At 67.9% G+C, this 56,924-nt stretch carries 53 protein-coding genes (2 of these 53 running past the window's edge); 14 read left to right on the top strand and 39 right to left on the bottom strand.

Going from position 1 to position 56,924, the window contains the following annotated elements; all coding sequences use genetic code 11:
• Positions 1-513, bottom strand: the beginning of a protein-coding gene (locus LA521A_RS11465) for a cation:proton antiporter (protein ID WP_281779036.1). 885 nt of this gene lie to the left of the window's left edge; the window shows 513 of its 1,398 coding nt (coding positions 1-513); the start codon lies at positions 511-513; its stop codon lies beyond the left edge, outside the window.
• Between the two features lie 731 nt (positions 514-1,244).
• On the opposite strand from LA521A_RS11465, the gene LA521A_RS11460 reads away from it, so the two are divergent.
• Entirely contained in the window at positions 1,245-2,678 is a 1,434-nt protein-coding gene (locus tag LA521A_RS11460) for a pyridoxal phosphate-dependent decarboxylase family protein (protein ID WP_281779035.1), read from the top strand.
• 129 nt (positions 2,679-2,807) lie between these two features.
• On the opposite strand, the gene LA521A_RS11455 is transcribed toward LA521A_RS11460, so the two are convergent.
• Positions 2,808-3,185, bottom strand: a complete 378-nt coding sequence (locus tag LA521A_RS11455; RefSeq protein ID WP_281779034.1) for a response regulator — start codon at positions 3,183-3,185, stop codon at positions 2,808-2,810.
• 128 nt (positions 3,186-3,313) lie between these two features.
• Here LA521A_RS11455 and LA521A_RS11450 point away from each other — a divergent pair, with 128 nt between their 5' ends.
• From LA521A_RS11450 to LA521A_RS11440, 3 genes are all read left to right on the top strand, one after another.
• Positions 3,314-5,989, top strand: coding sequence for a PAS domain-containing protein (locus LA521A_RS11450; protein WP_281779033.1), 2,676 nt, complete (start codon positions 3,314-3,316; stop codon positions 5,987-5,989).
• 109 nt (positions 5,990-6,098) lie between these two features.
• A complete protein-coding gene (locus LA521A_RS11445; protein ID WP_281779032.1) occupies positions 6,099-6,272 on the top strand; it encodes a hypothetical protein in 174 nt (57 codons plus the stop codon).
• A gap of 310 nt (positions 6,273-6,582) precedes the next feature.
• Positions 6,583-7,350, top strand: coding sequence for a TerC family protein (locus LA521A_RS11440; protein ID WP_281779031.1), 768 nt, complete (start codon positions 6,583-6,585; stop codon positions 7,348-7,350).
• An 81-nt stretch (positions 7,351-7,431) separates the two neighbouring features.
• Here LA521A_RS11440 and LA521A_RS11435 read toward each other — a convergent pair whose 3' ends face one another.
• From LA521A_RS11435 to LA521A_RS11335, 21 genes are all read right to left on the bottom strand, one after another.
• Complete coding sequence (locus LA521A_RS11435) at positions 7,432-8,004, bottom strand: mechanosensitive ion channel domain-containing protein (protein ID WP_281779030.1); 573 nt, start codon at positions 8,002-8,004, stop codon at positions 7,432-7,434.
• 34 nt (positions 8,005-8,038) lie between these two features.
• The gene (locus tag LA521A_RS11430; protein ID WP_281779029.1) at positions 8,039-8,905 is read right to left on the bottom strand and encodes an SDR family oxidoreductase; all 867 of its coding nucleotides are present in this window, start codon (positions 8,903-8,905) and stop codon (positions 8,039-8,041) included.
• 167 nt (positions 8,906-9,072) lie between these two features.
• A complete protein-coding gene (locus tag LA521A_RS11425) occupies positions 9,073-9,549 on the bottom strand; it encodes a VOC family protein (RefSeq protein WP_281779028.1) in 477 nt (158 codons plus the stop codon).
• A gap of 54 nt (positions 9,550-9,603) precedes the next feature.
• Positions 9,604-10,497 carry a hypothetical protein gene (locus tag LA521A_RS11420; protein ID WP_281779027.1) on the bottom strand — a complete coding sequence of 298 codons (894 nt, stop codon included), beginning with the start codon at positions 10,495-10,497 and terminating at the stop codon, positions 9,604-9,606.
• Between the two features lie 83 nt (positions 10,498-10,580).
• On the bottom strand, positions 10,581-11,237 hold the full coding sequence (locus tag LA521A_RS11415) for a glutathione S-transferase family protein (protein ID WP_281779026.1): 657 nt from the start codon (positions 11,235-11,237) through the stop codon (positions 10,581-10,583).
• Between the two features lie 140 nt (positions 11,238-11,377).
• A complete protein-coding gene (locus LA521A_RS11410; protein ID WP_281779025.1) occupies positions 11,378-12,502 on the bottom strand; it encodes a polysaccharide biosynthesis/export family protein in 1,125 nt (374 codons plus the stop codon).
• Positions 12,503-12,707: 205 nt separating this feature from the next.
• Entirely contained in the window at positions 12,708-13,472 is a 765-nt protein-coding gene (locus LA521A_RS11405; RefSeq protein WP_281779024.1) for a YdcF family protein, read from the bottom strand.
• Between the two features lie 4 nt (positions 13,473-13,476).
• Entirely contained in the window at positions 13,477-14,547 is a 1,071-nt protein-coding gene (locus tag LA521A_RS11400) for an EpsG family protein (protein ID WP_281779023.1), read from the bottom strand.
• Positions 14,544-15,338 carry a glycosyltransferase family 2 protein gene (locus tag LA521A_RS11395; RefSeq protein WP_281779022.1) on the bottom strand — a complete coding sequence of 265 codons (795 nt, stop codon included), beginning with the start codon at positions 15,336-15,338 and terminating at the stop codon, positions 14,544-14,546. The genes LA521A_RS11400 and LA521A_RS11395 overlap by 4 nt, the downstream gene beginning before the upstream one ends.
• Before the next feature lie 201 nt (positions 15,339-15,539).
• Entirely contained in the window at positions 15,540-16,829 is a 1,290-nt protein-coding gene (locus tag LA521A_RS11390; RefSeq protein ID WP_281779021.1) for a lipopolysaccharide biosynthesis protein, read from the bottom strand.
• Complete coding sequence (locus LA521A_RS11385) at positions 16,826-18,019, bottom strand: glycosyltransferase family 4 protein (RefSeq protein WP_281779020.1); 1,194 nt, start codon at positions 18,017-18,019, stop codon at positions 16,826-16,828. Before LA521A_RS11385 ends, LA521A_RS11390 begins: the two co-directional genes overlap by 4 nt.
• A gap of 286 nt (positions 18,020-18,305) precedes the next feature.
• Entirely contained in the window at positions 18,306-19,514 is a 1,209-nt protein-coding gene (locus LA521A_RS11380) for a right-handed parallel beta-helix repeat-containing protein (RefSeq protein WP_281779019.1), read from the bottom strand.
• A 532-nt stretch (positions 19,515-20,046) separates the two neighbouring features.
• On the bottom strand, positions 20,047-21,120 hold the full coding sequence (locus LA521A_RS11375; RefSeq protein WP_281779018.1) for a right-handed parallel beta-helix repeat-containing protein: 1,074 nt from the start codon (positions 21,118-21,120) through the stop codon (positions 20,047-20,049).
• On the bottom strand, positions 21,113-22,552 hold the full coding sequence (locus LA521A_RS11370; RefSeq protein WP_281779017.1) for an asparagine synthase-related protein: 1,440 nt from the start codon (positions 22,550-22,552) through the stop codon (positions 21,113-21,115). Before LA521A_RS11370 ends, LA521A_RS11375 begins: the two co-directional genes overlap by 8 nt.
• A 5-nt stretch (positions 22,553-22,557) precedes the next feature.
• Positions 22,558-24,834, bottom strand: coding sequence for a polysaccharide biosynthesis tyrosine autokinase (locus LA521A_RS11365; RefSeq protein ID WP_281779016.1), 2,277 nt, complete (start codon positions 24,832-24,834; stop codon positions 22,558-22,560).
• A gap of 125 nt (positions 24,835-24,959) precedes the next feature.
• Positions 24,960-27,389 (bottom strand): UDP-N-acetylglucosamine 2-epimerase, encoded by a 2,430-nt coding sequence (locus LA521A_RS11360; protein WP_281779015.1) that lies wholly within the window; start codon positions 27,387-27,389, stop codon positions 24,960-24,962.
• A 295-nt stretch (positions 27,390-27,684) separates the two neighbouring features.
• Positions 27,685-28,068: an arsenate reductase/protein-tyrosine-phosphatase family protein gene (locus LA521A_RS11355; protein WP_281779014.1), complete on the bottom strand. Its 384-nt coding sequence runs from the start codon at positions 28,066-28,068 to the stop codon at positions 27,685-27,687.
• Positions 28,069-28,244: 176 nt separating this feature from the next.
• Entirely contained in the window at positions 28,245-29,105 is an 861-nt protein-coding gene (gene ligD, locus LA521A_RS11350) for a non-homologous end-joining DNA ligase (protein ID WP_281779013.1), read from the bottom strand.
• Positions 29,106-29,133: 28 nt separating this feature from the next.
• On the bottom strand, positions 29,134-30,057 hold the full coding sequence (ku, locus tag LA521A_RS11345; protein ID WP_281779012.1) for a non-homologous end joining protein Ku: 924 nt from the start codon (positions 30,055-30,057) through the stop codon (positions 29,134-29,136).
• A 123-nt stretch (positions 30,058-30,180) separates the two neighbouring features.
• Entirely contained in the window at positions 30,181-30,705 is a 525-nt protein-coding gene (locus LA521A_RS11340; RefSeq protein ID WP_281779011.1) for a hypothetical protein, read from the bottom strand.
• Between the two features lie 295 nt (positions 30,706-31,000).
• Complete coding sequence (locus LA521A_RS11335; protein WP_281779010.1) at positions 31,001-31,702, bottom strand: pirin family protein; 702 nt, start codon at positions 31,700-31,702, stop codon at positions 31,001-31,003.
• A gap of 118 nt (positions 31,703-31,820) precedes the next feature.
• On the opposite strand from LA521A_RS11335, the gene LA521A_RS11330 reads away from it, so the two are divergent.
• Complete coding sequence (locus LA521A_RS11330; protein ID WP_281779009.1) at positions 31,821-32,738, top strand: LysR family transcriptional regulator; 918 nt, start codon at positions 31,821-31,823, stop codon at positions 32,736-32,738.
• A 168-nt stretch (positions 32,739-32,906) separates the two neighbouring features.
• On the opposite strand, the gene LA521A_RS11325 is transcribed toward LA521A_RS11330, so the two are convergent.
• Entirely contained in the window at positions 32,907-34,283 is a 1,377-nt protein-coding gene (locus LA521A_RS11325) for a S8 family peptidase (RefSeq protein WP_281779008.1), read from the bottom strand.
• Positions 34,284-34,760: 477 nt separating this feature from the next.
• A complete protein-coding gene (gene ligD / locus LA521A_RS11320) occupies positions 34,761-37,346 on the bottom strand; it encodes a DNA ligase D (RefSeq protein WP_281779007.1) in 2,586 nt (861 codons plus the stop codon).
• Between the two features lie 165 nt (positions 37,347-37,511).
• Between ligD (LA521A_RS11320) and LA521A_RS11315 the strand changes: the two genes are divergently transcribed.
• The 4 genes from LA521A_RS11315 (at position 37,512) to LA521A_RS11300 (ending at position 41,568) form a co-directional block, all read left to right on the top strand.
• Complete coding sequence (locus LA521A_RS11315) at positions 37,512-38,141, top strand: glutathione S-transferase family protein (RefSeq protein ID WP_281779006.1); 630 nt, start codon at positions 37,512-37,514, stop codon at positions 38,139-38,141.
• Entirely contained in the window at positions 38,138-38,980 is an 843-nt protein-coding gene (locus LA521A_RS11310) for a hypothetical protein (protein ID WP_281779005.1), read from the top strand. The genes LA521A_RS11315 and LA521A_RS11310 overlap by 4 nt, the downstream gene beginning before the upstream one ends.
• Before the next feature lie 312 nt (positions 38,981-39,292).
• Complete coding sequence (locus LA521A_RS11305; protein WP_281779004.1) at positions 39,293-40,918, top strand: POT-type proton-dependent oligopeptide transporter; 1,626 nt, start codon at positions 39,293-39,295, stop codon at positions 40,916-40,918.
• Positions 40,919-40,959: 41 nt separating this feature from the next.
• Positions 40,960-41,568 (top strand): rhomboid family intramembrane serine protease, encoded by a 609-nt coding sequence (locus tag LA521A_RS11300; RefSeq protein ID WP_281779003.1) that lies wholly within the window; start codon positions 40,960-40,962, stop codon positions 41,566-41,568.
• Between the two features lie 39 nt (positions 41,569-41,607).
• On the opposite strand, the gene LA521A_RS11295 is transcribed toward LA521A_RS11300, so the two are convergent.
• Both LA521A_RS11295 and LA521A_RS11290 read right to left on the bottom strand, forming a co-directional pair.
• Complete coding sequence (locus LA521A_RS11295) at positions 41,608-41,790, bottom strand: hypothetical protein (protein ID WP_281779002.1); 183 nt, start codon at positions 41,788-41,790, stop codon at positions 41,608-41,610.
• 116 nt (positions 41,791-41,906) lie between these two features.
• Complete coding sequence (locus LA521A_RS11290) at positions 41,907-42,548, bottom strand: hypothetical protein (RefSeq protein ID WP_281779001.1); 642 nt, start codon at positions 42,546-42,548, stop codon at positions 41,907-41,909.
• On the opposite strand from LA521A_RS11290, the gene LA521A_RS11285 reads away from it, so the two are divergent.
• The 5 genes from LA521A_RS11285 to cfa all read left to right on the top strand — a co-directional run bounded on the left by LA521A_RS11285 (position 42,538) and on the right by cfa (position 46,180).
• Positions 42,538-42,768, top strand: a complete 231-nt coding sequence (locus LA521A_RS11285; RefSeq protein WP_281779000.1) for a hypothetical protein — start codon at positions 42,538-42,540, stop codon at positions 42,766-42,768. The two genes, LA521A_RS11290 and LA521A_RS11285, sit on opposite strands and share 11 nt — an antisense overlap.
• Before the next feature lie 39 nt (positions 42,769-42,807).
• Entirely contained in the window at positions 42,808-43,092 is a 285-nt protein-coding gene (locus LA521A_RS11280; protein WP_281778999.1) for a GNAT family N-acetyltransferase, read from the top strand.
• 175 nt (positions 43,093-43,267) lie between these two features.
• Positions 43,268-43,987 carry a pseudouridine synthase gene (locus LA521A_RS11275; protein WP_281778998.1) on the top strand — a complete coding sequence of 240 codons (720 nt, stop codon included), beginning with the start codon at positions 43,268-43,270 and terminating at the stop codon, positions 43,985-43,987.
• Between the two features lie 79 nt (positions 43,988-44,066).
• On the top strand, positions 44,067-44,951 hold the full coding sequence (locus LA521A_RS11270) for a PdaC/RsiV family protein (RefSeq protein ID WP_281778997.1): 885 nt from the start codon (positions 44,067-44,069) through the stop codon (positions 44,949-44,951).
• Between the two features lie 86 nt (positions 44,952-45,037).
• Complete coding sequence (cfa, locus tag LA521A_RS11265) at positions 45,038-46,180, top strand: cyclopropane fatty acyl phospholipid synthase (protein WP_281778996.1); 1,143 nt, start codon at positions 45,038-45,040, stop codon at positions 46,178-46,180.
• Between the two features lie 133 nt (positions 46,181-46,313).
• Here the strand turns inward: cfa and LA521A_RS11260 are convergent, their stop codons facing one another.
• From LA521A_RS11260 to LA521A_RS11205, 12 genes are all read right to left on the bottom strand, one after another.
• Positions 46,314-47,000 (bottom strand): DUF2461 domain-containing protein, encoded by a 687-nt coding sequence (locus tag LA521A_RS11260; protein WP_281778995.1) that lies wholly within the window; start codon positions 46,998-47,000, stop codon positions 46,314-46,316.
• 48 nt (positions 47,001-47,048) lie between these two features.
• Positions 47,049-48,491: an exodeoxyribonuclease I gene (sbcB, locus tag LA521A_RS11255; RefSeq protein ID WP_281778994.1), complete on the bottom strand. Its 1,443-nt coding sequence runs from the start codon at positions 48,489-48,491 to the stop codon at positions 47,049-47,051.
• A gap of 1 nt (position 48,492) precedes the next feature.
• The gene (locus LA521A_RS11250; RefSeq protein WP_281778993.1) at positions 48,493-49,860 is read right to left on the bottom strand and encodes an FAD-dependent oxidoreductase; all 1,368 of its coding nucleotides are present in this window, start codon (positions 49,858-49,860) and stop codon (positions 48,493-48,495) included.
• Positions 49,861-49,922: 62 nt separating this feature from the next.
• Positions 49,923-51,215, bottom strand: coding sequence for a kynureninase (gene kynU, locus LA521A_RS11245; protein WP_281778992.1), 1,293 nt, complete (start codon positions 51,213-51,215; stop codon positions 49,923-49,925).
• A 4-nt stretch (positions 51,216-51,219) separates the two neighbouring features.
• Complete coding sequence (locus LA521A_RS11240; RefSeq protein ID WP_281778991.1) at positions 51,220-51,588, bottom strand: 5-carboxymethyl-2-hydroxymuconate Delta-isomerase; 369 nt, start codon at positions 51,586-51,588, stop codon at positions 51,220-51,222.
• A gap of 10 nt (positions 51,589-51,598) precedes the next feature.
• Positions 51,599-52,609: an amidohydrolase family protein gene (locus tag LA521A_RS11235; protein WP_281778990.1), complete on the bottom strand. Its 1,011-nt coding sequence runs from the start codon at positions 52,607-52,609 to the stop codon at positions 51,599-51,601.
• 16 nt (positions 52,610-52,625) lie between these two features.
• Entirely contained in the window at positions 52,626-53,156 is a 531-nt protein-coding gene (locus tag LA521A_RS11230; protein ID WP_281778989.1) for a 3-hydroxyanthranilate 3,4-dioxygenase, read from the bottom strand.
• A gap of 2 nt (positions 53,157-53,158) precedes the next feature.
• Complete coding sequence (locus LA521A_RS11225) at positions 53,159-53,611, bottom strand: RidA family protein (RefSeq protein ID WP_281778988.1); 453 nt, start codon at positions 53,609-53,611, stop codon at positions 53,159-53,161.
• Positions 53,608-54,291, bottom strand: coding sequence for a carbonate dehydratase (can, locus tag LA521A_RS11220; RefSeq protein WP_281778987.1), 684 nt, complete (start codon positions 54,289-54,291; stop codon positions 53,608-53,610). Before can ends, LA521A_RS11225 begins: the two co-directional genes overlap by 4 nt.
• A gap of 4 nt (positions 54,292-54,295) precedes the next feature.
• Positions 54,296-55,720: an aldehyde dehydrogenase gene (locus tag LA521A_RS11215; protein WP_281778986.1), complete on the bottom strand. Its 1,425-nt coding sequence runs from the start codon at positions 55,718-55,720 to the stop codon at positions 54,296-54,298.
• Between the two features lie 70 nt (positions 55,721-55,790).
• Positions 55,791-56,576, bottom strand: a complete 786-nt coding sequence (locus tag LA521A_RS11210) for an SDR family oxidoreductase (protein ID WP_281778985.1) — start codon at positions 56,574-56,576, stop codon at positions 55,791-55,793.
• A 1-nt stretch (position 56,577) separates the two neighbouring features.
• Positions 56,578-56,924 carry the 3' portion of an FMN-binding negative transcriptional regulator gene (locus LA521A_RS11205; protein ID WP_281778984.1) on the bottom strand. Its footprint extends 289 nt past the window's final position, so only the last 347 of its 636 coding nucleotides appear in the window; its start codon lies off the right edge, out of view; its stop codon occupies positions 56,578-56,580.

The following is a 56,924-nucleotide window of genomic DNA, read 5'->3' as shown; positions in this document are numbered from 1 at the left end:
GGCGATGCCGGCATGGCTGACCAGCAGCGCGAATCCGCGACGCCCGTTGAGGCTGGACAGGTCCAGCTCCGCGCCCGCGACGAACAGGAACATCAGCACGCCCAGCTGGCTCACCATGCCAAGCGCGCCGAGGCTTTCGGGCGCGAACAGCCAGCCCTGCACCTGCGGCGCGACGGCGCCGAAGAGCAAAGGACCGAGCAGCAGGCCGGCGGCCATTTCGCCGATCACCGCCGGCTGGCCGAAGCGTTTGAGCAGCCAGCCCGCGCCCTTGGCCACGCACAGCACGACGAGCAGTTGCAGCAGGAAGCGCGCGAGCGGCGTGGAAAGGGGGCCGTGCGCGGCGGCGTTTGCGCCCGGGGCGGGAGCGGTCGGCGCGGAGGAGAGGGTTTCTGCCAGCGGCAATTGCACCCCGTGGCGCGACATCGCCACCGCCGCGACCAGCGGGACCACGACCAGCAACAGGTAACGCCACGGAAACTTGGGTTGCATGCGCTGCGGGTGTGGCACGTCCATGGGCGCTCCGGAGGCGATGCGGGGACTATAGCGGGAGTTGGGGGCGGGTCGGTCCTGTTCGGCTGAAAGCCTATCCTCTGCCGTCATCCCGGCGAAGGCCGGGACCCAGGCTGTCACGTCATCCGATTCATCCCGTCATTCGATCCACTTCGTCATTCGACTCATCCCGTCATTCCAGCGAAAGCTGGAACCCATCTTGATCTTCGGTTCTGCTTGGTTCTCGAAGAAGCAACACCGCAGCGCTGCATTGCCAAACCGGTTCAACGCTGCCCCTCCGTTGCCCCTCACCCCAACCCCTCTCCCGGTGGGAGAGGGGCTCAAAGCCGTCATCCCGGCGAAGGCCGGGACCCAGGCTGTCACGTCGTCCGATCCATCCGTCATCAATCCATACCGTCATCTGACGCATTCCGTCGTCCCACTATCTCGTCATTCCAGCGAAAGCTGGAACCCATTTTGATTATCGCTTCCGCTCGGGCCGCGAAGAAGCAACACCGCAGCGCTGCATTGCCAAGCCGGTTCAACGCAGCCCCTCCGTTACCCCTCACCCCAACCCCTCTCCCGATGGGAGAGGGGCTTGAAGCCGTCATCCCGGCGGACGCAGTGAAAGGGCCACCCTCGACGGAACCGGGCCCAAAGCCCTACAACGCCCGCCGCTCCATTCCACGCCGTCTTAACCGCCGCGCCGCGGCGCGCGCCTATGCTTCGGCCTCTTCCCGGTGGAGTCGCGCGCCATGGCCATCGATCCGCTCCCCACGAGCCTGTTCCAGTCCGCGGTCTTCGACGAATACCTCGACAACGCGCGTGCCCACGCCGGGGAGTACCTGCGCCGGTTACCCGATCGCCATGTCGGCGCACGCGCGAGTCGCGATGAACTGCTGACGGCGCTGCGCATCGCGCTGCCGGAGCAGGGCGACGAAGGCGGCGAGGTGATCGACCTGCTCGCCGGGCAGGCCGAACGCAGTGCGGTCGCGTGCAACTCGCCGCGCTATTTCGGCTTCGTGGTGGGCGGCGCGTATCCGGTCGCGCTGGCGGCGGACTGGCTGGTGTCGACGTGGGACCAGAACGCCGGCATCTACGCGATCTCGCCGCTGGTTTCGGTGCTGGAGGAAGTCGCCGGGCAGTGGCTGCTCGACCTGTTCGACCTGCCGCGCGAGAGCGGCGTCGGGTTCGTCACGGGTTGCCAGATGGCGAACTTCACCTGCCTTGCGGCCGCGCGGCACCACATGCTGCGCCGCGCCGGCTGGGACGTCGAAGCCGACGGGCTGCAGGGCGCGCCGCGGCTGCACGTCGTGGCGTCGGCCGAATCGCACGTCACCATCGACGTGGCGCTGCGTTACCTCGGCCTTGGCACGCGCTCGGTGCATCGCGTGGAAACCGACGCGCAGGGACGCATGAACGTCGATCGCCTGCGCAAGGTCGTCGCGTCGATCGAAGGGCCGATGATCGTCTGCGCGCAGGCCGGCAACGTGAACACCGGGGCGTTCGATCCGCTGCGCGAGGTCGCCGACGTGGTGCGCGAACGCGGCGCGTGGCTGCACGTCGATGGCGCGTTCGGGTTGTGGGCGCGTGCGAGCGACTCGTTGCGCGGTCTCGCCCAGGGCATCGAACTGGCCGATTCGTGGGCGACCGACGCGCACAAATGGCTCAACGTGCCGTACGACTGCGGCGTGGCGATCGTGCGGCACGCGCAGGATCACCGCGATGCGATGACCTCGGCCGCGCCCTACCTGATCCAGACGCGCGGCGCCGAACGTGATGCGGTCGACTGGGTGCCGGAGTTCTCGCGGCGTGCGCGCGGCGTGCCGGTATACGCGACATTGCGCGCGCTCGGCCGCGGCGGCGTGCAGGACCTCATCGACGGAAGTTGCGCGCGTGCGCGGCAGATGGCCGACGCGTTACGCGAGGCCGAAGGCGTAAGCGTGCTCAACGAGGTCGTCCTCAACCAGGTGCTCGTGCGATTCGGCGATGACGACGACCTCACCCGCGCGGTGATCGACGGCGTGCAGCGCGACGGCACGTGCTGGCTCGGCGGCACGACGTGGCAGGGGAAGGGCGCGATGCGGATTTCAGTGTCGAACTGGGCGACCACGCAGGACGACGCGGAGCGGAGCGTGGCGGCGATCCTGCGCGTGTTCCATTCGCTGCGTCGCGATGTGGCGGTGTAAGCGCCCGGATTTCTGAAACGCGACCTGCTCCTGTAGCCCGGGTTAGCGGAGCGCCACCCGGGAGCTAGCGACGTATCACCCCGGATGCGCTTCGCTTATCCGGGCTACCACAGCGGGCGCCGACAACGTTCACCCCACCCGCGCCATATGCGAATTCAACTCGCGCACCAGCTCGGCGAGCCCGACGGGTTTGCGGCAGCGCGGGATGTCGCCGTACATCGCCGGTAACGCGCTGTCGTCGTAACCGGTGAGGAAGAGCATGGGGACGCCGCGATCGCGCAGCGCTTCGACCACCGCGAAGGACGTCTCGTCGCCGAGGTTCACGTCCAGCAGCGCGCCGTCCAGGGTCGTCGCCTGGGCGATGCCGCGCAGCGCGCCCTGGACGTCGGGGTAGGGGCCGACGATCGTCGCGCCTTCCAGCTCGAGCGCCTCCTGCAGGCCCGAGGCGAGCAGGTAATCGTCCTCAACCAGCAGCAGGCTGAGGCCGCGGAGGCCAGCATCGTGCATGGGGTCTCTCCTCGGACGTGCCTGCATTGTTGGCGACGAAAAGTTAATGTGATGAGACGGTCACGCATTCACGCGGCGCCCACGGGTGGTGAGCGGATCGTGGCGGCGAGCCCGCCCGGAGCCCGCCCGTGACCGTCCATCCTGCTGCGACGTCCACGCCGGGTGCGAAAGGGTCCGGGTTCCTGGGCATCGCGTTGGCCGACAGCGGCGACCGCCGGCGTGCGGCGTGGTTGGCGATCGTGCTGGTGCTCGCGTTCGCGGCGACGGCGCCGTTCGCCGCGCGCGAACTCCCCGCCGTGCCGACCTTCGTGCCGGCCTACGACGCGGCGGTGATGGTGCTGGCATCGATCGCCGCGTTGATGCTGCACGCGCAATATCGCGACCTGCACGAGCGCGGATTCCTGTGGCTCGCGTGCGGCTATCTGTGCAGCGCGTTGTTCGCGTTGCTGCACGGCCTGAGCTTCCCCGATGCCTTCGTCAGCGGCAGCCTGTTCGGGGGCACGCAGACCACCGTGTGGCTGTGGATCTTCTGGCATGGCGTGGCGCCGCTGTTCGTCATGGCCTACGTCATCGCCGGGACCGTGCGGCCGGGCAATGGCGCGTGGCCGCTGCACCGCATCGCGTACCCGGCGACAGTGGCCCTCGTGGCGGTCATCGCGCTGGCGCTGGTGCGGCTGGACGACCGGCTGCCGCGACTGCTGGCGAACGTGGAGTACCGGCCGATCACCGCACGCCTGGTCGGGTTCACGGTATGGACCGCGCACCTGGTGGCGATCGCGCTGCTGATCTGGCGCACGCGACTGCGCCGGCTGCTGGACCTGTGGCTCTGCGTGACGCTGCTCGCGGCGGTGATCGAGCTGGCGCTCAGCGGGATGTTGATCACCGCCCGCTACCAGCTGGGGTTCTACATCGGCCGCATCTACGGGCTGATCGGCACGCTGGTGATGCTCGCGCTGCTGCTGCGCCACGCGCTGTTGCTGCAGGCGCGGCTGGTGCGCGCGGCCTCGGCGCTGCACGACAGCGAACGCCGTTACCGCGACCTGTTCGACAGCATGGGCGAGGCGTTCTACATCGGCGAGGCCGTGACCGACGACGACGGCCTCATCGTCGACCTGCAGTTCCTGCAGGAAAACCCGATGGCGCGTCGCTACATCGGGCGCGACATCGCCGGGCGCCGCCTGTCGGAGGTCGTGCCCGACTTCGACCGCGAATGGCTGGCGATCGTGGAGGAGGTGATCCGCACCGGCCGCGAGCGTTCGCTGGAACGCCCGTCGCCGCGCGTGCAGCGCTACTTCCGCTATCGCGTGTTCCGCCTGAAGGGCCGGCAGAAGCAGGTCGGCATCCTGTTCCAGGACATCAAGCCGCGGCGCGACGCCGAGCTGGCCCTGCGCGACAGCGAGGAGCGCTTCCGCCAGTTCGGCCAGGCCGCCTCCAGCGTGCTGTGGGTGCGCAACGCCGACACGCTGGAGATGGAGTACGTCAGCGCGGCGTTCGAAACCATCTGCGGCCGACGCTGCGAGGAGGTCGTCGGCCAGGGGTTCGATGCATGGCTGGCGATGGTGCATCCGGACGATCGCGAGGCCGTGCGCCGCGCGATGCGTCGCGTGCAGCAGGGCGAACGCATGGAGCAGGAGTACCGCATCCTCCACGGCGAGACCGGCGGCGAGCTGTGGCTGCTGGGCACCGAGTTCCCGATGCGCGACGACGACTGCCGCATCAACCGCATCGGCGGGATCGCGCAGGACGCCACGCTGCTGAAGAAGGCGCAGTTCCGCCTGAGCGAGAGCGAGGAGCGCCTGCGCAGCGCGATCGAGGTCGGCCGCCTGGCGACGTGGGACTGGAACCTGACCACGGGCGAGGTCGCCTGGTCGGACGAGCATTACCGCATCGAGGGCTACGTGCCCGGCGAGGTCGTGCCCAGCTACGAGGCGTGGATCGCCCGCGTGCACCCGGAGGATCGCGAAGCCGTCGAGGCCGCCGTGCGACAGGCGATGCTGACCGGCGGCGAGTACGTGCGGGAGGTCCGCTTCCTCCATCCCGACGGCGGCGTGCACTGGGCGAACGCGCGCGGTCGCTTCTTCTACGACGCCGCCGGTCGGCCGGTGCGCATGGTCGGCTCGATGATCGACACCACGCTGCGGCGCGAATTCGAGGACGCCCAGCGCGTGCTGGTCGCCGAACTGCAGCACCGCACGCGCAACCTCATCGCCGTGGTGCGTTCCATTTCCGACCGCACCTTGCGCGAGAGCGCGGACATGGCGCAGTTCGCGACCGTGTTCAGCGAACGCCTGGGCTCGCTGGCGCGCGTACAGGGGCTGCTGTCGCGCCTGAAGGAAGGCCAGCGGGTGACCTTCGACGAACTGCTGCGGATGGAACTGGCCGCGCACCTGGACCCGAACGACGGCACGCGGTTCGAACTGTCGGGCCCGGACGGCGTGTCGCTGCGCTCCTCCAGCGTGCAGCCGCTGGCGCTGGCGATCCACGAACTGATCACCAACGCGGTCAAGTACGGCGCGCTCAAGGACCCCGCCGGCTGCCTGCGCATCGCCTGGCAGGTGGAGTTCGAGGAGGGGCGGCCGTGGCTGCACGTGGACTGGCGCGAGACCGGCGTCGTGCACCAGTCGGCCGGCAACCTGCCGCCCAGCGGCGGCGCGGGACGCGAACTGATCGAGCGCGCGCTGCCTTACCAGTTCGGCGCGCGCACGCGTTACGAGCTCACCGACGCCGGCGTCCACTGCACCATCGCGATGCCGATTTCGCGGCGCGAAATGCTGTCACCGGCCGGTCATGACATGCGGTTATGACGGCATGGTTTCCGGTGTGCGTCGGCGGTGCCGCGACGAATGTTTGCTTCGCTCCGGCTTAACCCTCCAGCCCCGATGCTGATCGCCCGAACGACAGGTTTGATCCCCCATGGCCACCCGCAAGCTGCCGACTCCTCCCCCGGTGCCGGACGCGATCTCGACCCGTCCCCGCGCGCCGCGACTCGTCCGTCTGCCGCGGCGCGAGGACGCGCGCAAACCCACGCGCGCCGACCGCGCCGAACACCAGTTGCGCCTGCGCCGCCTGAGTGCGGGCCATGCCTGAACGTCCCGTTCCGTCGCGGCGCATCGCGCGTGCTAGGATCGCCGCAGAAGGGGAGTAGCTCCATCGTGCTGTCGCCGTCATTACGGGTCGTCCTGCAACAGGACCGCCCCGGTGCAGCAGCAGGCCGCCGGGCCTGTGAGCAAGACCTTCGCCGTAAGGCCACGGCGAAGGTGCGTCCGGATTCCACCCGTCCCAGCAGCTTGCCCGATTCGAGCAGCTGGCTCGATTCGAGCGACGGGTGCTCGAACGATCCGACGGATGCGTTTCGCGCGTGGATTGCGGTTCCCATCCACCGAACCGAATCCATCCGATGGAAATCCTGCTAAATCCCGAAATCTGGATCGCCCTGGCCACGTTGACGGCGCTCGAGCTCGTGCTCGGCATCGACAACATCATCTTCATCTCCATCCTTGCCGGCAAACTGCCGCCGCACCAGCGCAACAAGGCGCGCAAGCTCGGCATCGCGCTCGCCGCGATCACGCGCCTGGGCCTGCTGTTGACCATCGCCTGGATCGTCGGCCTGACCAAGCCGCTGTTCGAGGTATTCGGCAACGCGTTCTCCTGGCGCGACCTGATCCTGATCGGCGGCGGCCTGTTCCTGATCGCGAAGGCTACCCACGAGATCCACCAGAAACTCGAAGGCGCGAGCGAGACCGTGTCGTCGGGCAAGGTGGCCGGCGCGACGTTCGCCGGCGTGATCGCGCAGATCATGGTGCTGGACATCGTGTTCTCGCTCGACTCGATCATCACCGCCGTGGGCATGGTGGACGAGCGCTGGGTGATGGTCGCCGCGATCCTGATCTCGATCGTCTTCATGCTGGCCTTCGCCCGGCCGATCGGCGATTTCGTCGAACGCCACCCGACGGTGAAGATCCTCGCGCTGAGCTTCCTGATCATGATCGGCCTGGTGCTGATCGCCGACGGTTTCGGCCAGCACATCCGCAAGGGTTACATCTACACGGCGATGGCCTTCTCGGTGTTCGTCGAGATGATCAACCTGTGGATCCGCAAGCGCGAAGCGGCGAAGACCGAGCCGGTGAAACTGCGCGAGCGGTACGAGGAAGCGCCGTCAGAGTAGTGCCTGGCCGCCCTTTCCGCTTCGGCGGGAAGGGCGTCTCCAGTTGCTGTCGTCCCGGTCTGCGCCGGGATGACGGCAGCCTCACCCCGCGTTGCGCCACCGCCGTATGGAGCGCTGGAAGAACTGGCTGTTCGGAATCTGCAGCGTCGTGTCCGATCCGTCCGGGCGCGTTTCCTGCAAGGTGGTGTAGATCAGATTGATGTCCACCACGCGGCCCTTGAGCCCGGGCTTCTCGCCGTTTTCCAGCAGCTCGATCTCGTCGTGCAGGCGGAACGGGCGCGAGGTGAGGATCAGGAACGTGCAGAAGATGTTCGACAGCACGCTCCACGCGGCGAAGAACGCCACCGCCGCCACCGCGGCGAAGCCGGTGATCGCCGTCCACAGTACCGACGCCGATACACCCAGCCGCTGCAGGATCAGGAAGAACGCCACCACGTAGATCAGCGTGCCGACCACGCGGCGCGCGCCGATGGTCATTTCCGGCGGCAATTCGTAACGGGCGCAGACGCGGCCCAGCGCCTTGCGCAACAGCAGGCGCAGCAGCCATGCGGCGACGAGGATGAGGGCCGCTTCGCCGAGCGGCACGATCAGGTCCACGCCTTCGCGCACCCACTTCACATTGGGAAGGTGGCCCGCGGGAGAGAACACGTTCATCGCGCGCTCCCCGCGCGCGATGCGCGTGCAGGCATCAGAACATCGGGGCGCCGCCGGCAACGGTCAGCAGCGCGCCGGAGGTGTAGCTCGCCGTATCCGCCGCGAGCATGACGTACGCCGATGCGAGTTCGGCCGGCTGGCCCGGACGCTTGAACGGCACCGACTCGCCGAAGTGCTTCACTTCCTCCTCGTCCATGCCGGCCGGAATGAACGGCGTCCAGATCGGGCCCGGCAGCACCGCGTTGACGCGGATGTTCTTCTCGGCGAGCAACCCGGCGAGGCCCAGCGTCAGGTTGGCGATGGCGCCCTTCGTCGAGGCGTAGGGCAGGATGTTGGGCGACGGCTTCTTCGATTGCACCGACGCGGTGTTGATGATCGAAGCGCCCTCGCGCATGTGCGGCAGCGCAAGGCGCACCAGGTTGAACGGCGCGTGTACGTTCGTGTCGAAATGTTTCTTCCATTCCTCCAGCGTAATCTCTTCCAGCTTCTCGTAGTACTGCTGGTAGGCCGCGTTGTTGACCAGCACGTCGATGCGCCCGAACGTCTTCGCCGCTTCGGCGATCATCGATTCGGCCTGCTGCGGGTCGCTGATGTCGCAGGCGTAGGCGACGCCTTCGACACCGGCCTGTCTGATCTGTTCGAGCACCTGCGCCGCGTCGTGTTCCTCGGTCGGCAGGTGGACGATCGCGACGTCGGCACCTTCGCGTGCGTAGGCGATCGCCACGGCGGCGCCGATGCCGCTGTCACCGCCGGTGATCAACGCCTTCTTGCCCTTGAGCAGGCCGTGGCCGACGTAACTTTCCTCGCCGTGATCGGGCCTGGGGTCCATCTTCGCCGTCTTGCCGGGGAAGGACTGCTGCTGCGGTTTGAACGGCGGGCGGGGGTAATCGGGCACGGCCATGAGGCTCCTCGTGTGTGCGTCCAGGGAATGCACGCAGTGTCGGAAGGACGCCGTAAGGGAGCCGAGAAGAAACGTGCCGTGCCTGGCGACGCGGTCTTTACGGGCGAGGTCGAACGAGGCGAACGATCAGCGAGCGCGAGCGAGGCGCGCGCGTCGCGCGTTGCGCTTCACTCGTCACCGTTCGACTGGCTCGCCGCCCATTCCTCGCCACGCCGGCGCATCTCGTCCTCGCTTACGTCCTCGACGTGCGTGCCGAGCATCCAGCGATGGCCGAACGGGTCCACGACCGTGCCCATCCGGTCGCCCCAGAACTGGTTTTCCACGGCCTGCAACACGGTGGCGCCGGCCTTGATCGCGCGGTCGAACGCGGCGTCCACGTCGTCGACGTAGACCAGCAGGCTGCCGGTGGTGCCGCCGCGCGATTCGGGGCCCAGCGCGTCCCACTCGGGGAATTCGTCCGACAGCATGAAACGCGCATCGCCGATGCGCATTTCCGCATGCGCCACCTTGTCGCCGAGGTCGAGCCGGTAGGTCTGTTTCGCGCCGAAGGCGTTCTCGTAGAACGCGATGGCGTCCTTCGCGTCGCCCACGACGATGCCGGGCGTGATGCGCTGGTATCCGGGCGGAATCGGGTCGACGGCCATGCCTGCGCTCTCCCGGCGGGAAAGCGCGAAGCATGCGCCCGCCGGCGTGATGCCTCAGTAGAACGCGACGCCCGGCCGCAGCACCAGCTGGAACACCAGCAGCAGGACGATCGCCGCCAGCAGCGGCGTCACGAACGCCCGCATCGCCACGCCATTGGCGCGCACGTCGCGGACGCGCCACGCACCGGCGAGCATCCACAGCGCGCCGGGGACGCCGACGATCAGCGGCAGCAGCACCACTTCCAGCGCCTCGCGCGGGATGCGGAAGGGAATCACCAGCGCCGTGCCCAGCAGCATCGGCAAGGCGACCGTCTGCAACACGAAGCGCGTGCGCGCGCAACGCGTGGCGACGTCGGCCGGCTCGTCGGCGAGTTCCAGCACCGGCCGCAGCAACGCGAGCGACACGACGGCGATGGCGACGAGCGCGATCCACGCCATGACGGTCTTCGTCTGCGGCGACAGACCGAAATACTCCATCGCCATGCCGACGTCGCTGCCGGTGCTCAGCGCGCCGATCACCACCTGCGGCAGCGCCATCAGCAGGCCGCAGTACGCCATCCACACCACGAACAGTCGCCACGCGCCTGCCCGCGGACGGCCCGCACGAAGCGCGACGAGGCACGCGAGCCCGACGAGCGCGGTGGCGAGTGCGCCGGTGCCCTGGAACAGGCTCGCGAGCGGGTTCTCGCCGGTCCAGCTGTGGTTGTTGTGGAACAGCGTCGGCGCAAGGCCCGGCGTGAGCGCCTTGGGCACCACGAGGAAGACTTCCTGCACGAAGAACGTCAGGTTGAACGCGAGCGTGTAGAGCAGGGTGGAGACGACAACCGTCCTCCAGCTCCAGCGCGTGCGCGCGGCGACGTTCGCGTCTTTGTCGGCAGCGAACACGCCGGCCAGCGCGAGCAGCGCCGGTCCGGCCAGCAGGATCACAGCGGTGACGATCAGCAGCATGCGCGGTCCCCGAACGAGCAGCGCGCATCATGCCCGCGCGGCGACGGCGAGGTCCAGTCGCCGCTGGTCCCGACGAGTCGCGACTAGTCCCGGTCGGGTGCGCCGAGCGGGAAGTACGGCCGATACGGGCGGGCTTCGTCCACCGCGCGTGCGAACGCCGGGCGCGCGAGCAGCCGCGCGCGATACGCACGCACGTTGGCGTAACGCGCATCGATGCGATGCGTCCAGTCGGCATAGAACAGGAACGGCCCGGCGCCACAGTCGGCCAGGCTGAAACGCTCGCCCGCCGCCCATTGGCGGTCGCGCATCACGCCGTCGAGCCACGCGTACGCGTTTTCGAGCATCGTGCGCGCTTCCTCCACGCCGTACGCGTCGTGCTTGCCCTCGGGGCGTAGCGCGTCGAAGACGAACTTCTGCTGCGGCGTGGAGATGTAGTGGTCGAAGAAACGGTCCATCATCCGCACCTTTATCGCCTCGTCGGCGTCGTCCGGGATCAGCTTCACCGGGCCGGGATGATGCACGTGCAGGTATTCGATGATGCAGCTGGCCTCGGCGACCATGCGGCCGTCCTCGACCAGCACCGGGAAGCGCCGCACCGGCCACATCGCGACCAGCTCGCGCCAGGCGTCGCCCTCGGGCGATTCGAGCAGTTTCCATTCGAACGGCGTGCCGTTCTCGTACAGCGCGGTCAGGACCTTCTGCGAATACGAGGAAAACGGGTGGGCATACAGCTGCAGCATGGACGCTCCGGATGACGAGGCGGGTCGCCTCATCTTCCCCGACGAGCGCAGGGCTTGCGAATCGACATCCGTCATGCGCCCAAAGAGAAAGAGGAGCGCAAGCTCCTCTTTCTCCTCAACCCCCGCTTGAATCCGGGCCGTTACCGCGTCAGGTCGTACTGGGCCGAGGCGGCATTCGTCACGAGCGAGGACAGCGGCAGCAACTGCGACAGGAAGCGGTTCCAGCGCGTCACGCCGGCCGGGCCGACCCACACGACGTCGCCGGGCTTGAGCCGGAACTTGTCGCCCAGTGCGAAGGCGACCGGCGATTTCGCGTCGAGCTGGTACACGGTCGCGGCGCCCTGCGTCGCCTGCGGCGTTCCCATGTCTTCGAGCCCGCGGATCACGTAGACCGCCTCACCCTTCGACGTGATGGGATTCAGACCGCCCGCGCGACCCAACGCCTGCGTAAGCGTGACATCGGTCGTCTTGAAGGTGAGCGCCTGCGGACGCGCGACCTCGCCGATGACATAGACCTCCTTGCGGTCGTTGAACGGCAGGAAGAGGCGATCGCCCGGCTTGAGGTAGATGTCCTGCGCGACGTTGCCATCGCGGTTGAGGGCGTCGAGGTCCAGGTTGTAGTTGCGGCCATCGCGCGTGAGCACGAGCCCCGACAGATCCGCCTGCGCGACGTCGATGCGCGCGCGGCCCACGACCTGCGACAGCGTCATCGGCACGGTGGTGACGTCCTGCGGCGTGGTGTCGACGAACGCGCCCTGCAGCGCGACGCGGCTGCCGAAGCCCACGACGTTGACGTCCAGCTGCGGATTGGTGAGGTACTTCGCCAGCCGCGAGGTCAGCGTGCTGCGCAGGTCCTCGATCGTCATGCCGGTGACGTTGAGCTTCCCGGCATACGGGAAATAGAACGTGCCGTCAGGCTGCACCAGTCGACCGTTGGTGACGGCCTGCTGCTGGTTGCCGGCCGGTGTGGTCAGTTCGGGGTGGTCCCACACGGTGACGATGAGCGTGTCGCCGGGCTGGATCTTGTAGGTTTCGCCCTGGAACGACAGCAGTTCCTGCGGCACGACGGCTTTCGGGGCGGGCGCGGAGACGACCTCGGCGGTGATCGGCACCATCTTCACCTCGCCACCGATGAAGCGCGAATCCTGGATGCCGCCGCGCGTCATCTGCTGGCCGGTACAGCCGGTGATCACAGTCGCGATGGCGACCGAGCAGGCAAGAGTGAGCGTCTTCAATGCATGGCCCTCGGGTTCTTGGCGCGGCATGCGTGCGCGTTCGGTCGCAGTGCCTTTCGTCACGATGTCCATCTCAGACGCAGCCGGGTGGTACGACGTTGTGAACGTTGCGATGTCCCTGTGTTCGCCACCGAAGCCTAGAGCGCGCGTAGCGCACGCGGCGTGATCGGATGAGCGCACAGTGCAGTTGCATTCAGCGATGCGAACGCGCGATGTGAACGCAGGCACGCGTCGTTCAGTTCCGTAGACGCGCCATCACGATCGCTCCCATTTCCTTGATCGCGCGTCCACTGCGCCATAACGCGCGGCGTGATGGGACCCACCGCTGCGTCCAGCGCTCGCGCTTGCCGCTTTCGGGAACCGGTACCGGCGTGATGTCCACGCCGGCGCGGCGGAATTCGATCACCGCGCGCGGCATGTGCAGCGACGAGGTCACCAGCAGGATGCGATGGAAACCGTGCTGGTCGGCGAGTTCGGCCGTGTAGCGCGCGTTGTCGCGCGTGTTGCGGCTCTTGGTTTCCAGCAGCAGCGCCTTGCGCGGAACGCCGAGCCGCTGGATCGCGTGCTCCATGATGCGCGCCTCGCTCGCCGCTTCGTTGCCGCCGTTGTCGCCGCCGCCGGACAGCACGACGACCGGCGCCTTGCCCGCGAGCCACGCGCGCGCACCGGCGGCCAGGCGGCTGTTTTCCAGGTCGTAGGCGGTGACGTTCTGGCGTTCGAGCCAGTAGAAGTGCGTGGCGCCGCCGAGCACGACGATCGCGTCGGCCTGCGGCAAGGTGGCTTCATCGACGGGCGGATACTGGCGTTCGATGCGCCCGCGTACCCAGTCGGACACGCTGGGAATGGCGAGCACGCCCGACCATGCGAACGCGAGCACGGCGGTCGCGACGGCGACGCGCTGCCAGCGGATGAGCGCCATCAGCGCCGCCGCAATGAGCAGCGCGGCGGTGAGGGCAGGGGGATAGGTCAGGGCGACGAGCAACGATTGCAGGGCCTGCATTGCGTCAGATGAGGATCTCGTGGGTGACGTAGTAATAGAACGCGGCGCACGACAGGATCAACCCGAAGCGCAGCAGCAGCGGATTGCGCAGCAATGCGACGCGGCTGTGCACGAGCATCGCGGCGAGGATCAGCGACACGCTCAGCCACGCCGGCAGCAGGTAGCGATTGGAGAAGTAGCCCCAGCCCACGGCGAAGAACGGCAGCGTCATCACCAGGTAGACCGCGGCGCTCTGCTTGATCTTCTCGCGATATTCGGCGCGCACCAGCGGCGCCAGCACGAACGGCAGCATGTACCAGAAGATCGAGAACACGGCGAAGTCGATGCGCACGCCGACGCGCGAGCGGTCGGTCGCGGTGTAGGTCATCATCAGCTCGTACAGCGCCGGTATGAAGGCGCGGACGATCATCGTCGACAGCCCGCTGACGTAGGCCCCGAACGCAATGACGGCGATGAGGCGCTGCATCCTGGTCCCGAAAAGCAGCACCGGCGCGAACACCAGGTAGAGCAGCGACGACAGGTGCAGGCTCGCCGCCACCGCGCCGAGCACGACGAACGCGAGCCACTGCCTGCGCTGGAACGAGAGCAGCGAGGCGAACACCAGCAGCGCGGCCAGGCCCTGGCGCACCGCGTTGATCGTCGCGTTGACGAACATCGGCGATACGTACAGCAGCATGATCGCCGCGCCGAGGAAGGTCAGGAAACCGCGGCGCTGCACCGGATCGTCGCCGACGAGGTAGTCCTGGTAACGACGCGTCGCGATGAAGATGGTGCCGAGCATGAAGGCGAACAGCGCCGTCTGGTATCCGATGACGCCCAGGCCCAGCTTCCACAGTCCCCAGGTGAGATAGACGAAACCCGGTTCCAGTCGCGTTTCGCCACCGCCGGAACTCAGGCCCTGGAAGAAGCCGGCATAGGTCTGCGTGTCGGTGCCCACGTCCAGCGGGCGCGTGCCGACGAGCCAGCACCCGAACAGCCCGACCGCGATCAGCAGCATCGCGCTGAGCGTGTTCGCCGCCGGCGCCCAGGTCGAACGCCGCTGCGTCATGCCGTACTCGGGAACGTTGACGTTCACGGGGTCGCGCCTCCTTCGGTGGCCCGCCGTAGCGCCAGCAGCATGCGCTGGCGCGCCTTGCGCACCATGCCGATGCTGCGCGCGAAGCAGTGTTCGGGATACGTCACCAGTCCCTGGCGCAGGAGTTCGCGGCGCACTTCGCGACCGGCGCGATGCATCGCCTTCAGGTCTTCGCTCAGGCCACCGGCGCCGTAGTTCGCCTTGTGCCAGTACGCGAGCACCTGGTCGAGCTTGGCGCAGCGGTAGCCCGAAAAGCCGATCTGGCCCCAGAGCAGGAAGTCCTCGACGCGGCGGTAGTTCTCGTCGAAACGGAACGGCAGGTCGCGGCGAAGCACGACGGATGCCGTCGGGAACGGGTTATTCAGCAGCAATCGGCGGCGCGGCACGATGTGCGTGCGCGCCTCGCGTGGGGCGGGCGGCGCGGGACGATCGCGTTCGCGCACGAGCATGCGATGCGCGAGCAGCGCGATCTGCGGATCGGCACGAAGCGCGCGCATCTGCAGTTCGATCTTGGTCGGCACCCAGGTGTCGTCGGCATCGAGGAACGCGACGTACGGCTGCGTCGAACGCTCCCATCCCGCGTTGCGCGCCGCGGACGGGCCGCCGTTCTTGGGCAGCTGCACGACTTCGATCCACCCCGGTGGATACTGTGCGGCGACCGCGTGCAGCGCGCCGATGGTGTCGTCCGGGCTGGCGTCATCGACCAGTACGACCTGCGCGGGACGCAGCGTCTGTGCGTACACGGAGGCGACCGAGTCGCCGATGGTCGCGCCGCATCGATAACACGGCACCACCACGGACACGGGCGCAAGCGCGCTTCGCGCACTCGCGACGGGGGAAACATCGGCGGCAGTTCGGGGCTCGTCGATCATCTCTGGCATTGGAAACCGTTCGCGTGCGTTTTGGCGTATACGTGAAGTGAAGCCCGGGGCGCCTTCCGGGCTGGGTTCAGGAATCGTCGATGTCGCGAGCGGCCGATTCATCGCACGGTCTCACGCCCGATCGGGCATGAAGCCGCGCACGCCGAGCCATCGGGCGAGCAGCAGCAGGATCTCGGATGCGACCGTCGCCCACGCGGCGCCCATCACGCCGTAGCGCGGGATCAGCAGCCAGTTGAGCGCGACGGCCACGACGGCGGCGAACAGCATCGACACGACGCGATAGCGCATGTGGCTTTCGGTGAGCAGCGCCGCTTCCACCGCGGTGGACAGGAAGCGCACCGGCACGCACAGCGCGAGCACCATGAGCAGCGTCGACACGTCGGCGAATGCGGGACCGAATGCGAGGGGGATCGCCCACGGCGAGACGGCGGCCAGCAACAACCCGACGACGACGCCGGCACCGAGCATCGACAGGTTGCCGATCCGGTACACGCGCCAGAAACGCGGGCGATCGTGCACGGCCCAGCGGTGCAGCCGCGACAGCAGGAACTTGTGGTAGACCGTCGCCGGGAACAGGTAGATCGCCGTCATCACGCCGAGCGCGACGCCGTAATGGCCGGCGTCCTCGTTGCTGCTGAGGTATTTCAGCAGCACCGTGCTGACCTGGAAGAACACCGGGTAGAGGATCGCGGCGACGCCATACGCCCACGCCTGCGACCACAACTGCGGCACGGTGGGCGTCTGCAGGGGTTCGAGCGAGGTGGGCCGCGGGCCGTGGCCCTGCAACTCCATGCGCCCGTGCCACATCGCGTTCAACTGCGGCATCGCGAGCGCGGCGATCAGCAGCGCGACCACGCCGTAGCCGAGCGCCGCACCGAGTGCGTTGGCGAACGGCAGCGCGAGCAGCGTCGCGGCCACCGCAAGCCGGCCAGCGGACATCAGCATCTGCCACAAGGCCAGCGCGCTGTGGCGTTCTTCCAGACGCAGCTTGCTGCCGACCAGGTCGACCGCGAACAGGCCGGCGATCACCGGGGTGAGCAGCAGCAACGTGTCGCGCGTGTCGTCATCGACCACGGGACCGAGCAGCGCCCAGGCGACGACGCCGCCGATCGCGAGCGCGCACGTCCATGCGGAGAAGCGGAACGACGGTTTCAACCAGCGATCGCCGGCCCAGCCTTCCGCGCCGTACACACGCAGGCGGAACTGCGACAGGCCGAAACCCGCCAGCGGCGCGACGACGGTGACCGTCGCCAGCGATGAGGCGAACAGCCCGTATTCCGCCGGCCCGAGCCGACGCGCGAGCAATACCTGCGCGAGGAACACCATGCCCGCGCCGGCCATGGTGGCCAGCCAGAGCAGGCTGATCGCCGTCGCCGCGGGGCGCCAGGCGCTGGCGTTCATTCGCCGGCGCAGCCCAGCGTCGTCGCGCGCGCCGCAGGGCGCGCCACGGTCAGCAGGTCCGACTCCAGCAGCTCACGGTAGACGTCCAGCGTGCGGCCGATCACCAGCCGCTCGTCGAAATGCGCCAGCGCACGCTCTCGCGCCTTCGCGCCGAGCCGGCGCACCTGCGCGCGGTCGTCGTCGAGCTGCATGATCAGCCCGGCGAGCGAGGCCGCATCGCGCGGCGGCACCTGCAATCCGTCTTCGCCGTGCGTGGTGACGACCTCGCGGCAGCCGGGCAAGTTGGTGGTGATGATGCACAGGCCGCTGGCCGCGCCTTCGATCAGGCAACGCGGCACGCCTTCGCGGTAATAGCTCGGCAGCGCCATCACGTCGACCGACGACATCAACGCCGGCATGTCGTCGACGTGGCCGAGCCACTGGACGAGGCCGGCATCGTGCCAGGCCTGGACTTCCTCGCCCTGGAACGAGCTTGGGTTGCCGTAGTCCGGCGTGCCGGCGAGGAGGAACTCCACGTTGCGGCCGCGCTCCTTGAGCATGCGCGAGGCCTCGACGAATTCGCCGATGCCCTTCTCGCGCAGCAGTCGCGCCGCGAGCAGCACGCGAAGCGGTGCATCGCTGGCACGGTCCGCGCATGGCTGGAAGCGATCGACGTTCACGCCGGAACTGCGGATCAGGCGGATGCGGTCCTTCGGCACCAGACGCAGGTCGGTGAGCGCATCGGCGTCGTCGGGGTTCTGCAGGATCACGCGCGAGTTGCCGCTGCCGAGCGTGGAGCGCATCAGCGCACTCACGACCGGGCGCAGCACGCGCGCCTTCAGGGTGTTGCTCGCGTACACGTACCCCAGGCCGGCGACGGCGTTCACCACCGCGGGCACGCCGGACAGCCGCGCGGCCATCGCGCCGTACACCGCGCACTTCACGGTGAAGTTGTGGATGAGGTCCGGGCGCTCGCGCCGCAGCAGCGCGGTGAGATGCCGCACGGTGACCGCCTCGCGCACCGGGTTGAGGCTCGCGCGATCCATCGGAAGTTTTTCCCAGCGGATGCCGTGGCCGGCGAAGCGCTCGCCGAACGGACCATCGGGCGAGACCATCACGACCTCCGCGCCCTGGCCCTGCAGGTGCACTGCGGTGGGAAGGCGGAAGTTGTAGAGATACCAGTCGGTGTTGGCGAAGAAGACGATGCGCATACGTGATGACCTGGCAGCGCTCCATCCTGGTGCGATGCGTGGCAAGGCTTCCTTGGTTCCGGGGGTGTCCGGATTCTAGCCATGCTAATTTTCCAGGCCGTGCACGCCCCGCTCACGTTTGCATCCCCACGTGAACGAGGAACTGTCGTTGTCGTCACGTCGTCGCAATGCATCGCTCGTGTAGGAACGGCGTGATCGCGACAAAAAAAGACGGCCGGCTTTCGCCGGCCGTTGCCTCGATTGTCCGCGCGGCCGCTCCCCCCGGAGCGGCGTGACGGTTCGAAACCTACTTCGCGTACTGGTTGGTCGTGACGCGGATGTTGGTGGCGGTGCTGGCCTTCTGCACGTGCGGGTCGTTGCCCTTCGGCGCAATGCCCGCCTTGATCCCGGTCATCGAAACCAGCGCGTAGTTGGTGGTATGCGAGCCGAAGATCTTCGTGTAGTTGTTGCGGAAGACGTTGCTGCTGGCCTGGTAGTCGTTGCTGGTCGAGCTGAACATCAGGCCGCACAGGTAGTTGCGATTCATGCGGTTGAGCGCGATGTAGCCGCCGTTCGCGCCGACGGTGAGCACGCCGTAGCCGCCGTTGTACTCGACCGTGTTGTTCTTGATCGTCACGCCGGTCACGCGCTTGTACACCAGGATGCCGTTGCCCTTGTTCTTGCGGATCAGGCAGTTCTCGATGTGCACGGTGTCGGTGGTGCGCGAGTCGTTGACGTCCGGCTCGATGTCGATGCCACACTGCGGCGCGATGCCGTTGGTGTTGCTGAACTCGCTGTCGTACACCTTCACGTTGCGCGAGCAGCCGATGGTCAGGCCCTGGCGGCGGTTGTTGGTCGATACGATGTTGGAGACGACGACGTCGTTGCACGGAACTACCGCACCGGACGCCTGCGCGGCGCCGCCGATGGACATGCCGTCGCCCCAGCAGTCGGTGATGTAGATGTCGCGCACCGTCACGCGGTTGGAGCCGCGCACCATGATGCCGTGGCCCCACTCGCCCTTCGTGCCGAGGTGGCGGTAGCGATCGCCGCGGATCTTGCCGCCGGAAATCTCGACGTCGCTGACCTGCATCGCCATCAGCACGTACGCGCGCTCGGCGCTGTTGCTCTTGGCCCACAGCTCCGCGCCCGGATCGAGCTTGAGGTGCATCTTGCTGCGCAGGCGCACGTTCCGCGTCGGGTCGATCACGTAGTTGCCGGCGGGCACGTACACGGTGCCGCCCGTCGACGGCAGCGCGTTGATGGCCTTCTGGAAGGCGGTGGTGTCGTCGTTGGAGCCGTTGCCGCGCGCACCGTAGTTCTTGACGTTGAGCGTCGTGGTGCCGCGGGCACGCTTCGGCGGCGTATACGTGAGGGCGGTGGTCGCGCCGGTGGCGGCCATCACTTTGCCGATGCCGGCGAAACCGAGCACGGGCGGGATCGAGAGGAGCAGGGACTTGCGGAGGAATTCGCGACGTTCGGCGGTCGCAGGCGCCATCACCTGGTTATCGTTCACAGTAGGGTTCCGGAATTAAGGAACGCCCCCGGGTGAGCGGTTTTGCTCGATGGGGCTTGGTGGTGTGAAGAGCGCCCCCTCGCGTCTTCACGTCATCACGCCACGATCATGTTCGTGACTGACGTGCACCCTACAGCAACAACCGTGAATCGAAACCCTAATCTTCACTATTTGTGCACGCGCGCAAGCAAATCCGCACGTGACGTTCATAAACATCCGCATTCAAGTTCATGACTGCGAAGACGATGCTGCACGATGCACAGCGTTTGCGCAGCATGAACCGGGCGCGGCAGCATTCGACGTGGATGAGTTCGCTGCGCACGTGAGCATCGCGCGTGAAATCGCGTGAAGCCACGTGAGTTTCGCACGTCGCGTTTTCACGACCCGGTGCGAGCGCTCGTGCGGTGTGGTCCGGGCAAGCGCAGTGCACCCGAGATCACGAACTTTCCGGTGCCGCGCGACACCGCGTTCCCCGGGTGCGCTTCGCTTACCCGGGCTACAAGAGCATGTTCTTGATGAGCCCGCTCGGGGCTCAATCCAGGTAACGGTTGTCCGCTGCCACGCTGATGCGCTCGGTCCTCTCGGCGATGGTGACGTGGCGCTTTCCGCCGCTGCGTTTGGCCTGCGGGGAGGAACCGGTTGGACCGTTGTCGTCGAACTCGTTGCGCGCGATCACCAGCCCGCGCGTGCCCGGCCGCACGCCGACGCCACCGAGCACGTTCTCGCGGATGCGGTTGTCCTCGATGAGGCAATCGCTCGCGCCCAGCGTCAGGATGCCGTGGCCGCGGTTGTGCTCGATCAGGCACTCGCGGACCGTCGCGTCGGAAACGCGCTTGTACAGCTGGATGCCGGCGCCGCGGTTGCCGCGTACCGTGCAGCGGGCGATGAGGATGTCGTCGGCGATGTCGCCCTCGTCGGGCTCCACGTCGATGCCCGCGCCCGGCGCGGTGCCGCCGGTGTCGATGAATTCCGAATCGAACACCCGGACGCGGCGCGAGCGGCCGATGGTGAGTCCCTGGCGGCGATTGTCGGCGCACACCACGCGTTCGATCGTCACGTCACGACTGGGCACGAACGCGGCGCCGACCTTGGCCCCGCCGATCGAAATGCCGTCGCCCCAGCAATGCGAGATGTGGAGGTCGCGCACGTTCACGCGTTCGGCGGCGCGGATCATGAGGCCGTGGCCCCATTCGCCGGTGATGCCCTTGTGCGCCGAACGCTCGCCGATGATCCGTCCGCCGGAGATCGTCACGTCGCTCACGCGGTGCGCGTTGAGCACGTACGCACGTTCGGCGGCGTTGGGCTTGGCGAGCAGGCGCGTGCCCGGCGACATCGCCAGGTGCATTCGGCTGCGCAGCTGCACGCCGACGGTGGGATCGATCAGGTAATCGCCGGCGGGCACCTGCACCGTGCCGCCGGCTGCCGGCAGCGCGTCGATGGCCTGCTGGAACGCGCGCGTGTCGTTGGCGACGCCGTTGCCGCGCGCGCCGTGGCGGCGCACGTCCACCACGGCGCTCCCGATGGGCGAGGCCGCCCACGACGCCATCGGCGCCGTGGACAGCATCGCGAGGGACGCGGCAATCCGCCGCCGCAGCAGGTCAGGCATAGGCACGTTCGCGCATGTCGGTTTCCTGCACCTGCGCACGGCGTTCGCGGCGCGAGGCGAGCCACGGCAGCACGACGGCGAGCAGGTAGAACTTCGAGGCGTGGTACTTGTTGTCGAAACGGCGGCGGTTGCGATCGAGCCACGCGCCCGCGCCGGGCAGCTCCTCCGAATTGCGCGCCAACTCGCGCACGCGATCGAACCGCGCCCGCGCCAGGCCGCGCACGTCGAAGCGGAAACTGCCCTTGCCGGTCACGTACGGCAACTCGCCGAAACGCGTGGCGATGTGGTCGCGGATGAGCAGCTTGTTGAGCTTGGTGACCGGATCGACCTTCTGGTAACGCGGCACTTCGCGGTGGATCCACTCGCGCAGCGTGAGGTCGCAGAAGGGATACGCGACTTTCAGGCCCAGCGCCGCGCTGGAATACAGGCCCTTGGCGAATGCGCCCGCGGAACCGGCGATCGAGGTCGACATGTCGCGCCATTCCCAAAGGCTCGTCGCCGAACCGATCTCCTCGCGATACAGCTCGAGGCGATGGCGCGAATGCTGCGACATCGGGCGGCCGAGCAGTTCGTCGGCCTCGTCGTCGGTGAAACGCGAGCCGGGGAACGCGCGCTCGATCTCGTTCATGCGCAGCGTGCTGAGCATGTAGCAGAGCTTGAAGCTGCGATCCACGCCGGGCAGTTCGGACAACCAGCCTGGCAGCGGGAGATCGCGCGACAGGCGCTTGAGCATCTCCTGGCGCTTGCTCATCGGCGTGCCGAAATAGCTGTCCGCGCCCAGGCCGTCGACGACGCCGTCGCCGCCGTGCCCCGCCACTTCGGTGCCCAGGTCGATGCACGAGAGCAGGGCGAAGTCGGCGGTCAGCAGCGGCATGCGATGCACGACGTCGAGGTAGCGGTCGTACGCGCGCGCCGGGTCGCAGGTCAGCGTTTCGTGGCGAAGGCCGAGCGTGCGCGCGACGTGCGTGGCCGATTCGACCTCGTCCTCTTCCTGGCCGCCCAGGTAGGTGATGCACGTCGTGTCGGGCCGCGCATCGGCGATGGCGATCGCCAGCGTGGTCGAATCCTTGCCGCCGCTCTGCAGCAGCCACGGCGCCGACATGCCCGCGCAGCTGCGCTGGATCGCATCGCACAGGCGCCGGTGGTAGCCGGCGACCCAGTCCTGTTCCGTCGCCGCGTACTCGGGCACTTCGCCGGCGTTGCGGAACTTGAAGTGGAACTTGGGCTCGGTGTGCATGTCGTCGTGCGGGCAGAACCCGAACGTCACCAGCCGCACGCCTTCGTAGATGGAGTAGGGCGGATAGACGAACGCGTTGCGCAGGATGTCGGCGATCGACACCGGATCCACCGCCGGCGGCGGGACGTCCTCGCGCATCAGGCGCGAGAAGTCCGGCGTGCCGTAATAGGGCGACATCGTGATCTGTGTTCGCATCGGCATTACCTCGCGGCCGCCTTCAGCGGTTCGTCCTTCATGGGCTGGTAGTCGTAGTACGTGTACGCGTACTGGCCCGAGCCGCGCTTCTGCACCGCGTTGAAGATCGCGCCGCGCACTTCCACGCCGTTCTGCTCCAGGCGCTGCTTGGCCAGCGCGATCTCGCGCTGCTGGTTGAGGCCCCAGCGCACCACCATCAGGCAGGTGCCGACGTGGTGGCCGATCACGGCCGCGTCGGTCACCGCCAGCACCGGCGGCGTATCGATCACCACGATGTCGTACTGCTGCGCGAGCTTGTCCAGCAGCGCGGTGAAGCGCGGATGCATCAGCAGTTCCGACGGGTTCGGCGGGATCGTGCCGCGCGTGATGAACGACAGGTTCTCCGTGCCGCCGACCTTGCGTACGGCCTGGATCTCGTCGATGCGGCCGGAAATCAGCTCCGACAACCCGCCGTCGGCGCGCGTGCCGAGCGCCAGGTGCAGCGTGCCGCGGCGCATGTCGGCGTCCACCAGCAGCACGCGCTGGCCGGCCTGTGCCATCGTCACGGCGAGGTTCGCGCAGACGAAGGACTTGCCGACGCCCGGGCTGGGCGCGGCGATCATCAGCATGTTGTTCTTCATCTCGAAGCGCGCGAAATGCAGGCTGGTGCGCAGCGTGCGCAACGCCTCCATCGCGAGGTCCGACGGCGAGCGGAAGGCGAGCAGGCGCTGCTTGCCGTCGCGACGCGCCGCCGTGCCGGGCTGCGCGACGATCTGCTTGCCCTTCGCGCTGAAGGGAATCGACGCGTACACCGGCAGGCCGAGCAGCTCGATGTCGACCGGATCTTCCACGCCGCGACGGAACATCTGGCGCGTGAGCACGAAGGCGACCATGAACATAGCGCCGATCAGCGTGCCGGCGCCGATGACGATCAACGGCTTCGGCCACGACGGGCTGTCCATGTTGACGTCGGCCGGATCGATCACGCGCGCGTTGCCGACCGCGCTGGCGGCGGCGATGTTCAGCTGCTGCGCCTGGTCGAGCAGGTTCGCGTAGGTCTGGTTGATGACCTCCACGTCGCGGTTCAGGCGGAACAGACCCTGCTGCGTATCGGGCAGGTTCCCGATCTGGCTCATGATCTGGTTCTTCTTCGACTCGAACTGGCCGATCTGGCGCATCAGCGACTGGTAGACCGGATGCTCGGGCGTGTAGCGGCTGGCGATGTCGGCGCGCTGCACCTGCAGCTGCTGGATGCTCTGGTCCAGCGCGACGGTCTGGTCGAGCAGCGCCTTGTTCGACACGCCGACGTCCATCGTGCGCGTGCGCGACTGGAAGGTGTTCAGGCGCGCCTGCGCATCGGCCAGTTCACGACGCACCTTCGGCAGCTGTTCGGTCACGAACTGCAGGCGCTTGGCGGCTTCGGCCGAGTTGCGCGCGACGTTCTGGCGCACGTAGGCCTGGGTGATCTGGTCGAGCACCTGCTTGGCGCGCAGCGGATCCGGGTGCGAATAGGTCAGGTTGATGATGCCGGAGTTGCGGCCCTGCTCGCTGACGGTGATGTCCTTCTTGAGCTTGGTCATCAGCGCCATGGTGTTCAGGCGCGTGAGGTCGAAGCGCGTGCCGGCGTTGGCGGCGAGGCGTTCGATCTCCAGCGTCAGGCCGCGGCCGTTGGTGGCCTTCTGGCCGACGCGGCCTTCCAGCATCAGGTTGCCGTCGGGATCGAGCACCTTGTAGCGGCCGCGTTCGCCGGCGATCAGCTGCAGCGGCATGCCGACGAGCTGATCGGGCACTTCGAACTGGCCGATGTCGACCTGTTCGCCGCCCCAGGCGTAGCTGTTGAGGCCGAACCACGGCGATGCCACTTCGCCCGGATGCAGGCGCTGCTGCATGCGCGAGACCATGTCGCCGAGCAGCGGCATGCGCACCGGTTCGACGACGGTGTCGAGGTCGAGGCGTTCGATCGCCTCACCCAGCACGCGGCGCGAGGTGAGCAGCTGCGTTTCGGTGGCGGCCGGCGCATCGACGACCGGCGGCGCCGGCGCGGTGGTGGGCTGGTTGAGGCCGGGCACCGTCGGCGGGCGCGATTCCACCTGCACCACGGCATTGGCTTCGTACTGCGGCGTCGCCAGCAGTACGTAGGCCACCGCGACGATGAAGAACGCCAGCGTGCCAAAGAGGATCGGCCATTTGTTGTCGGTAAGCGTGGATACGAGGGTCGGGATGTCGATGTCGTCTTCGCGCGCATTGGCTGCGGGCGGAACGGCATAGGGGGCATCGGCCCGGGAGATCACGTGAGTGGCCATGTTTCGTCACCTGGTGAAGAGCGGGGCATGCGACAGCGCACGCAGGAGGAACGCGGCGTGCCGCGCGTATGACACCCACGACCGTGGGGTCCTGGGACAGTGCGAAGCGCAGGCGAGGGGAGCGTTCAAGACGCGCCCCACGCGTTGCGGATCGCGACCTGGTTTGGCGAACCGGCGTCCCGCGACGGGGTCATCGGATGAGCTGCTGGACGCAGGCCCGCCAAGGCGTCGGCGACGCGCACATCGGCGTCGCTCAGATCTGGAATGTGGTTGCGATCGACCTGCGAAACGCGGCGCGGCGGCAGCCAGGCCTCGTCGAGCAGGCGCGACACGTGGCCGGCGATGGCCTGCGCGTCGTGGACCATCAGGTGCACGCGACCCTGCGCCTCCACCGGCGGCGGGTCGAGCGACAGCAGCGGGATTTCCAGCGCCATCGCCTCGGCATGCAGCGACGGGCCGACGAACGCCAGCCGCGCGCGGCGCAGCAGGAAGAGTGCTGCGAGGTAATCGGGCGCCTCGATGCGGTGCAGGTTTTCCGGGCCGTTGCCGTCCAGGAACACCGGATTGATCGCGCAGACGACGTCGACGCCCGGATGCTCGTGGGCCACGCGCGTGAGCGCGGCGCACATCAGCGTGGCGTGCGCTTCCTCGCATTCGTGCCCAAGCAGCAGGATCATCGGCGCGCCTTCGCGCAGCGCGGCGAAGCGTTCGGCCAGCGCCAGGCCCATGCCGTTGTCGGGCTGGAGGCGTTCGAGCGCGCTGCGCAGCGCGTCCGGCGCGGCGTTGCCGGTGACCAGCACGCGGTGCGCGGGCACGCCTTCGGCCACGAGCTGGCGACCGGCCGACTGGCCCGAGGCGACGTGCAGCGAGGCGAGGGCGCGCGCGATGCGGCGGCCCGGATCGTCCGCGGCGCGCGGCGCGCAGGTGTTGGCGAGGCCGCCGTCGATGCACACGACCGGCACGTGGTGGTAGTGGGCGGCGAGCGTGGTGGCGAGCGTCGCGGGCGCGTCGCCCGGCACGACGACGAGGTCCGGGCGCACCTGCGTCATCACGCGCTTGATGCCGCCCAGCGCGCTCGAGGTCATTTCCGCCGGATCTTCACCCGCCGCCGGGACTTCGATCTTCACGTCGGCCGACAGGTCGAACAGCTCGAGCACGCGCGCCGATTCCTGCTCCGATTCGGCGGCCACGCACAACGTGGTCTCGAAACGTTCGTCGCGCGCCAGCTGCTGCGCGATCGGCGCCATGCGCACCGCATCGGGTGAATCGCTCAGCACGCACAGCGCACGCACCGGCGGCTTGGGGTTGATGTCCGATGCGGCCTCTGCGGCGGCATCGGCCAGATGCAGCACGTCGGGCAATGCGATGCCGGCACGCGCGGGCGCATCGAGGCGCTCGGGCGCATTGCGCACCTCGTCGTGGTCGTCGAAATTCGCCAGCGCGCTGAGGAAATTGATGCCGTGGTTGTTGGTCTGCGTGTGCATCGGCACCGGCGCCGGTCGCGGCGCGCTGCGCGGCCAGCGACCGCGCAGACGCGTCAGCACCTTGGGCACCCACCACACGTGCAGCGCCATCACCAGCATGAACGCGGCGAAGGCGAGCGACTGCGGCATGTCGCGCAGCGACCAGCCGATGAGCACCAGCAGGCCCGCGATGGCGACCATCGTCAGCAGCACCAGCCGCGGCGGCATGCCGGTGTCGCACAGCAGGTGGTGCAGGTGCTGGCGATCGGCCTTGAACGGCGATCCGCCTGCGCGGATGCGGCGATACATCACCGCCAGCGTATCCATCACCGGCAGCGCGACGCACCACAGCACGTCCGGCGGGTTGAGGCGACCGACCTTGGCGTGACTCATATAAATAAGCGCCCAGGCCATGATGAAGCCGATCAGCGTGCTGCCGGCATCGCCCATGAAGACCTTGCGGCCGTCGGGCCAGCCCAGGTTGACGAACAGGTACGGTATCAGCGCGGCGAACAGCACCTGCAGCATCACCAGCACGCCCGGCATCGACCAGGACGAGTCGTCGAACAGCAGGATCGCGCCGATGCACACCATCGCCATGGTGGCGGCGAGGCCGTCGATGCCGTCCATCATGTTGAAGGCGTTGATGAGCCCGATGACGGCGATGATGGTGAAGGGAATGCCGAACAGGCCGATGTCGATGTGGCGCGTGCCGACGATCTGCCCCAGATCGTGCACGTAGAAGCCCGACATGAAGATGACCAGGCCCGCGGCGCCGGCCTCGACCAGCAGGCGGGAGGTGACGCTCAGGTTGCTGGCGTCGTCCAGTGCGCCGGCCGCGACGATCATCACGCCGCCGGCGAGCAGGCTCGTGACGAAGCCGTCGACATAGCCCAGATAGCTCAGTCCCACCAGGGTACCGAGGAAGAAGCACAGCCCGCCGATCAGCGGAATGCTGCCCCGGTGCTGTTTACGCGCATCGGGCCGATCCACCAGTCCGATCTTCCGCGCCCACGGGCGCATGGCGAAGATGGCGAACAGTGTCACGGCCAACGCGATCGCGCTGGCGGCCACCAGCTTGGGGTCCCTCATGCATGCACCTCGGATCAGAACACGAACGACTGAAAGGGCAAAGGCGTGTTGCGTTCCGTGTGCGTGCGCACTCAACCAATGCATCGGCATCGCGTTTGTTCCGTCGCGTGATCTGCGGACGTGTCCACAAAACGCGGTGCCTCCGTGCCGCAACGAATCTAGGCACGTGGTGTTGATGAAGAGATGAAAAAGAGTCGTTCACGCGAGTGAACCTGAGAACAGCGCCAGCTCAGGTTCAGTTCGATGAATCACTTCACAGCGCGCGCACGACGCTGAAGCAATTGGAATGGCCGTGTCACAGTTTTGTTTTCCAATCGCGGATACAAGACTCGATGCGATCGAACGCCGCATCGAATACGCGCTGGTCGCGGCCGTAGGGATCGTCGATGTCGCTCGCGTCCTGCCAGTGCGAAAGCATCAGCACGCGCCCACGCAACGTGGGGCATAACGCGAGCACCGCGGCGACCTGGCGTTGCTCCATCGCGAGCACGAGGTCGGATTGCTGCATCAGCAGCTTCGTGGCCTGGCGCGCGACGTGCTCGCTCCCGTCATAGCCGTGCGCGGCGAGCACGGCTTGTGCCTTGGGGTCGATCGGATAACCGCGCATGGCCGCCAGGCCCGCTGACGCGACCTGCATGCCCGGCCGCAGCAGGCGTGCACGCACGATGGCCTCGGCCATCGGACTTCGGCAGATGTTTCCCTTGCAGACGATAAGTAGACGTAGGCTCATGCACGCGACGCTAGCAAAGCCGCGCGTAAGGGCCATTCATCGTTGTGGCGCCTGGTTCAGGGTTGTGGAGAACGGGTGAAGCGGCGCGCCCGAAACATGCGTGCGGCCGGTGCCGCCGTTCCGCCTCAGGTGGGCAGCGACTGCCGGGCCCGATGCAGCGCGTGCCACGGATCGCGCTTGAGGTTGCGGGCGCGGCGCAAGGCCTTCGTCAGATCGAACGCGCCCGCCTGGCGCACGCGTCCCAGTTCTTCCCACGTCAGCGGCATCGCGACGGTCGCGCCCGGTCGTGCACGGAGCGACCAGCTCGTCACGCTGGTGGCGCCGCGCGAATTGCGCAGCCAGTCGATGAAGATGAGGCCTTCGCGCTTGGCTTTCGACGCGGTGGCGATGTAGCGGTCGGGCGCGCGCGAGACGAGCGAGTCGGCCACGCCCTCGCAGAAGGCCTTCACCTGCGACCAGTCGGGACCGGGGCGGATCGGCGCGACCACGTGCACGCCCTTGCCGCCGGAAAGACGAACCCAGCTGCGCAGCCCGAGTTCGGCGAGCCGGTCGCGCACTTCGCGCGCGGCTGCCTTCAATACATTCCACTCGATGCCTTCGTCCGGATCCAGGTCGAACACGAGGCGGTCGGGTTTCTCGATGTCGTCGATGCGCGAGCCCCACACGTGGAACTCCAGCGAGTTCATCTGCACCAGTTCGAGCACGCCATCGAGGTTCTCGACGTAGAGGTAATCGCCCTGGCCGCTGACTTCGCGCAGCGTGATCTCGCCCACGTGCTCGCCGAGCGAGTCGGCGTGATGCTTCTGGAAGAAACACGATCCGGCGATGCCGTCCGGGCAGCGCACCAGCGACAGCGGCCGGCGCACCAGTTCGGGCAGCATCCAGCGCGAGACCGCGCGGTAATAGTCGGCGACCTCGCCCTTGGTGATCTCCGCATCCGGGTAGACCACCTTGTCGGGACTGGTGAGCCGGGGCGTGGTGGCCATGCGTCAGCGTCGCATGTCGCGCGGTGCGTCAGGCCGACTTGCGCCCGGTGCGCTTGCGCGCGGTGGTCTTCTTCGCGGGCGCCTTCTTGGCGGCCTTTTTCGCTGGCGCGGACTTCTCGCCACCGCCACCGCCACCGCCGCTGCCCTTGCCGCCCTTCTTCTCCAGGCTGCGCTTGAGCAGGTCGGCGAAGTCGATGACGTTGGTCGCGGCGTTCTCGGGCAGGTTGTCCTCGTCGGCGGTGGCCTTGCGCACCACGTTCTTGGACTTCACGCGATCGTCGATCACCTTGCTCAGGCGCTCGCGGAAATCGTCCTTGTAGTTCTCCGGCTCCCACTTGGAACTCATCGATTCGATGAGCTGCTTGGCCATGTCGATCTCGCGCGTGGTGATCTTCCACTTTTCCAGGCCGCCTTCGGGCAGCTTGTAGTCGGCCGGATCGACGATCTCCTGCGCGAACCGCAGGATCAGCAGCATCAGCGCTTCGTCCTTCGGCACGACGGCGGCGAGGTATTCGCGCGTGCGGATCACCACGCGGCCGACGCCGGCCTGGCCGGTGCGCTTGAGCACCTCGCGCAGCAGCACGTAGCCCTTCTCGGCCTTCTTGCCCGGTTCGAGCACGTAGGGCTTCTCGAAGTATTCCGGGCCGATGGATTCCAGGTCGACGAAGGTATCGATGTCGACCGACTCCTTGTGGTCGGGCGCGGCGTTGGCGATGTCCGACTCCTCCAGCACGACGTAGCTGCCCTTGTCGTACTCGAAGGCCTTGACGATCTCCTTCCAAGGCACTTCCTCGCCGGTCTCGGCGTTCACGCGCTCGTACCGCACCGGCGCGTTGTTGCGGCTGTCGAGCATGCGGAACGACAGGTCCACGCGGCGTTCGCCGCTCATCAGCTTGACGGGGATGTTGAGCAGACCGAACGACAGCGTGCCGGTCCAGATGGGTCGGGCCATGGGATACCTCTGTCTACCGATGTGCTACCGGAACAAACCGGCCGTAGAACAGGGACTTTCGATCCAGCGGCGTGGGCGCCCGGTGAAAGCTGGGCCGCGCGTGGGACGCGGCCCGGCGCGGCTTCAGGCAAGGCCCGCGCCCGGCGTCGGAGCGCGGCGGGCGGCGCCGCGGACGCGAAGGGTCTGCCAGATCGCCCCGATCAGGTACGCCACGAACGCCGCGCCGATGGGGCCGAACAGGCGCGGATCCTCCGGCCCGGCCGCGTACGGCGCGCCCAGCGGCAGGCGCGTGAGGCTTTCCACGAACGCCGGGATGAAGTGGAAGAACAGCGCGGTGAGATTGAACAGCACAGCCACGTAGGTCGAAAGGCGGCCGAAACCGCGGCGCCGCTCCGCCAACCAGCCCAGCGCGAGCACCACCAGCGTCAGCACGCTCAGCACGTGCGGCGCGCCGAAGCCGCCGCGGCGGAAGATGAAAAGCCCGGTGATCGCCGCGCCGATCGTGAACCAGAAGAAGATCGCGCCCGCCCGCGTGGTGATGCGGATCTCGCGATGCGTGAACAATGCGGTGAAGCCGGCGATGACGCCGATGATCGCGATCGCGGTATGCACCGCACCGAAGGCGGTGACGTTTAGCAGCTCGAGCATGGCGTCGTCCTCGTGGGGAAGGGCGCGGGCGGCAGCCCTTCGGAAGGAATACGCGGAAAGCGGGACGGGGCGGCCATGCCTTTGCTCGTCATGCCCGCGAGGGCATGGCTTATGACGTCCGCACGTGTGCAGGTGAAAGCGTGAAAAGTCCCTGGATTCCCGCCTTCGCGGGAATGACGGTGTGGGGAGATTCCCGCCTTCGCGGGAATGACGAGCGGGGAGATTCCGCCTTCGCGCAAATGACGGCGCCAGGAAAAACCGCGCCCCCTCATCGGAAAAGGGCGCGGTTTGGTTCTTACGGCGCGGAGTCCACCAGCACGACTTCGGCGTCGTCCAGGGCCTTTACGGTAATCGCGCCCTCGTTGCGGATCGCCGCGCCGTCGCGCGCTTCAAGGCGCACGCCGTTCACTTCGATCGCGCCCTTCGCCGGCACGAGGTAGCCGTAGCGGTTCTCGCCGAACACGTATTCGGCCGACTCGCCGGCCGCCAGCGTCAGGCCGAGCACGCGCGCCTGGGCGCGGATCGGCAGGGCGTCCTCGTCGCCGGCGATGCCGCTGGCCAGCGTCACGAAGCGGCCCGAACGCTCGCCCTTCGGGAAGGGCTTGCTGCCCCAGGTCGGCGCACCGCCGCGGGCGTCGGGGATGATCCAGATCTGGAAGATCCGCGTGGTGTCCGGCTCCAGGTTGTATTCGGCGTGCTGGATGCCGGTGCCCGCGCTCATCACCTGCACGTCGCCGGCCTCGGTGCGGCCCTTGTTGCCCAGGTTGTCCTGGTGGGTGATCGCGCCTTCGCGGACGTAGGTGATGATCTCCATGTCCGAATGCGGATGCGGCGGGAAGCCCGTGTTCGCGGCGATGGTGTCGTCGTTCCACACGCGAAGCGCGCCCCAGCCCATGCGGGCGGCATCGTGGTAGCTGGCGAAGGAGAAGTGGTGCTTGGCATCGAGCCAACCGTGGTTGGCTCCGCCGAGGGAGTTGAACGGGCGACGCTCGATCATGACCTTGCTCCGGAAGTGGGTGGATTGCGTGGGGCAAACGATAGGCGCCCGACGGGCTGCTGGGAATGGAACGGATCGAGTATGATCGTTTCCGTTTCTTGCATGATGGCCTGCGCCCATGAAACTCCCCGACCTGGAAGCCTGGGCGATCTTCGCCAAGGTCGCCGAAACCGGCTCCTTCGCGCGCGCCGCGAGCGAGCTCGCCCTGTCGCAGGCGACGGTGTCCAAGGCCATCACGCGCCTGGAAACGCGGCTGAAGACGGTGCTGTTCCATCGCACCTCAAGGCGGATGTCGCTGACCGAAAGCGGCCGCGGCGCGCTGGAACGCGCCAGCCGCATCCTCGCCGAGGGCGAGGCGGTGGAGGCGGAAATCACCGCGCAGGCGGCCAGCCCGCGCGGCACCGTGCGCATGGCGGTGCCGATGTCGTTCGGCATCGAGCACCTCTCGCCGCTGCTGCCGGAGTTCATGGAGAAGTACCCGGACGTCTCGCTCGACGTGGACTTCGACGACGGCCTGGTCGATCTGGTCGGCGGCGGTTTCGACCTGGCGCTGCGCATCTCGGCGCTCGCCGATTCGAGCCTGCTCGCGCGCCGCCTGTGCGGCGTGCGCGTGTTGCTCGTCGCATCGCCGGCGTATCTGGATGCGCACGGACGGCCGAAGCATCCGCGCGAACTCGCGCAGCACAGCGCGCTGTTCTACACGTTGTCCCGCTTCGGCGGCGCATGGCGGTTTCAGCACCGGCGCCACGGCGATTTCTCCATCAGCGTCAACGCGCAGTTGCGCGTCAACAATGCCGAAGCGCTCAATCCCGCGCTGCTGGCCGGCATGGGCATCGCGTTGCAGCCGGAGTTCCTGGTGTGGCGCGAACTGAAGGCGGGGAAGCTGGAGATCGTGTTGCCGGAATGGTCGCCGCCGCCGATCGCGCTCCATGTCGTCACACCGCCCGGCCGCGTGCGCCCGGCGCGCGTGCAACTGCTCATCGAGCATCTGGTGAAGAAGTTCGCGAAGGCGCCGTGGGCGGAGCGCGCCGGCTGACGTCCGGCCCTCACCCCAACCCCTCTCCCGCGAGCGGGAGAGGGGCTCAACTCGCCATGTTCAATGCGATTGCATGCATCGCGTCGGGACCAGCCCTTCTCCCGCGTGCGGGAGAAGGTGCCGGCAGGCGGATGAGGGAAGAACGCGAAAAACAACGCCCGCATCACCTCACGGCGTGAGCGACAGCGCATTCGCCGCCGTGATCAACCCCGAGCCCGTCGCGTTCGCGCCCCAGCATTCGTTCACCGCCGGGCCCGACGGCTGCGAGACGAGCGCGCATCCGGCGCCCCACGGGATCGCCGCGGTGGTGAGGATGTCCTCGACGTCCGCCTGCACCAGGCCCGGGTTCTTCTGCAGCATCAGCGCGGCGATGCCCGCCACGTGCGGCGAGGACATCGAGGTGCCGCTCAGATAGAAGTACGAGGTCTTGCCGCTCTGCGTCTGGTACGGGCCGACCACCCACGAACCCGGCGCGACGACGTCGAGATCCTGTCCGGCCAGTTGGCGGCTGGAGAAATCGGCGATGTGGAAGTCCGCCGTGTTGGTCGGATCGGGTACGTCGTCGGCGTTCCACCAGTTACCCGGATTGCCGTCGGCGCCGGGCTTCCACTGGCCGTTCCATCCCGACGCGGCGACCGAGATCACCGGTGCGTACGCGCCCGGATAGCCCATGCCCGCATCGCCCTCGTTGCCGGCGGACGCGACGATCACCACGCCCTTGGAGATCGCGTAATCGATCGCGGCCTTCTCGGACGCATCGAGCACCGAACCGCCCAGGCTCATGTTGATCACCACCGGCGATGCGCCGAGCGCGCCGCTGGCCTTGAGGTTGGCGACGTAGACGATGCCGGCCGCCACCACCGACGACCAGCCCGAACCGTTCTGGTTCAGCACCTTCACCGGGATGACGGTCGATTTCGGCGCGGTGCCGTTGATCGGCACGCCGCCCAGGCTGTAGCCGAGGATCGTGCTGGTGACGTGCGTGCCGTGCGAGTTCTGGTCGTGCTCCCACTTGTTCGTCGGATCGGACACGTTGCCCTTTTCGCCGCCGCCGCCGTTGAAGGCTTTGGCGAACTGCGTGGCGATGCGTTCCTGCGGGAAATACTGGCGCCAGGTGTCGAGCAGGCCGGTGTCGAGCACGGCGACGTACACGCCGTTGCCATCGTACGCGGCGGTGCGTCCGACGCCGAAGTTGGTGACGTCCACCGCGTCCTGGTCCCACGTGCTCAGGCCGTTGGCGAAGTTGGTCGCGCTGACCGTATCGACCGGGCTGCCCTTGCGCTCGGCGTCGGGATTGGCGGCGATGACGAAGGGCAGGGCGCGGATGGCGGCGAGCTGGCTTTCGGTGGTCTTGAGCGTGACGAGGTCGATTTCGGCCACCACGTCGCGCACGGTGCCGTACGCGCCGAGCTTGGCGAGCGTCGCCGGCGTGGCGTCGCCGTTGAGCAGGACGTTGACGCCTAGCTGTCGTGAACCGGAGGCGGCCTGCGCTGCGACGGGAAGGGCGCAGGCGAGGGCGAGGACGCTCAGGGCTTTGTTGATCACGGGTGGATCTCCTCGGAGGGTGGCCCGTTCGGACGGGCGCGGGACAGGGTTGCCCGGAGCAAACGCGACTACGACGGGCAACAGGCCGCCCTCGTCCCTGTGGAGTCCCCATGCCGAAAGCGTGCGCATCCGGTCGGCGGATGGTGCGCGCGGATTTGTTGCGTCCGGGTCGTGCGCTTGTCGGAACGGTGTAAAGACCGAAGCTGTATGCGGGACGACCCCGGCGTTTGTAGCCCGGGTAAGCGGAGCGCACCCGGGGAGGGAGCGGGAAGGTTGCGGGTGGCGCACGCGGGCGATCCCGTCATCCCGGCGAAGGCCGGAACCCAGGCCGGAAGCCTCGAGCCTGCGTGGGAGTGCCCCTGCGCTACGAGCCTGGATCCCGGCCTTCGCCGGGATGACGGCGTGGTTCGCCGGGATGACGGTGTGTTCGCCCGGATGACGGTGTGGTTCGCAACCGCGCTACAACACGGCGCGCCCTCAATCCGCCGAGAACTTCGACAGGTTCTGTTTTACCTTCTCGATGCCCGCCCATGGGTCCTTGCGGCGACGCTTCAGGCGCGCGGGGACGTCGGCGATGGTGAACGCGTCGCCGCGCTTGAGTTTCGACAGCTCGCTCCACGCCAGCGGCATCGACACGGGCGCGCGCGGGCGTGCGCGCAGCGAATACGACGCCACCGCCGTCGCGCCGCGCCCGTTGCGCAGGTAGTCGACGAAGATGCGCTTGTTGCGCAGGCGCTTGGTCGACACCGACAGGAACCGATCGGGCTCGGCCTGCGACATCACCTCCGCGAAGCTCTGCGCGAACGGCTTCACCAGGCTCCAGTCGCAGCCCGGATTCAGCGGCACCACCACGTGCAGGCCCTTGCCGCCGGTGGTGCGCAGGAAGGATTCCAGTTCCAGTTCGATCAGGCGCTTGCGCACGTCGAGCGCCGCGCGTTTCACCTCGGCGAACGGGACGTCGGGGCCTGGGTCGAGGTCGAAGACGATGCGGTCGGCGCGATCGGGATCGTCCGCGTGCGCGCCCCACGGATGGAATTCCAGCGCGTTGAACTGCACCAGTTCCATCAGCGCGGCTTCGTCGTTCACCACCAGGTAGTTGGCGTTGTTGCCCGCTTCTTCCTTCAGGCGGACGAACTCGACCAGTTCCAGTCCCGGCGTGTGGTGCTTCTGGAAGAAACACGGTTTGTCCGTACCCGCCGGGCAGCGGATGATCGACAGCGGGCGCCCGGCGATTTCCGGCAGCAGGTGGTCTCGCACCGCGGCGTAGTAGTTGGCGACGTCGAGCTTGGTGTAGCCGTCGTCGGGATACAGCACCTTCGTCGGGCTGCTGAGCTTGGGCGGCGTGCGCGCGGGTGTCGCCGGAGTTTTCGCCGAGGCTTTCGTTGCCTTCTTCGCGGTCTTCTTCGTCGCCGCGGACTTCGATGCGGCGGACTTCGATGCGCCTTTCGCAGCCGAACCGCGCGGACCGCGATCGCTGTCGCCCAGGTCCTCGATGCGCTTGTCGTCGCGCACGGCCTTCAGCGACGGCTGCCGGAGTAGCCCCTGCCCGCCGATGCCGCGGAAGTTCACCTCGACCACGAAGCGCGGTTCGAACCACTTCGCGCTGCGCAGGTCGGTGTCGTTCTCGGGCACGTACACGGTCGGTTCCTTCGATCCGCCGCGTCCGAGCCGCTTGCTGATGTCCTTGATCAGCGTGTCCGAAAACCCGCTGCCGACGCGGCCCACGTAGGCCCAGCCGTGGCGCTTGTCGGGCGTGGCGAGCAGCAGCGAGCCGAACCCGCTGCGGCTGCCTTTCGGCGCCGTCCAGCCGACGACCGCGTATTCGTCGCTGTGCAGCGCCTTGGTCTTGCGCCAGTCGTCGCCGCGCCCGGAGTGGTAGGCGCGATCCGCGCGCTTGGAAATGATGCCTTCGAAATCCTGCTGCCCGGCGAGTTCGAACGCCTGCTCACCGTCGCCCACCGCGTGCGAGCTGTACGACAGGTGGCGCGTGCCTTCGCCGAGCACCTGCTCCAGCAGCGCCTTGCGTTCGATCAGCGGCGCCTTGCTGATGTCCACGCCGTCGATGTGCAGCAGGTCGAACAACGCGTACGAAAGCAGGCCCTGGCGCTCGCCCGACAGCGTGGCCTGCAACAGGTTGAAGTCGTCGCGCGTGCCGTTGCCGGCGATGAGCTCGCCGTCGAGCGCGGCGGATTTGAGGCCCAGCGCTTCGATCGCGCCGGTGATTTCCGGCACCTTGTCGGTCCAGTCCAGTGCGTTGCGCGACCACAGCTTCGCCTTGCCCTTCGCGACGGTGGCGACGATGCGGTAGCCGTCCCACTTGATCTCGTGCAGCCACTGGTCGCCGTCCGGCGGTGCGTCGCCGAGCTTGGCCAGCTGCGGCGCGAAGAACTCCGTCGGCGCGGCGGCTTTGCGCGCGCCGGTGAGTTTCATCGCGAGTTTCGCCCAGTCGCGATGGCGCGTGGCGCTGCGCACGGGCACTTCGGTTTCGCGCTTGCGCCTGGCCTTTCCGCGTCCGGCGCGCTTGGCGTCTTCGTCCGGCGGCGGGGTGACGTCGGCGAGCAGGTCGTCGGCTTCCAGCGTTCCGGCGTATTCGTCCTTGTCCTTGAACAGCAGCCACTGCGGCTGGCGCGCCGGCTTGCCCGAGCGCACCAGGTGCCAGCCGCCCTTGAGCTTGTCGCCGAACAGCTCGAAGCGCAGGTGCCCCTTGGCGAGCTGTTCCTCCGGATCGTATTGCGTCGCCCACACGCCGTGATCGAACTGCGCCACATGCCCGCCGCCGTAATGGCCTTTCGGGATCTCGCCTTCGAATTGCGCGTAATCGACCGGATGGTCTTCGACCTCGACGGCCATGCGCTTCACGTTCGGGTCGTAGCTCGGGCCCTTCGGCACGGCCCAGCTTTTCAGCGCGTCGCCGATCTGCAGGCGGAAGTCGTAATGCCGCCGGCTCGCGTGGTGCAGCTGGACGACGAAGATGGCCCGTTGGCCCTGCGGCAGGCGCTTGCCGGGCTCGGGTTCGCGGGTCTTGTTGAACTGACGCTTGCGGCGGTATTCCGTCAGGCTCATTGCACTTCATGCGGCGCGGGCGGGGTTTCACCATCCGCCCGCGCGGGTGGACGCGGCGCGAAAAGGCGGTGATGGGCGCGCGTCGTGGGAGATGCCGTGACGTTTCGCCCACTTCCCCGCGTGAGCGTCATGCGATCATTCGCGCTCATTCCGGGGGAATGCCGCATGTACCGTCTTTACTACTCGCCGGGGGCGGCGAGTCTGGTCGTCCATTGGCTGCTCATCGAGCTGGACGTCCCGCACGAACTGGCGCTGGTCGACACCAAGGCCGGCCAGCAGAAAAGCGCGGAATACCTCGCGCTCAACCCCAATGGCGTGGTGCCGACGCTGGTCGTCGACGGCCAACCGCTGTACGAAGCCGCCGCGCTGGTGCTGCACCTGGCCGATCGCCATCCGCAGGCGGGATTCGCGCCGTCGCTGGACGATGCGAAGCGCGGCGAGTACCTGCAGTGGATGCTCAACATCGCCAACACGCTGCAGTCGCCGCTGCGGCTGTGGTGGTATCCGCAGGACATCGACGCCGAACATCCCGACCGCGTGCTCGACGGCGCGCGCCGCCGCATCGAGGCGACGTGGGACCGGCTCGACGCGCATCTGGCCGCGAACGGCCCGTACCTGCTCGGCGATCGCCTGAGCGCGGCCGACTTCTACCTGACCATGCTCATGCGCTGGACGCGCAACATGCCGCGTCCGGGCCACACGTGGCCGCACCTGGCGGCGCTGGCCGAGCGCATGAAGGCGCGGCCGTCGTTCCGCACGCTGTACGAACGCGAGGGGCTGACCGAATGGGCATGACGCTGAAGGCCGCCGCGCGCGTGGCGCTTGCGACGACGTGCGTGGCCGGGGCGCTGTTCGCCACCGGCTGCAAGGAAGCGCAGGACATCCGCGAGGAAATGGGCTGGGCGCAGCAGCGCGAAGCGCCGCCCCCGCCGCCGGTGGTGAGCCTGGACGATCGCTGGGTTCCGGCCGATGCCGCCGTCGCCGATACCACGCAGGCGCAATGGTCGTCGCGCTGGTGGCAATGGGCGGGCCGGTTCGACGGCAAGGCGCCGTACCAGGATCGCGACGGCAGCCGCTGCGCGATGCACCAGGACGGCCCGGTGTGGTTCCTCGCCGGCACGGACGGTTCCTTCGACGCGGTGCGCAGCTGCACGATCCCGGCCGACCGGCACCTGTTCGTCCCGCTCATCGCGTGGGCCGTCGCGGCCGGCGACGTCGGTCAGACGCAGGCGCTTTCGTGCACGCAGAAGCAGCAGCGCGCGGCCAATTTCGCCGACCACGTCTACACCGGGCTGGTGCTGCTCGACGGCCGCCCGATCGGCCAGTACCAGCGCATGCGCGCGGCCGGCGGTTCGTGCTTCACGGTGACCGCCGGCGATGCCGCCGTCGCCACCGACGGCTACTGGCTGATGCTCAAGCCGCTGCCGCCGGGCCAGCACACGCTGGCGATCGCCGCGGGCTACCGCGAAGGTCCGCGCCAGACGATGCAGAACTTCCAGTACACGCTGGAGGTGCAGGCGGCCGACGCGTCGCCGGGTGCGGATGCGTCCGCTGTCGCGGCGGAGGACTCGGATACCGCCAGCTTGGACGACGCGGCCGATCTCGCCGACGACACGGGCGGCGCGGCGCAGTAGCCACGCGACCGGTCGATCACCGGCGTTCGTAGCCCGGGTAAGCGAAGCGCACCCGGGGTCCGCGCGCCTTCCCGGGTGCGCTGCGCTTACCCGGGCTACAAGCGCTACGAAAGCGCCGCGTCGACCACACGACCCGCGCCTGTCCGCATCCCGCCCGCCCCAGCACTTCGCTTGCCGCGGGGCCCTTGCTACTCTCCGGGGAGCGGCGGAGTGTGAACTCCGCCTGTTTTTTGCCCGTCGCCCTGAACCACGCGGCGGGCCGTCCCGCCCGGCGAATGGATTCGCGGCGACCACGAGACCAGGCAGAACCGGATGACGATTCCCGCGACCGCAGCCCCGGCCGGAAGCAGCGCCAAGCTTCCGCGCCAGATTCCCTACATCATCGGCAACGAAGGCTGCGAGCGCTTCAGTTTCTACGGGATGCGCAACATCCTGGTGCAGTTCCTCGCTTCCAGCGCGCTGCTGGCCTACCTGCCCGCGGAAGAACGCGGCGACATGGCCAAGGAGGTGTTCCACACCTTCGTCATCGGCGTGTATTTCTTCCCGCTGCTGGGCGGCTGGCTGGCCGACCGCTTCTTCGGCAAGTACCGCACGGTGCTGTGGTTCTCGCTGATCTACTGCGCCGGCCACGCGTGCCTGGCGCTGTTCGAGCACCATCGCACGGGCTTCTACACCGGCCTGTTCCTGATCGCGCTGGGCTCGGGCGGCATCAAGCCGCTGGTGGTGTCCTTCGTCGGCGACCAGTTCGACCAGACCAACAAGCACCTCGCGCGCAAGGTGTTCGACGGCTTCTACTGGATCATCAACTTCGGCAGCTTCTTCGCGTCGCTGCTGATGCCGATCTTCCTGCGCGAATACGGGCCGGCGGTGGCGTTCGGCATCCCGGGCGCGCTGATGTTCATCGCGACGTTCATCTTCTGGCTCGGCCGCAAGCAGTACGTCAACGTGCCGCCGCCGGCGTCGGATCCGGACTCCTTCCTGCACGTCGCCCGCACCGCGCTGTTCGCGCCCGGGCCGGGGCGCGCGGGCTTCCTGGTCGCGATGGGCGGCTTCGCGCTGGCGCTCGGCCTGCTGCTGGGCTGGGCGGTGCACGCCACCGTCGGGTTGTCGTGGTGGCCGGAATCGTTCGGCTTCGTCATCTCCGCGTGCCTTGCGCTGGGCGCGATCATCGCCTTCGGCGGCATCGGCACCTCGATGCAGCTGGACCGGGCGCGGGGCGCGCATCCGGACGCCGCGGTCGATGGCGTGCGCGCCGTGCTGCGCATCCTGATCGTCTTCGCGCTGACCACGCCGTTCTGGTCGCTGTTCGACCAGAAGGCTTCCACGTGGGTGCTGCAGGGCAACCAGATGGCCATGCCGCACGACGCCTGGTGGTGGCCGAGCTGGCTGGTGCGCGACGCCGCGCAGATGCAGGCGCTGAACCCCGCGCTGGTGATGCTGCTGATCCCGTTCAACAACCTCGTGCTGTATCCGGCGCTCAAGCGCATGGGCTTCGAACCCACCGCGCTGCGGCGCATGGGCGCGGGCATCGCGTTTTCCGGCGTCGCGTGGGTGATCGCCGGCGCGTTGCAGCTGTACATCGACGGCGGCGATCCGGTGTCGCTGGCGTGGCAGATCCTGCCGTACGCGCTGCTGACCTTCGGCGAGGTGCTGGTCTCGGCGACCGCGCTGGAGTTCGCCTACAGCCAGGCGCCGCAGGCGATGAAGGGCGTGATCATGGCGTTCTGGTACCTCGCCAGCACGTTCGGCAGCCTGTGGGTGCTGCTGACCAACGCGGGCGTGCGCAACGACTACGTCACCTCGCACATCGGCGCGACGGGCCTGAGCGAGAACGCCTTCCTGATGTTCTTCTTCGCCGGATTCGCCTTCGTCGCGGCCGCGGCCTTCGCGCTGTACGCGCGCCGCTACCCGATGCAGGACAACTACCGTCACGCCTGATCGCCCATCATGGCGCCGGCCTGGAACTGGAACCCCACTGAATGCTGACCTTTGCCCTGATCGCCGTGACCGTGCTGGTGTCCTGGCTCGCCTTCGAGCGGCCGGCGCTGCTGGACCGCCTGATCCTGTGGCCGCCGGCGATCGACCGGAAGAAGCAGTACGACCGCCTGCTCACGCACGGCTTCGTGCATGCCGACTGGTCGCACCTGCTGTTCAACATGATCACGCTGTACTTCTTCGGCCGGCAGATCGAAGAGGTGATGGGCAAGCTGATCGGGCCGCTGGGCTTCGTGCTGTTCTACCTGTCGGCGATCGTGATCGCGATCCTGCCGACGTACCTGCGCCACCGGCACGACGCGCATTACCGCAGCCTGGGCGCGTCCGGTGCGGTGTCGGCGGTGCTGTTCGCCTTCATCCTGCTCTCGCCGTGGTCGCTGATCATCGTGTTCTTCCTGCCGATGCCGGCCATCCTGTACGCGGTGGCGTACGTGGCGTATTCGATCTGGATGGACAAGCGCGGCGGCGACAACATCAACCACAGCGCGCACCTGTCGGGCGCGCTGTACGGCGTGTTGTTCATGCTGCTGATGGAGCCGCGCATCGGCACGTACTTCCTGCAGCGCCTGATGAGCCCCTCGTTCGGGGGCTGATGCGGTTCGTCGAGCGGGGCATGGCGCCCCGCGGTGCGGTCAGGCCGCGACGAGCGCGGTGTCCGCCTCGGCGTCGCCGTAGGTCTGGAGCAGGCGCGAATAGACTTCCGCGTCGATCTGCGCCGTTTCCACGGTGTGGCGGTCGGTGCGGGCCAGTTCGTACAGGCGGGACATCAGGGCGTCGTCGCTCAGGTGGTCGAGCGTCAAGTGATGCAGGGTCATGGTGTCCTCCTCGGCGTACGAAGCGCTTCCCCAAGCGCATTTCCGGTACTGGATCACGCAGATTCCGTGCCACACGTTCGCATGCGGCTTCCGCCATCGCGATGTGACGCGCCCTGTCAGTTCCGGTCGCCGCGCGTTCGGAATGCCTGACGCAGCGGGTCGGCACTCACCCCGCATGAATGCAGCCCGTGATATGCCGGAATCCCCCCCCGTTGAGCCAGGAGTCCAGGCATGGCGATGAGGAAGGCCGGCAAGAAGACCACGGCCCGCAAGGCGGCCGGAAAGAAGGCGGCGAAGAAGGCCGCAGGCAGGACCGCCGCGAAGAAGACCAGCGCACGCAAGGCCACCGCCAAGTCGGCGAAGAAGGCCGCGGGCAAGACCGCCACGACCGCACGCAAGGCTGCGACGAAGAAGGCCGCCCCGGGCAGGACCGCATCGAAGAAGACGGCCTCGAAGAAGACGGCTTCCAGGAAGACGGCATCGAAGAAGGTCGCGACGAAGAAGACCGCCGCGAAGAAGACCACTGCGAAGAAAGCTTCGACCCGAAAGGTCGCCGCCAGCAAGTCGGCCTTGAAGAAGACGTCGGCCCGCAAGTCCACCGCGAGCCAGGCCGCCAGCGCCCGCAAGTCCACGACGACCCGCAGCGCCGCATCGCCGCGCACGTCGCCCGCGAAGGAAACCACCGCCCGCAAGGCGCCGCGACGTCGCACCGCCGAAAGCAGACCGCAGATCACGCCCGAGCAGGCATTGGCGAACACGCACGAGCTGCTCGCCGCCAAGCAGGAGCGCGACCACCAGCCGCCGGCGTGGCAGCAGTTCGAAGCCAACCACGGGCATGGCGGCGCGCCCGGCGCGATGTCCGACAGCGCCGCCGAAAAGGCCAAGGAGCTGCACAACGCCGAGATACGCCTGGAGGGCAACCAGGGCCACATCAGCAGCCAGGACCGCCGCAACCAGGGCAAGCGCGATGCGCGCTGACCGCGGCACGATCCTGATTCCTCCCCACCGGACCCGCGCATGACCACGCACCAGATCGAGCACGACCCCGCCTCGGGCGTCTTCACCACCACCGTCGACGGCGAGGTCGCGCTGCTCGAATACCGCCGCGAGGGCGACCTGCTGGTGATCACCCATACCGGCGTGCCGGATGCGATCGCCGGGCGCGGCATCGCCGGGCAACTGGTGCGCGAGGCCTTCGAATACGCCAAGGCGCAGGGATGGCACATCCGACCGCGCTGCGCGTATGCGGCGGCCTGGGCGGAACGTCATCCGGAGTACAACCAGCTGCTGGACCTGGGCTAGCTAGCGGCCGGAAGCGGCGGTTCCGTGGCGGCAGGCGCCGATCCAGACAGCCCGCCACGGCTCGCCGCTCTTCCGGCCCTTTTGATGATCGAGCCCCCGCGTCAGGGTGCGCGCGGGGCCAAGGTGTGACAGCATTCGCGCCCCGTCCCCCGACACCCGCGCCGCACCGGCGCCAATGCGCATGCGCCTGAACAAGCACATCAGCGACACCGGCTTCTGCTCGCGCCGCGAGGCCGACGGCCTCATCGCCGAAGGCCGCGTCACGGTCAACGGCATGCGCGCGCGCGTGGGCGCCGAAGTCGGCGAGGGCGACGAGGTCCTCGTCGACGGCCAGCCGCTGAAGGTTCGCGCGGTCGCCAAGAACAAGCGCCAGCACGTCTACATCGCGCTCAACAAGCCGGTGGGCGTGACCTGCACGACCGAGTCCACGGTCAAGGGCAACATCGTCGATTTCGTCGGCCACGAGCGGCGCATCTTCCCGATCGGCCGCCTGGACAAGGATTCCGAAGGCCTGATCCTGCTCACCAGCAACGGCGACATCGTCAACGAGATCCTGCGCGCCGAGAACAAGCTGGAGAAGGAATACCTGGTCGCGGTGAACCACGCGGTGACCGACGAGTTCCTGCGCGGCATGGCGCGCGGCGTCCCGGTGCACGGCCAGACGACGCTGCCGTGCAAGACGGGACGGCTGAACAAGTTCGGTTTCCGCATCGTGCTGGTGCAGGGCCTGAACCGTCAGATCCGCCTGATGGCCGCGCATTTCGGCTTCCGCGTGAAGCAGCTGCTGCGCGTGCGCATCGGCAACGTGAAGCTGGGGCACCTGAAGCCCGGCCAGTGGCGCAACCTCACCGAGGCCGAACTGCGTGGCCTGCTGCCGCAGCGCGACAGCTGGTAAGCGCCGCGCGGACAGCGTCGATCCGGGCATCACGCCTGCGCCGCTACCCTGCTGCGCATGACAAGGGATTGCCCATGACATGAAGCGATTGCTCCTGCTGTGCGCTCTGGCCGCGGCGCTGCCCGCGTGCAAGCGAGAACCCGAACCCGTTGCTCCCGTCGCCACGCCCGGCGCCCCGACGACCGCCGCCGGCGATACGACGATCGTCGCGCCCGCGCAGGTGAAGCTGGAAGACGTGTCCGAATCCACCTCGGACTACATCATCGGCATCAGCTACCAGGTGCCCGCCGAGCAGTACCCCGGCCTCGCAGCGGAACTGAAGAAATACGCCGACGCGGCGCGCAACGACCTGATCGAAGCGGCGAAGGCGCGCAACCAGCCCGGCGGCGCGACCAGCGCGCCGTACGACCTGTCGCTGAGCTTCACCGAGCTGATGCACACGCCCGACGTGGTCGCCGTCGCCGCCGACGGCAGCAGTTACACCGGCGGCGCGCACGGTGCGCCGCTGATCGCGCGCTTCGTCTGGCTGCCGAAACAGAACCGTCTGCTCACCGCGCAGCAGCTGATTCCGGCCGGAACCGGCTGGACGGCCATTTCCGACTACGTGCGCGAGCAGCTCCACGCCGCGCTTTCGCAGCGCGTGGATGCCGACGACCTGCCGGCCGCCGAACGCGCCGAGGTGGTGAAGAACGCCTCGAAGATGATCGACGACGGCACGCAGCCGGACCCGTCGGATTTCGCGCTGTTCGAGCCGGTGGCCGCGCCGGACGGGCGTCTGTCCGGCCTGCGTTTCGTCTTCGCCCCCTACCAGGTCGGCCCGTATTCGGACGGCACGCAGACCGTGGAAGTGCCCGTCGACGTGCTCCTGCCGCACCTGGCGCCGGAGTACCGGTCGCTGTTCGCCACGGCGCCGGCCGCGCCGACCGACGCGCCCGCCGCCAATCCCCCCGCACCGGCGGGCTAGGGCGGGCGCGCCCCGGGCGCGTTAGGATCGAAACGTCCCCGCCGCGCGGCGGTCGGGGACGCGTCGTCCATCCCGCCGGAGCCGCCATGTCCGCATTGCGCAGTCGGGTCGAGCAGTTACTGTCGTTGGCCGATGTCCGCCTGGACGGCGACCGGCCGTGGGACCTCCACGTCGAGGACGAGCGCTTCCACGCGCGCGTGCTCTCGCAGGGCTCGCTCGGATTGGGCGAGTCGTACATGGACGGCTGGTGGCGCGTGCCGTCGCTGGACGGAATGCTCTACCGCATGCTCACGGCCGACCTCGACCAGAAGGTGCGCGGCATCGGCCTTGCCGTCGACGCGCTGCGTGCGCGCCTGACCAACCTGCAGAGCCGCCGTCGCAGTTTCCAGGTCGGCGAACGCCACTACGACCTCGGCAACGACCTGTATCGCGCCATGCTCGGCAAGCGGCTGGTCTACAGCTGCGCGTACTGGCGCGATCGCGACGGGCAACTGCTCGACCACCTCGACGACGCGCAGGAAGCCAAGCTCGACCTGGTCTGCCGCAAGCTCGGCCTGCAACCGGGCATGAAGGTGCTCGACATCGGTTGCGGCTGGGGCGAGGCGCTGAAGTTCGCGGCGGAGCGTTACGGCATTCGCGGCGTGGGCGTCACGGTCTCGCGCGAGCAGGCGGCGTATGCGCGCGAGCTGTGCAAGGGCTTGCCGATCGAGATTCGCCTGCAGGACTACCGCGCGCTGGGAACGGAGGGCTCGGGCGAACGCTTCGACCGTTCGTTCTCGCTGGGCATGTTCGAGCACGTCGGCGTGAAGAATTACCGCACGTACTTCGAAGTGGCGCAGCGCTGCCTCGTCGATGACGGCCTGTTCCTGCTGCACACCATCGGCACCAACCGCTCGGTGCGCCACACCGATCCGTGGATCGGCAAGTACATCTTCCCGAACTCGATGCTGCCGTCGGCGGCGCAGATCGCGCAGGCGAGCGAGGGGCTGTTCGTGCTGGAGGACTGGCACAACTTCGGCGCCGACTACGACCGCACCCTGCAGGCATGGCGCGCGAACGTGGAGCGCGCCTGGCCGCAGCTGGATGCCCGCTACGACGAGCGCTTCCGCCGCATGTGGCGCTTCTACCTGTCCGCGTCGATGGCGACCTTCCGCAGCCGGCATTCGCAGCTGTGGCAGCTGGTGCTGTCGCCGAAGGGCGTTCCGGGCGGATATGTGGCGCCGAGGTAGTCGTTGACGTCATCCCCGCGAAGGCGGGGATCCAACGCTGGCTGCATCACGCCTTCGGGCAGCCTTGATGCACCGGACACATGGATTCCCGCCTTCGCGGGAATGACGGCAGACGTGCGAAGCGCTGACGGCGTCAGAACTCCAGATCCAACGCCGCGCACAGGTAATCGACGAACTTCGCCATCCCGTTGAGGTCGGTTTCCAGCGTCTTGAGCAGGCGCGGGCCGATCATCGTCGCGTCGTCGATCACCCGGTACGCGACGAAGTTCTTGCGCTTGAGGTCGTCGGCGAACTCGAAATCGTCCGGGAACCCGCGCGGCATGCGCGTGAGCATCTCGTCCTCGTCCAGGTCGAATCGGCGGCGGAACTTCGCGTCGTGCGCCGCGGCCTTCCAGCTGCCGGGGTTGTCGAGGATGAAGTGGCGCACGCGCCGCAGCGTATCGGGCTGCGGATGCCACAGGCCCGCGCCGACGAAGCAGTTGCCCGGCTGGATCTGCACGTAGAACGACGGCGCCTCGATCTGGCGACCGCGCTCGTGGAAGAGCCGCGCGCCCTGCCACGTCTTGTAGGGCGTCTTGTCGTTGGCGAAACGCGTGTCGCGCTGGATGCGGAACAGCGACCCGCCCATGCCCTTGGGTTCGGCCCGGTAATGCGGGCTCACGCCGGCGAGCACGGGCTGCAGGTCGGTCAGCAGCCGCTGGAACGGCTCGCGCACGTGCGTGTCGTACTCGGGCTTGTGCGCCTGGAACCAGGTGCGGTCGTTGTGGCGCGCGATGCCGCGCAGGAACTTGAAGCTTGCTTCGCTGAAGTAGGTGGCCATGACGCGCAGGTGTCCGGGACTCCGTCCAATCTGGGGCGCGGGACGGCGTTATTCCAGCCCTGCCGCGATATCTCGGCCCCAGCTTTCCAGTTGATCGAGCAATACCTGCTTGTGCGTGTCCTGCGCGTGGAGGGCCCGGAGCATGCCGATCTCCTCCGCATAGCGCGCGAAGCTGTACTCGGACGCGCCGGATTCGTCGTACAGGCGCCAGCGACGGTAGTCGTTCCAGCGCCCCCATTCCCCGGCATCGAGCGTCTCCGGCCAGTTGCGCGCGCGGTAGCGGAACAGCATTTCCGGCAGGCGCGCGTCGCGGAACGCGAACTCCGCCAGTCGCAGCGATTCCGGCGGCGTCGTGCGCACCTGCGGAAACAGGGGCTTGTCGCCGTCGCCGATGAAGCCGTCGTAGAGCGAGGCATCCACGTCGCTCGCCACGCGTTCGCGTTCGACCGCGAACACCTGCCGCACTTTTTCCACCAGTTCCGGTCCGGCCTCGCGGATGCGGGCGGCGCGTTCCTCCGCGAGCACCGGGTCGATGCACAGGCGGTCGAAGTCGGGCCCACGCAGGTGGTCCCACGACACGAGGGCAGGGCAGCGGTTGGTGTGCACTTCCTTCAGTGCGATGCGCGATTCGCCTTCGGGCAGGTCGTTCGCGCGCACATACAGGCGCTCGGCAATGCCCTGCGCGCTCAGTCGCAGCAACGCTTCGGGATCCTGTTCCAGGTCGAACACGATCACCCGGCTGTCGATGCGCGGATGGCGCGCGACCGGCAGCACCGGCGCCGCGCACAGCCGGCTCGCCGGGAAACGCTGCGAAACGTGCAGCACCGGCTTCATCGCGATGACGTCGAGCAGGCTGGCCGCGTACCGCTTGTCGCGCAGTCGCAGGGCATAGTCCCACAGGCGCGGCTGCGCTTGTTTGAGCTTGCGCGCCAGGCCGATCAACGCACGCACGTCCGACAGCGCTTCGTGCGCGTCGCCGATGCGCACGCCATTGGCATCGGCGAGGTGTTCCAGCTTGAACGACGTCGCGCCGTCCTCGCGCGTGGGCCACACGAGCCCGCCGGGCCGGATCGCATGCGCCAGGCGCAGCACGTCCAGCAGGTCCCAGCGCGAATTGCCGCCGCGCCACTCGCGCTCGTACGCATCGAAGAAGTTGCGGAACAGGCCGTGGCGCACGAACTCGTCGTCGAAGCGCAGCGAGTTGTAGCCGAGCGAGCAGGTTTCCGGTCGCGCCATTTCCTCGAAGATCAGCGCGAACGCCGCCGCTTCGCTCATGCCTTCGCGCAGCGCGTGCTGCGGCGTGATGCCGGTGACCATCGTCGCGCCGGGCGAGGGCAGCAGGTCGTCGGCGGGACGCACGAAGACGCTGATCGGCGTCTCGACCTGGTTCAGATCGCAATCGGTGCGGATCGCGGCGAACTGCGCGATGCGGGTCGTGCGCGGGTCGGCGCCGAAGGTTTCCAGATCGTAGAAGAGAAAACTGCCTGCCACGTCACGCGTCCACGGGCAGCGGCGACAGGCGTTCGCGCACGGCCGCGTCCACCACGTTCCAGTCGAGCGTATCCAGCGACGCATGGCCGCGCGTGAGCTCCACCAGCAGTTCGCGCTGCTGGCGTCCACGCTCGAACGCGGTCGCGTACGGGATGCGGTGGAACGTCACCATCGCGTAGCGCGGCATGAAGCGGTCTGGATGGCGCTGCGCCAGTTCGCGTTCGAGCGCGCGCTGCAGCAGGTAATCGTCGTCGTCGACGCGGTCGCGCATTTCCAGGTAGTTCTCCAGCGCCATCTGCTGGATCGCGCGCGCATTGGGGAGGCGATCGGCCTGGAATGCGGCGAATGCGGCGGCGCGGTCGTGCGTGGCGTCGAGATGTTCGGCGAGCGCCACGCAATCCTCGAACGCGCAGTTCATGCCCTGGCCGTGGAACGGCACCATCGCGTGGGCCGCATCGCCGAGCAGCACGGCGCGGCCGTCCAGATGCCAGCGATCCAGGTAGAGCGTGGCGAGGATGCCGGCCGGGTTGCGCTCGAAGTCCTCTTCCAGCTGCGGAATCAGCGGCAGCGCGTCGGCGAAGTCGCGCTCGAACAACGCGCGCGCATCGTGGCCGGTGCGCACCGTCGCGAAGCTCGGATCGCCTTCGTTGGGCAGGAACAGCGTGACGGTGAAGGTGCGTTCGTCGTTGGGCAGCGCGATGCACATGTAGCGGCCCCGTGGCCAGATGTGCAACGCGTTGGGCTCGATGCTGAAGCTGCCGTCGCGCGCGGGCGGGATCTCCAGTTCCTTGTACGAATGCCCGAGCGATTCGGTGCGCTCGCCCAGCTCGACGTGCATTGTCATCGCCGCGCGCAATGCCGAGCCGGCGCCATCGGCGCCGACCAGCGATTCGAACGCGGCCTGGTGCGTGCTGCCATCGCGCGGGTCGGTGAAGGTCGCGATGCGCGCGTCGAAATCCACCGCGGACAGGCCGCGATCGAAGTGCAGCCGCGCGCCGGCACGTTCGGCGATGTCGAGCAGCACGACGTTCAACTCGCCGCGATGCACCGACCAGATCACCTCGCTGTCGTCGCGCCCGTAGCGTTGCAGGTCGGTGCGCCCGTCGAGGAAGTGCACCATGCGCCCGCGCATCATCACCGCATGCTTCATGACCGCGTCGTCCGCGCCCGCAAGGCGCAGCGCGTGGCGGCCGCGTTCGGCCAGCGCGAGGTTGATCGACCGCCCACCGCCGTAACCCTGCACGCGCGGATCGCCGCGCTTCTCGTACACGTCGACACGCCAGCCGCGCTGCACGAGCAACGTGGCGAGCACGGCGCCGGCAAGGCCTGCGCCGATGAGGGTGATGTGGCGGTCGTTGGTCTTCGTCACGTCGTCATTCTTCCTGCTGTCATCCCCGCGAAGGCGGGTCCATGCGTTGGCGCGCAATACCGTCACGCGTCATCCCGCCACGCCTCCACCGCCCGCACGAACCGCAGCACATCCGCGTGCGTGTTGTAGAGCGGCGCCGGCGAGATGCGGATGACGTCGGGTTCGCGCCAGTCGCCCAGCACGCCCTTCGTCGCGATGTAGTCGAACAGTGCGCGCCCGGCGTCGCGGCCGGTGAGACCGCGGCCGCCGATCACACGCAGCGACAGCTGGCAGCCGCGTTGTGCGGGATCGGCCGGTGTGACGATCTGCAGCGTGCCGTTCAGGCGCTCGCGGATCAGCGCTTCAAGGTAGCCGGTGAGCAGCAGCGACTTCGCACGCAGCGCCGGCATGCCCGCCGCATCGAACAGCTCCAGCGATGCGCGCAGCGGCGCCATGCCGAGGATCGGCGGGTTGCTCAGCTGCCAACCTTCCGCGCCGGGAGTCGGCACGAAATGCGGGCCCATGCGGAAGCGCGACCCCTGCTCATGACCCCACCAGCCCGCGAAACGCGGGCGATCGGTGTGCGCATGGCGTTCGTGCACGAAGCAGCCAGCAACCGCGCCCGGGCCGCTGTTGACGTACTTGTAGTGGCACCACACTGCGAAATCCACGCCGCTGTCGTGCAGCGCGAGTTCGAGATTGCCCACGGCATGCGCGAGATCGAAGCCGCAGACCGCGCCGTGCTCGTGCGCGAGTTTCGCGATGCGCGGCAGGTCGAACGCCTGGCCGGTGCGGTATTGCACGCCGGGCCACAGCACCAGCGCGACGCGCGCGCCGTGCGTCGCGATGGCACGCTCGATCGCTTCCATCGACGTCGTGCCGTCCTCGCGGTCGGGCTGCACTTCGATCAGGTCCGTCGACGGATCGAAACCGTGGAAGCGGATCTGCGACTCGACGGCGTACCGGTCCGATGGAAACGCGCCGGCTTCGACGAGGATCGCCGGCCGCTCGCGCGTGGGGCGGTAGAAGCTCACCATCATGAAGTGCAGGTTGGCCGTGAGCGTGTTCATCGCCACGACTTCCAGCGGCTTGGCGCCGACGAGCCGTGCGAGGGATTCACGCACGAGTTCGTGGTACGGCATCCACTGCGCCTGGCCGGTGAAGTGGCCTTCGACGGCCTCGTGCGCCCACTTGTCGAGGACTTCCTCGACATGCGCGCGCGCGCCACGCGGCTGCAACCCGAGCGAATTGCCGACGAAGTACGCCTGGTCGGCGCCATCGTGCTGGGGGATCAGGAACTGCGAACGCATCGCGCGCAGCGGGTCGGCGGCGTCCCGGGAGAGGGCGTACGAATCGGAATACAGGTTTTCGGTCATGGACTCAGGCGTTCGGCGCGTCGATCACGCGCTTGGTGTAGGTTCGCGCGTCGAGTTCGTCGACTTCGACGCACAACTGCGTGGAGGCGGATGCGTCCGGCAGCACGGAAGCGACCGCCGCGGCGATGAGTTCGGCGAACGCCTTCCGCGTGGCGTCGTCGCGTCCGGGCAGCACTTTCAGCTGCACGTGGATGAAGGCGCGTCCGGTGTCGGCGACGCCGATCCGGTAATCGTCCAGGCGAAGCGCGCGGCTCTTGATGGACGCCTCGTCGAAGTGTCCGCTGTCCACGAGCGCCTGGTTGATCGCACGCAACGCGAGGCCGGGGCTGAACTCGGCCAGGTTCACGGTGTACTGCAGCGTGACGTGCGGCATGCGTTTGTCCTCAGGCGAAGCGCGCCATCGAAAGTCCCAGCCATTCCAGCGCGGTGCCGTGGTACAGGCGCGCGCGTTCCTCGTCGGACAATTCCAGCGCGGCGATGCCGGCGCCGGGTTCCTGTTCGCCGAGCGGGAAGGGGTAGTCGGTGCCGAGCATCACGCGATCCACGCCGCAGGTATCGAGCAGGTATCGCAACGCGCGCGGATCGGCGACCCACGAATCGAAGAACAGCTGGTTGAGGTAGTCGCGTGGATTGCGCGGGTTGTCGGTCGCGACGAGGTCCGGCCGCATGTTGAAGCCGTGTTCGATGCGGCCGATCGTGTACGGGAAGCTGCCGCCGCCGTGCGCCATGCAGACCTTCAGGTTCGGCACGCGTTCGAGCACGCCACCAAAGATGAGGCAGCACGCAGCGCGCGATTGTTCGGCCGGCATGCCGACCAGCCACGGGAGCCAATATTTGGGCATCGTCGCCGCGCCCATCATGTCCCAGGGGTGCACGAGGATCGCCGCGCCGAGTTCGCCCGCCGCCTGGAAGAAGTCGAACAGCTCCGGCGCGTCGAGGTTCCAGTCGTTGATGTGGCTGCCGATCTGCACGCCCTGCAGGCCGAGCTGGTCCATGCAGCGTTCCAGTTCCTGGATCGCCAGCCGCGGCGATTGCAGCGGCACGGTGCCGATGCCGGCGTAATGGCGCGGGTACTCGCGGCAGGCTTCGGCCATGTGTTCGTTGAGCGCCTGGTGCAACTCCAGCGCGTGGTGCGGCTTGGCCCAGTAGCTGAACATCACCGGCACGGTGCTGATCACCTGCACCTGCACGCCGAAGCGCGCGTAATCGTCGATGCGTTCCTGCGGGTCCCAGGTCTTGGACCAGATCTCGCGGAAGAACTTGCCGTCCTTGTAGATGCGATGCCGCCCGTCTTCGGTGTGATGGATCACCGGGAAGCGGTCGTCGCCGTACTTGCGCGCCAGGTTGGGCCAGTCGCGCGGAAGGTAATGGGCGTGGGTGTCGATCTTGAGCATGCGCGAGGTTGCGTCCTCAGGTATCCGGCATCACGTATTTCGACGGCGCGGGGTTCAGGTGCCCGCATTCACGGCACGTGCGATGTTCGCGCGAGGCGTAGAAGCGGTCGAACACCGGCGGGAAGTCGGTCTCGATGTTGCGCAGCGGAAAGAACTCCTCGTACAGCTTGTCGTTGCAGCGTTCGCAGAACCACATCAGGCCGTCGAGTTCTTCCGGGCGGCGGCGTCGCTCGATCACCAGCCCGATGGATTCGGGCATGCGCTGCGGCGAATGCGGCACGCGCGGCGGCAACAGGAAGATCTCGCCGGCCTTGATGGGGATGTCGCGCGCTTTCCCGTCTTCCTGGATGCGCAGGATCATCTCGCCTTCGAGCTGGTAGAACCACTCCGCGCCTTCGTCGAAGTGATAGTCGGTGCGCTGGTTCGGGCCGCCGACGACCATCACGATGAAATCGCCGGCGTAGATCACCTTGTTGCCCACCGGCGGCTTGAGCAGGTGGCGGTGTTCCTCGATCCAGGCCTGCAGGTTCAGCGGGGCGGGAAGCATGGTCACTCCGATGCTCCAGGGGCAGACGGCGTACCGCGCACGACGGCGATGCACTTGAGCTCGATCGCGATCTGCGTCGGCAGCTCGGTGATGCCCAGCGTCGTGCGGCACGGCGCGGTGTCGATGTCGGGGAAATACTCGGCCCAAACGGCGTTGTAGGTCTTGAAGTCGCGCGCCAGGTCGGTGAGGTAGACGGTGACGTCGGCCAGGTCTTCCCAGCGGGCGCCGCTGGCTTCGAGCACGGTGCGGACATTCGCGAACACCGAGCGCGTCTGTGCATCGATGTCGTAGCTGATCAGCCGGCCTTCGGCATCGTGCACATTGCCGACGATCGCGTTGCTGTGCGGATCGCGCGGGCCGATGCCCGAGAGGAACAACAGGTCGCCCACGCGACGTGCGTGCGGGTACTGGCCGACGGGCTTGGGCGCGGCGCTGGCGCGGATGACGTCGCTCATCGCGGCGAGTCCCCGCCGGCATCGTTCACGCGTGCGACGGCCGCCTGGTAGAGCGTGTCGAGCTTCTCGTACGAATCCACGTTGATGCCCATGTCGTGCACCAGGCCGTTGCGCAGGCTGTAAACCCAGCCGTGCACGGACAATTCCTGCCCGCGCGTCCACGCGTCGCGCACGATGGTGGTCATGCACACGTTCTGCACCTGCTCGATGACGTTGAGCTCGCACAGGCGGTCGTGGCGCTCGTTTTCCTGCGCGTGGTGGATGCAGCCGCCGTGCTTTTCGGCGACGTCGGACACATGGCGCAACCAGTTGTCGGCGAGGCCGACACGCGTGCCGTGCAGCGCTGCATGCACGCCGCCGCAACCGTAGTGGCCGACGACGAGGATGCGCTTGACCTTCAGCACGTCCACCGCGAACTGGATCACGGAGAGGCAGTTCAGGTCGGTATGCACCACCACGTTGGCGATGTTGCGGTGGACGAACACCTCGCCCGGCGCCATGTCGATGATCTGGTTCGCCGGAACGCGCGAATCGGAGCAGCCGATCCACAGGTATTCGGGCGCCTGCTGCAGCGACAGGCGCTGGAAGAATCCGGGATCCTCGCGCTGGATCCGTTCGGACCATTCGCGGTTCTTTTCGAGCAGTTCGGACAGCGGGTTCGTCGTGGGTGTTGTCGTCATCGTGCTAATCCAGTTGCAGGCCGACGTTCTTGGCGTCGGTGAAGAACCGCATGGCCTCGAAACCGCCTTCGCGGCCGAGGCCGGACGCGCCCGAGCCGCCGAACGGCGTGCGCAGGTCGCGTTGCAGCCACGTGTTGATCCAGACCATGCCGGCGCGCAGCTGCGCGGCGAGTCGATGCGCGCGGCGAAGGTCGCGCGTCCACACCGATGCGGCCAGCCCGTACTCGCCGGCGTTGGCGAGCGCGAGCGCGTGCGTGTCGGTGTCGAACGGTTGCAAGGTCACGACGGGGCCGAAGATTTCCTCGCGATTGCTCGCGCAATCGGGCCCGAGGTTCTCGATGACGGTCGGCGCGACGAACCAGCCGGGGCGATCGAGCACGGTACCGCCGCACAGCACCTTGCCGCCTTCGTCGCGCGCACGCTGCAGCGCGTTCACGACCTTGTCGAAGTGTGCGCGCGAAACAAGCGGGCCGAGCTGGTTGTCCTCGTCGATCGGGTCGCCCACGCGCAACTGCTGCGCGCGTTCGACCAGCGCGTCGCGGAATTCGGTGTAGATGCCGCGCTCGACCAGCACGCGCGAACCGCACAGGCAGATCTGTCCGGAATTCTGGAACGCCGAACGCACCAGCGTGTCGAGGTGGTCGCGCCAGTCGCTGTCGGCGAAGACGAGCGTGGGGTTCTTGCCGCCGAGTTCCAGCGACATCTTCTTCAGCAGCGGCCCCGCGATCCCGGCGATGCGGCGGCCGACGGCCGTGCTGCCGGTGAAGGAAATCGCCTTCACGCGCGCATCGGTGACCAGCGGCTCGCCGACGTCGGGTCCCAGGCCGTGCACGATGTTGAGCACGCCTTTGGGAAAGCAGATCTGGGCTGCGAGTTCGCCGAGCATCGTGGCGGTTACCGGCGTGACTTCCGACGGTTTGGCGACCACGGTGTTGCCGGCGGCGAGCGCGGGCGCGATCTTCCAGGTGAACAGGTACAGCGGCAGATTCCACGGCGAAATCGTGCCGACCACGCCCAGCGGCTGGCGCAGCGTGTAGTTCAGGCCGGCCTGGCCGTGGTGCGATTCGCTCGCGAACTGCGTCGCCGCATGCGCGAAGAAGCGCAGGTTGCTGATCGCGCGCGGGATCTCCGCCTCGCGCGCGAGCTTGATGGGTTTGCCGCCGTCGCGCGATTCGGCGTGCGCGAAGTCGTCGAGCCTGGCTTCCAGTGCGTCGGCGAGCTTCTCGAGCCAACGGGCGCGTTCGGTGTGGGGCAGGGCGGACCAGGCGGGGAAAGCGTCTTCGGCGGCGCTGATGGCGGCGTCCACGTCGGCGGCATCGCCGAGCGCGACCTCCGCGTACGCCTTGCCGTTCGCCGGATCGAATACCTCGCCCCACCGGCCCGATGCCGGCTCGCGTGGTTCACCGGCAATGAAGTGGCGAAGGCGCATGGGGCTAGCTTAACAGTGGGGGTGCGACGTGCTGATCAGTATGGTGGCTGTGCGAGGCGCCTCGCGGGCCTCACAGCGACCGCGTTCGCCCGCCATCCACCGGCAGGTTCACGCCGGTGATGTACGAGGCGGCCGGCGAACACAGGAAAGCGATCGCCGCGGCGGTTTCCTCCGGGCGCGCGAAGCGGCGCATCGGGATTTCCGACACCATCTTCTCGAACACCTCGTCGCGGCTGCGGCCGGTCTTCGCCGAGGTGTTGTCGATGATCTGCTCGATGCGCGGGGTCTCGGTCGAACCGGGCAGCACGTTGTTGACCGTGATGCCCTTGGGCGCCAGTTCCGTCGCCAGCGTCTTGGCCCAGCTCGCCACCGCCCAGCGCGTGGTGTTGGACACGCCCAGGCCCTGCAACGGCTCCTTCACCGACGTCGAGATGACATTGACGATGCGGCCGTAACCATCGCGCTCCATGCCCGGCACGACCGTTTCGGCCAGCACGTGATTGGCGATGAGGTGCTGGCGGTAGGCGGCTTCGAAGGCGGCGATCTGCGCGCCGTGCACCGGGCCGGGCGGCGGGCCGCCGGTGTTGTTGACCAGCACGTGCACCGGCGTGGCGGATACCAGCGCCTGCACTTTCGCGCGCAACGCATCGGTGTCGGCGCTGTCGACGGCGATCCATCCGTGTGCCTGGCCCTTGTCGGTGGCGAGCGTGCCGACGAGTTCGCGAAGGCGTTCCTCGCGCCGAGCCAACAGGGTCACGTTGGCGCCGAGGTCCGCCAGCGCGCGTGCCGCCGCGAGGCCGATGCCCTGGCTGGCGCCGCAGACCAGCGCGTGCTTTCCGGTGAGGTCGAGGTCCACGTCAGTCTCCGTTGCGTTCGAGGGTCATGCGCTCGCGCATCAGCGCGGCGGTCTCGCGGCTGGCGTCGCGCGCTTGCGCTTCCAGCTGCGAGGCCACGGATTCGCGATTGACCATGGGATGGTTCTGGCTGAGCTTGAACTTCAGCGCGATGTCGTCGGCGACGAAGCGGAAACCGACGATGCCGCGCAGCTGGCGGCGGTGGTCGTCGCGCTCGAATTCGAAACGCCAGTCGCTGCCGACGGCCGCTTCGTTCTCGATGCTCAAGCCGTCGACGACGTCGGCGAGCGCGCGCTCATCGTCGAAGGTCGTCAGGGTTCCCTGCAGGTGCGCGATCGCGTAATTCCACG

The sequence above is a fragment of the Lysobacter auxotrophicus genome, from assembly GCF_027924565.1.
Classification (GTDB): Bacteria; Pseudomonadota; Gammaproteobacteria; order Xanthomonadales; family Xanthomonadaceae; genus Lysobacter_J; species Lysobacter_J auxotrophicus.
Note: the sequence above shows the minus strand (reverse complement) of the source record. Positions and strands in the feature narration are given on the sequence as shown.

What these genes read in the sequence shown, in the direction of transcription:
- LA521A_RS11460 (WP_281779035.1), top strand. Translation starts at nt 1,245, where the DNA reads ATGGCCATCGATCCGCTCCCCACGAGCCTGTTCCAGTCCGCGGTCTTC.
- LA521A_RS11455 (WP_281779034.1), bottom strand. Translation starts at nt 3,185, where the DNA reads ATGCACGATGCTGGCCTCCGCGGCCTCAGCCTGCTGCTGGTTGAGGAC.
- LA521A_RS11445 (WP_281779032.1), top strand. Translation starts at nt 6,099, where the DNA reads ATGGCCACCCGCAAGCTGCCGACTCCTCCCCCGGTGCCGGACGCGATC.
- LA521A_RS11440 (WP_281779031.1), top strand. Translation starts at nt 6,583, where the DNA reads ATGGAAATCCTGCTAAATCCCGAAATCTGGATCGCCCTGGCCACGTTG.
- LA521A_RS11435 (WP_281779030.1), bottom strand. Translation starts at nt 8,004, where the DNA reads ATGAACGTGTTCTCTCCCGCGGGCCACCTTCCCAATGTGAAGTGGGTG.
- LA521A_RS11430 (WP_281779029.1), bottom strand. Translation starts at nt 8,905, where the DNA reads ATGGCCGTGCCCGATTACCCCCGCCCGCCGTTCAAACCGCAGCAGCAG.
- LA521A_RS11425 (WP_281779028.1), bottom strand. Translation starts at nt 9,549, where the DNA reads ATGGCCGTCGACCCGATTCCGCCCGGATACCAGCGCATCACGCCCGGC.
- LA521A_RS11420 (WP_281779027.1), bottom strand. Translation starts at nt 10,497, where the DNA reads ATGCTGCTGATCGTCACCGCTGTGATCCTGCTGGCCGGACCGGCGCTG.
- LA521A_RS11415 (WP_281779026.1), bottom strand. Translation starts at nt 11,237, where the DNA reads ATGCTGCAGCTGTATGCCCACCCGTTTTCCTCGTATTCGCAGAAGGTC.
- LA521A_RS11410 (WP_281779025.1), bottom strand. Translation starts at nt 12,502, where the DNA reads ATGCCGCGCCAAGAACCCGAGGGCCATGCATTGAAGACGCTCACTCTT.
- LA521A_RS11405 (WP_281779024.1), bottom strand. Translation starts at nt 13,472, where the DNA reads ATGCAGGCCCTGCAATCGTTGCTCGTCGCCCTGACCTATCCCCCTGCC.
- LA521A_RS11390 (WP_281779021.1), bottom strand. Translation starts at nt 16,829, where the DNA reads ATGAACGCCAGCGCCTGGCGCCCCGCGGCGACGGCGATCAGCCTGCTC.
- LA521A_RS11385 (WP_281779020.1), bottom strand. Translation starts at nt 18,019, where the DNA reads ATGCGCATCGTCTTCTTCGCCAACACCGACTGGTATCTCTACAACTTC.
- LA521A_RS11375 (WP_281779018.1), bottom strand. Translation starts at nt 21,120, where the DNA reads ATGCCTGACCTGCTGCGGCGGCGGATTGCCGCGTCCCTCGCGATGCTG.
- LA521A_RS11370 (WP_281779017.1), bottom strand. Translation starts at nt 22,552, where the DNA reads ATGCGAACACAGATCACGATGTCGCCCTATTACGGCACGCCGGACTTC.
- LA521A_RS11365 (WP_281779016.1), bottom strand. Translation starts at nt 24,834, where the DNA reads ATGGCCACTCACGTGATCTCCCGGGCCGATGCCCCCTATGCCGTTCCG.
- LA521A_RS11360 (WP_281779015.1), bottom strand. Translation starts at nt 27,389, where the DNA reads ATGAGGGACCCCAAGCTGGTGGCCGCCAGCGCGATCGCGTTGGCCGTG.
- LA521A_RS11355 (WP_281779014.1), bottom strand. Translation starts at nt 28,068, where the DNA reads ATGGCCGAGGCCATCGTGCGTGCACGCCTGCTGCGGCCGGGCATGCAG.
- ligD (WP_281779013.1), bottom strand. Translation starts at nt 29,105, where the DNA reads ATGGCCACCACGCCCCGGCTCACCAGTCCCGACAAGGTGGTCTACCCG.
- ku (WP_281779012.1), bottom strand. Translation starts at nt 30,057, where the DNA reads ATGGCCCGACCCATCTGGACCGGCACGCTGTCGTTCGGTCTGCTCAAC.
- LA521A_RS11340 (WP_281779011.1), bottom strand. Translation starts at nt 30,705, where the DNA reads ATGCTCGAGCTGCTAAACGTCACCGCCTTCGGTGCGGTGCATACCGCG.
- LA521A_RS11335 (WP_281779010.1), bottom strand. Translation starts at nt 31,702, where the DNA reads ATGATCGAGCGTCGCCCGTTCAACTCCCTCGGCGGAGCCAACCACGGT.
- LA521A_RS11330 (WP_281779009.1), top strand. Translation starts at nt 31,821, where the DNA reads ATGAAACTCCCCGACCTGGAAGCCTGGGCGATCTTCGCCAAGGTCGCC.
- ligD (WP_281779007.1), bottom strand. Translation starts at nt 37,346, where the DNA reads ATGAGCCTGACGGAATACCGCCGCAAGCGTCAGTTCAACAAGACCCGC.
- LA521A_RS11315 (WP_281779006.1), top strand. Translation starts at nt 37,512, where the DNA reads ATGTACCGTCTTTACTACTCGCCGGGGGCGGCGAGTCTGGTCGTCCAT.
- LA521A_RS11310 (WP_281779005.1), top strand. Translation starts at nt 38,138, where the DNA reads ATGACGCTGAAGGCCGCCGCGCGCGTGGCGCTTGCGACGACGTGCGTG.
- LA521A_RS11305 (WP_281779004.1), top strand. Translation starts at nt 39,293, where the DNA reads ATGACGATTCCCGCGACCGCAGCCCCGGCCGGAAGCAGCGCCAAGCTT.
- LA521A_RS11300 (WP_281779003.1), top strand. Translation starts at nt 40,960, where the DNA reads ATGCTGACCTTTGCCCTGATCGCCGTGACCGTGCTGGTGTCCTGGCTC.
- LA521A_RS11295 (WP_281779002.1), bottom strand. Translation starts at nt 41,790, where the DNA reads ATGACCCTGCATCACTTGACGCTCGACCACCTGAGCGACGACGCCCTG.
- LA521A_RS11280 (WP_281778999.1), top strand. Translation starts at nt 42,808, where the DNA reads ATGACCACGCACCAGATCGAGCACGACCCCGCCTCGGGCGTCTTCACC.
- LA521A_RS11275 (WP_281778998.1), top strand. Translation starts at nt 43,268, where the DNA reads ATGCGCATGCGCCTGAACAAGCACATCAGCGACACCGGCTTCTGCTCG.
- LA521A_RS11270 (WP_281778997.1), top strand. Translation starts at nt 44,067, where the DNA reads ATGAAGCGATTGCTCCTGCTGTGCGCTCTGGCCGCGGCGCTGCCCGCG.
- cfa (WP_281778996.1), top strand. Translation starts at nt 45,038, where the DNA reads ATGTCCGCATTGCGCAGTCGGGTCGAGCAGTTACTGTCGTTGGCCGAT.
- LA521A_RS11260 (WP_281778995.1), bottom strand. Translation starts at nt 47,000, where the DNA reads ATGGCCACCTACTTCAGCGAAGCAAGCTTCAAGTTCCTGCGCGGCATC.
- kynU (WP_281778992.1), bottom strand. Translation starts at nt 51,215, where the DNA reads ATGACCGAAAACCTGTATTCCGATTCGTACGCCCTCTCCCGGGACGCC.
- LA521A_RS11240 (WP_281778991.1), bottom strand. Translation starts at nt 51,588, where the DNA reads ATGCCGCACGTCACGCTGCAGTACACCGTGAACCTGGCCGAGTTCAGC.
- LA521A_RS11235 (WP_281778990.1), bottom strand. Translation starts at nt 52,609, where the DNA reads ATGCTCAAGATCGACACCCACGCCCATTACCTTCCGCGCGACTGGCCC.
- LA521A_RS11230 (WP_281778989.1), bottom strand. Translation starts at nt 53,156, where the DNA reads ATGCTTCCCGCCCCGCTGAACCTGCAGGCCTGGATCGAGGAACACCGC.
- LA521A_RS11225 (WP_281778988.1), bottom strand. Translation starts at nt 53,611, where the DNA reads ATGAGCGACGTCATCCGCGCCAGCGCCGCGCCCAAGCCCGTCGGCCAG.
- can (WP_281778987.1), bottom strand. Translation starts at nt 54,291, where the DNA reads ATGACGACAACACCCACGACGAACCCGCTGTCCGAACTGCTCGAAAAG.
- LA521A_RS11215 (WP_281778986.1), bottom strand. Translation starts at nt 55,720, where the DNA reads ATGCGCCTTCGCCACTTCATTGCCGGTGAACCACGCGAGCCGGCATCG.